57 protein-coding genes (1 of these 57 running past the window's edge) are annotated in these 57,671 nt (G+C 46.8%); 14 read left to right on the top strand and 43 right to left on the bottom strand.

Annotated elements, in window-relative coordinates:
- A protein-coding gene (gene rne / locus NOG12_RS01985; RefSeq protein ID WP_313932270.1) for a ribonuclease E crosses the window boundary here: on the top strand, positions 1-2,654 show its 3' portion. Its footprint begins 574 nt before the window's first position; only the last 2,654 of its 3,228 coding nucleotides appear in the window; the start codon falls outside the window, past its left edge; the stop codon is at positions 2,652-2,654.
- Between the two features lie 144 nt (positions 2,655-2,798).
- Here rne and NOG12_RS01980 read toward each other — a convergent pair whose 3' ends face one another.
- The 12 genes from NOG12_RS01980 to pspA all read right to left on the bottom strand — a co-directional run bounded on the left by NOG12_RS01980 (position 2,799) and on the right by pspA (position 15,221).
- Positions 2,799-5,276, bottom strand: a complete 2,478-nt coding sequence (locus NOG12_RS01980) for a S9 family peptidase (protein ID WP_313932269.1) — start codon at positions 5,274-5,276, stop codon at positions 2,799-2,801.
- A gap of 124 nt (positions 5,277-5,400) precedes the next feature.
- A complete protein-coding gene (gene maiA, locus NOG12_RS01975) occupies positions 5,401-6,042 on the bottom strand; it encodes a maleylacetoacetate isomerase (protein ID WP_313932268.1) in 642 nt (213 codons plus the stop codon).
- A 14-nt stretch (positions 6,043-6,056) separates the two neighbouring features.
- The gene (locus tag NOG12_RS01970) at positions 6,057-7,082 is read right to left on the bottom strand and encodes a fumarylacetoacetate hydrolase family protein (protein WP_110075149.1); all 1,026 of its coding nucleotides are present in this window, start codon (positions 7,080-7,082) and stop codon (positions 6,057-6,059) included.
- 3 nt (positions 7,083-7,085) lie between these two features.
- The gene (locus NOG12_RS01965; protein WP_153825687.1) at positions 7,086-8,234 is read right to left on the bottom strand and encodes a homogentisate 1,2-dioxygenase; all 1,149 of its coding nucleotides are present in this window, start codon (positions 8,232-8,234) and stop codon (positions 7,086-7,088) included.
- Entirely contained in the window at positions 8,227-9,303 is a 1,077-nt protein-coding gene (hppD, locus tag NOG12_RS01960; protein WP_313932267.1) for a 4-hydroxyphenylpyruvate dioxygenase, read from the bottom strand. The genes NOG12_RS01965 and hppD overlap by 8 nt, the downstream gene beginning before the upstream one ends.
- Before the next feature lie 249 nt (positions 9,304-9,552).
- Complete coding sequence (tyrR, locus tag NOG12_RS01955) at positions 9,553-11,112, bottom strand: transcriptional regulator TyrR (RefSeq protein WP_313932386.1); 1,560 nt, start codon at positions 11,110-11,112, stop codon at positions 9,553-9,555.
- Positions 11,113-11,329: 217 nt separating this feature from the next.
- Entirely contained in the window at positions 11,330-11,671 is a 342-nt protein-coding gene (locus tag NOG12_RS01950) for a 4a-hydroxytetrahydrobiopterin dehydratase (RefSeq protein ID WP_110075152.1), read from the bottom strand.
- A 45-nt stretch (positions 11,672-11,716) separates the two neighbouring features.
- Positions 11,717-12,520: a phenylalanine 4-monooxygenase gene (gene phhA / locus NOG12_RS01945; protein WP_153825689.1), complete on the bottom strand. Its 804-nt coding sequence runs from the start codon at positions 12,518-12,520 to the stop codon at positions 11,717-11,719.
- Positions 12,513-13,730, bottom strand: a complete 1,218-nt coding sequence (gene megL, locus NOG12_RS01940) for a methionine gamma-lyase (RefSeq protein ID WP_313932266.1) — start codon at positions 13,728-13,730, stop codon at positions 12,513-12,515. Before megL ends, phhA begins: the two co-directional genes overlap by 8 nt.
- Before the next feature lie 103 nt (positions 13,731-13,833).
- Positions 13,834-14,220 (bottom strand): envelope stress response membrane protein PspC, encoded by a 387-nt coding sequence (pspC, locus tag NOG12_RS01935; RefSeq protein WP_313932265.1) that lies wholly within the window; start codon positions 14,218-14,220, stop codon positions 13,834-13,836.
- Complete coding sequence (gene pspB, locus NOG12_RS01930; protein ID WP_110075156.1) at positions 14,217-14,453, bottom strand: envelope stress response membrane protein PspB; 237 nt, start codon at positions 14,451-14,453, stop codon at positions 14,217-14,219. The genes pspC and pspB overlap by 4 nt, the downstream gene beginning before the upstream one ends.
- Before the next feature lie 96 nt (positions 14,454-14,549).
- Complete coding sequence (pspA, locus tag NOG12_RS01925; protein WP_313932264.1) at positions 14,550-15,221, bottom strand: phage shock protein PspA; 672 nt, start codon at positions 15,219-15,221, stop codon at positions 14,550-14,552.
- A gap of 242 nt (positions 15,222-15,463) precedes the next feature.
- On the opposite strand from pspA, the gene pspF reads away from it, so the two are divergent.
- The 7 genes from pspF to putP are packed head-to-tail and all read left to right on the top strand — an operon-like array spanning position 15,464 to position 23,429.
- Positions 15,464-16,567 carry a phage shock protein operon transcriptional activator gene (gene pspF, locus NOG12_RS01920; RefSeq protein ID WP_313932263.1) on the top strand — a complete coding sequence of 368 codons (1,104 nt, stop codon included), beginning with the start codon at positions 15,464-15,466 and terminating at the stop codon, positions 16,565-16,567.
- A gap of 7 nt (positions 16,568-16,574) precedes the next feature.
- The gene (locus NOG12_RS01915; protein ID WP_313932262.1) at positions 16,575-18,209 is read left to right on the top strand and encodes an ABC transporter substrate-binding protein; all 1,635 of its coding nucleotides are present in this window, start codon (positions 16,575-16,577) and stop codon (positions 18,207-18,209) included.
- Complete coding sequence (locus NOG12_RS01910) at positions 18,196-19,227, top strand: ABC transporter permease subunit (protein ID WP_313932261.1); 1,032 nt, start codon at positions 18,196-18,198, stop codon at positions 19,225-19,227. The genes NOG12_RS01915 and NOG12_RS01910 overlap by 14 nt, the downstream gene beginning before the upstream one ends.
- Entirely contained in the window at positions 19,214-20,110 is an 897-nt protein-coding gene (locus NOG12_RS01905; RefSeq protein ID WP_313932260.1) for an ABC transporter permease subunit, read from the top strand. The genes NOG12_RS01910 and NOG12_RS01905 overlap by 14 nt, the downstream gene beginning before the upstream one ends.
- On the top strand, positions 20,107-21,105 hold the full coding sequence (locus NOG12_RS01900; RefSeq protein WP_313932259.1) for an oligopeptide/dipeptide ABC transporter ATP-binding protein: 999 nt from the start codon (positions 20,107-20,109) through the stop codon (positions 21,103-21,105). The genes NOG12_RS01905 and NOG12_RS01900 overlap by 4 nt, the downstream gene beginning before the upstream one ends.
- The gene (locus NOG12_RS01895; RefSeq protein WP_110075162.1) at positions 21,098-21,898 is read left to right on the top strand and encodes an ATP-binding cassette domain-containing protein; all 801 of its coding nucleotides are present in this window, start codon (positions 21,098-21,100) and stop codon (positions 21,896-21,898) included. The genes NOG12_RS01900 and NOG12_RS01895 overlap by 8 nt, the downstream gene beginning before the upstream one ends.
- A 4-nt stretch (positions 21,899-21,902) precedes the next feature.
- On the top strand, positions 21,903-23,429 hold the full coding sequence (putP, locus tag NOG12_RS01890) for a sodium/proline symporter PutP (RefSeq protein WP_313932258.1): 1,527 nt from the start codon (positions 21,903-21,905) through the stop codon (positions 23,427-23,429).
- Between the two features lie 77 nt (positions 23,430-23,506).
- Here the strand turns inward: putP and NOG12_RS01885 are convergent, their stop codons facing one another.
- The 3 genes from NOG12_RS01885 to NOG12_RS01875 are packed head-to-tail and all read right to left on the bottom strand — an operon-like array spanning position 23,507 to position 26,151.
- On the bottom strand, positions 23,507-24,523 hold the full coding sequence (locus NOG12_RS01885; protein ID WP_313932257.1) for a patatin-like phospholipase family protein: 1,017 nt from the start codon (positions 24,521-24,523) through the stop codon (positions 23,507-23,509).
- A gap of 30 nt (positions 24,524-24,553) precedes the next feature.
- The gene (recA, locus tag NOG12_RS01880) at positions 24,554-25,612 is read right to left on the bottom strand and encodes a recombinase RecA (RefSeq protein ID WP_110075165.1); all 1,059 of its coding nucleotides are present in this window, start codon (positions 25,610-25,612) and stop codon (positions 24,554-24,556) included.
- Positions 25,613-25,668: 56 nt separating this feature from the next.
- A complete protein-coding gene (locus tag NOG12_RS01875) occupies positions 25,669-26,151 on the bottom strand; it encodes a CinA family protein (RefSeq protein WP_313932256.1) in 483 nt (160 codons plus the stop codon).
- 87 nt (positions 26,152-26,238) lie between these two features.
- On the opposite strand from NOG12_RS01875, the gene mutS reads away from it, so the two are divergent.
- Entirely contained in the window at positions 26,239-28,857 is a 2,619-nt protein-coding gene (mutS, locus tag NOG12_RS01870) for a DNA mismatch repair protein MutS (protein ID WP_313932255.1), read from the top strand.
- On the opposite strand, the gene rpoS is transcribed toward mutS, so the two are convergent.
- The 9 genes from rpoS to ftsB are packed head-to-tail and all read right to left on the bottom strand — an operon-like array spanning position 28,840 to position 35,145.
- Positions 28,840-29,811, bottom strand: a complete 972-nt coding sequence (gene rpoS / locus NOG12_RS01865) for an RNA polymerase sigma factor RpoS (RefSeq protein WP_313932254.1) — start codon at positions 29,809-29,811, stop codon at positions 28,840-28,842. The two genes, mutS and rpoS, sit on opposite strands and share 18 nt — an antisense overlap.
- A 2-nt stretch (positions 29,812-29,813) precedes the next feature.
- Positions 29,814-30,641 (bottom strand): peptidoglycan DD-metalloendopeptidase family protein, encoded by an 828-nt coding sequence (locus tag NOG12_RS01860; RefSeq protein WP_313932253.1) that lies wholly within the window; start codon positions 30,639-30,641, stop codon positions 29,814-29,816.
- On the bottom strand, positions 30,625-31,203 hold the full coding sequence (locus tag NOG12_RS01855; RefSeq protein WP_110075170.1) for a YqaA family protein: 579 nt from the start codon (positions 31,201-31,203) through the stop codon (positions 30,625-30,627). The genes NOG12_RS01860 and NOG12_RS01855 overlap by 17 nt, the downstream gene beginning before the upstream one ends.
- Entirely contained in the window at positions 31,200-31,835 is a 636-nt protein-coding gene (locus tag NOG12_RS01850; RefSeq protein WP_153825700.1) for a protein-L-isoaspartate(D-aspartate) O-methyltransferase, read from the bottom strand. Before NOG12_RS01850 ends, NOG12_RS01855 begins: the two co-directional genes overlap by 4 nt.
- A complete protein-coding gene (surE, locus tag NOG12_RS01845; RefSeq protein WP_110075172.1) occupies positions 31,832-32,587 on the bottom strand; it encodes a 5'/3'-nucleotidase SurE in 756 nt (251 codons plus the stop codon). Before surE ends, NOG12_RS01850 begins: the two co-directional genes overlap by 4 nt.
- Positions 32,588-32,605: 18 nt before the next feature.
- Entirely contained in the window at positions 32,606-33,658 is a 1,053-nt protein-coding gene (truD, locus tag NOG12_RS01840; protein WP_162014475.1) for a tRNA pseudouridine(13) synthase TruD, read from the bottom strand.
- Complete coding sequence (gene ispF / locus NOG12_RS01835; protein ID WP_313932252.1) at positions 33,651-34,148, bottom strand: 2-C-methyl-D-erythritol 2,4-cyclodiphosphate synthase; 498 nt, start codon at positions 34,146-34,148, stop codon at positions 33,651-33,653. The genes truD and ispF overlap by 8 nt, the downstream gene beginning before the upstream one ends.
- Before the next feature lie 2 nt (positions 34,149-34,150).
- Positions 34,151-34,864, bottom strand: a complete 714-nt coding sequence (gene ispD / locus NOG12_RS01830; RefSeq protein ID WP_313932251.1) for a 2-C-methyl-D-erythritol 4-phosphate cytidylyltransferase — start codon at positions 34,862-34,864, stop codon at positions 34,151-34,153.
- On the bottom strand, positions 34,861-35,145 hold the full coding sequence (ftsB, locus tag NOG12_RS01825; protein ID WP_110075176.1) for a cell division protein FtsB: 285 nt from the start codon (positions 35,143-35,145) through the stop codon (positions 34,861-34,863). Before ftsB ends, ispD begins: the two co-directional genes overlap by 4 nt.
- 124 nt (positions 35,146-35,269) lie before the next feature.
- Between ftsB and NOG12_RS01820 the strand changes: the two genes are divergently transcribed.
- Positions 35,270-35,968 (top strand): sulfite exporter TauE/SafE family protein, encoded by a 699-nt coding sequence (locus NOG12_RS01820; RefSeq protein WP_313932250.1) that lies wholly within the window; start codon positions 35,270-35,272, stop codon positions 35,966-35,968.
- A gap of 6 nt (positions 35,969-35,974) precedes the next feature.
- Here NOG12_RS01820 and NOG12_RS01815 read toward each other — a convergent pair whose 3' ends face one another.
- The 16 genes from NOG12_RS01815 to rpoE all read right to left on the bottom strand — a co-directional run bounded on the left by NOG12_RS01815 (position 35,975) and on the right by rpoE (position 52,846).
- The gene (locus NOG12_RS01815) at positions 35,975-36,664 is read right to left on the bottom strand and encodes a hypothetical protein (protein ID WP_313932249.1); all 690 of its coding nucleotides are present in this window, start codon (positions 36,662-36,664) and stop codon (positions 35,975-35,977) included.
- A 51-nt stretch (positions 36,665-36,715) separates the two neighbouring features.
- On the bottom strand, positions 36,716-38,008 hold the full coding sequence (gene eno / locus NOG12_RS01810; protein ID WP_313932248.1) for a phosphopyruvate hydratase: 1,293 nt from the start codon (positions 38,006-38,008) through the stop codon (positions 36,716-36,718).
- Positions 38,009-38,043: 35 nt separating this feature from the next.
- Positions 38,044-39,681, bottom strand: a complete 1,638-nt coding sequence (locus NOG12_RS01805) for a CTP synthase (protein WP_110075180.1) — start codon at positions 39,679-39,681, stop codon at positions 38,044-38,046.
- An 81-nt stretch (positions 39,682-39,762) separates the two neighbouring features.
- Entirely contained in the window at positions 39,763-40,572 is an 810-nt protein-coding gene (gene mazG, locus NOG12_RS01800; protein WP_313932247.1) for a nucleoside triphosphate pyrophosphohydrolase, read from the bottom strand.
- A 15-nt stretch (positions 40,573-40,587) separates the two neighbouring features.
- Entirely contained in the window at positions 40,588-42,780 is a 2,193-nt protein-coding gene (relA, locus tag NOG12_RS01795; protein ID WP_313932246.1) for a GTP diphosphokinase, read from the bottom strand.
- A 4-nt stretch (positions 42,781-42,784) separates the two neighbouring features.
- On the bottom strand, positions 42,785-44,137 hold the full coding sequence (locus NOG12_RS01790) for a class I SAM-dependent RNA methyltransferase family protein (protein WP_313932245.1): 1,353 nt from the start codon (positions 44,135-44,137) through the stop codon (positions 42,785-42,787).
- 3 nt (positions 44,138-44,140) lie between these two features.
- Complete coding sequence (gene pdxJ / locus NOG12_RS01785; RefSeq protein ID WP_110075184.1) at positions 44,141-44,905, bottom strand: pyridoxine 5'-phosphate synthase; 765 nt, start codon at positions 44,903-44,905, stop codon at positions 44,141-44,143.
- On the bottom strand, positions 44,902-45,654 hold the full coding sequence (gene recO / locus NOG12_RS01780; protein ID WP_313932244.1) for a DNA repair protein RecO: 753 nt from the start codon (positions 45,652-45,654) through the stop codon (positions 44,902-44,904). The genes pdxJ and recO overlap by 4 nt, the downstream gene beginning before the upstream one ends.
- A 3-nt stretch (positions 45,655-45,657) precedes the next feature.
- Positions 45,658-46,566, bottom strand: coding sequence for a GTPase Era (gene era, locus NOG12_RS01775; RefSeq protein ID WP_110075186.1), 909 nt, complete (start codon positions 46,564-46,566; stop codon positions 45,658-45,660).
- Positions 46,566-47,264, bottom strand: a complete 699-nt coding sequence (gene rnc, locus NOG12_RS01770; protein WP_110075187.1) for a ribonuclease III — start codon at positions 47,262-47,264, stop codon at positions 46,566-46,568. The genes era and rnc overlap by 1 nt, the downstream gene beginning before the upstream one ends.
- A 3-nt stretch (positions 47,265-47,267) precedes the next feature.
- Positions 47,268-48,191, bottom strand: a complete 924-nt coding sequence (gene lepB / locus NOG12_RS01765; RefSeq protein ID WP_110075188.1) for a signal peptidase I — start codon at positions 48,189-48,191, stop codon at positions 47,268-47,270.
- Positions 48,192-48,226: 35 nt separating this feature from the next.
- Positions 48,227-50,038 (bottom strand): translation elongation factor 4, encoded by a 1,812-nt coding sequence (gene lepA, locus NOG12_RS01760; RefSeq protein WP_110075189.1) that lies wholly within the window; start codon positions 50,036-50,038, stop codon positions 48,227-48,229.
- An 88-nt stretch (positions 50,039-50,126) separates the two neighbouring features.
- Positions 50,127-50,561, bottom strand: a complete 435-nt coding sequence (locus NOG12_RS01755; RefSeq protein WP_313932243.1) for a SoxR reducing system RseC family protein — start codon at positions 50,559-50,561, stop codon at positions 50,127-50,129.
- A gap of 14 nt (positions 50,562-50,575) precedes the next feature.
- The gene (locus NOG12_RS01750; protein WP_313932242.1) at positions 50,576-51,586 is read right to left on the bottom strand and encodes a MucB/RseB C-terminal domain-containing protein; all 1,011 of its coding nucleotides are present in this window, start codon (positions 51,584-51,586) and stop codon (positions 50,576-50,578) included.
- On the bottom strand, positions 51,579-52,235 hold the full coding sequence (locus NOG12_RS01745; RefSeq protein WP_110075191.1) for an RseA family anti-sigma factor: 657 nt from the start codon (positions 52,233-52,235) through the stop codon (positions 51,579-51,581). Before NOG12_RS01745 ends, NOG12_RS01750 begins: the two co-directional genes overlap by 8 nt.
- Positions 52,236-52,267: 32 nt before the next feature.
- A complete protein-coding gene (gene rpoE, locus NOG12_RS01740) occupies positions 52,268-52,846 on the bottom strand; it encodes an RNA polymerase sigma factor RpoE (RefSeq protein WP_110075192.1) in 579 nt (192 codons plus the stop codon).
- Positions 52,847-53,019: 173 nt separating this feature from the next.
- Here rpoE and nadB point away from each other — a divergent pair, with 173 nt between their 5' ends.
- Positions 53,020-54,636 (top strand): L-aspartate oxidase, encoded by a 1,617-nt coding sequence (gene nadB / locus NOG12_RS01735; RefSeq protein WP_313932241.1) that lies wholly within the window; start codon positions 53,020-53,022, stop codon positions 54,634-54,636.
- On the opposite strand, the gene NOG12_RS01730 is transcribed toward nadB, so the two are convergent.
- Both NOG12_RS01730 and NOG12_RS01725 read right to left on the bottom strand, forming a co-directional pair.
- A complete protein-coding gene (locus NOG12_RS01730; protein WP_153825716.1) occupies positions 54,580-54,843 on the bottom strand; it encodes a hypothetical protein in 264 nt (87 codons plus the stop codon). The genes nadB and NOG12_RS01730 overlap by 57 nt on opposite strands.
- Positions 54,844-54,887: 44 nt before the next feature.
- Positions 54,888-55,160, bottom strand: a complete 273-nt coding sequence (locus NOG12_RS01725; protein ID WP_110075194.1) for an FAD assembly factor SdhE — start codon at positions 55,158-55,160, stop codon at positions 54,888-54,890.
- 89 nt (positions 55,161-55,249) lie between these two features.
- Here NOG12_RS01725 and ygfZ point away from each other — a divergent pair, with 89 nt between their 5' ends.
- From ygfZ to NOG12_RS01710, 3 genes are all read left to right on the top strand, one after another.
- Positions 55,250-56,194 (top strand): tRNA-modifying protein YgfZ, encoded by a 945-nt coding sequence (gene ygfZ / locus NOG12_RS01720; RefSeq protein WP_257119964.1) that lies wholly within the window; start codon positions 55,250-55,252, stop codon positions 56,192-56,194.
- Positions 56,191-56,679 carry an FKBP-type peptidyl-prolyl cis-trans isomerase gene (locus tag NOG12_RS01715; protein ID WP_110075195.1) on the top strand — a complete coding sequence of 163 codons (489 nt, stop codon included), beginning with the start codon at positions 56,191-56,193 and terminating at the stop codon, positions 56,677-56,679. The genes ygfZ and NOG12_RS01715 overlap by 4 nt, the downstream gene beginning before the upstream one ends.
- A 268-nt stretch (positions 56,680-56,947) precedes the next feature.
- A complete protein-coding gene (locus tag NOG12_RS01710) occupies positions 56,948-57,196 on the top strand; it encodes a hypothetical protein (RefSeq protein WP_313932240.1) in 249 nt (82 codons plus the stop codon).
- Here NOG12_RS01710 and NOG12_RS01705 read toward each other — a convergent pair.
- Positions 57,176-57,671, bottom strand: a 496-nt coding sequence (locus tag NOG12_RS01705) for a hypothetical protein (protein WP_313932239.1), incomplete at its 5' end; no start/stop codon positions are given. The genes NOG12_RS01710 and NOG12_RS01705 overlap by 21 nt on opposite strands.

Below are 57,671 nucleotides of genomic sequence, written 5' to 3'. Positions count from 1 at the left end.
ATGCTATTGAAAAAGCAGCCAATGCGCGCCCTGCTCCGTTCCTTATTCATCAAGAAAGCAATGTTGTCTTCCGTGCGATTCGCGACTATCTGCGCCGTGATATCGGTGAAGTTCTGATTGATAATCAGAAAGTCTTCGATATGGTTCGTGATCATGTCACTTTAATCCGTCCTGATTTCGTCAGCCGCGTTAAAATGTATCAAGGTGACGTGCCGCTATTCAATCATTATCAGATTGAAAGCCAAATAGAATCAGCTTTCCAGCGCGAAGTGCGGTTGCCATCGGGCGGTTCAATCGTCATTGATCCAACTGAAGCACTTACCTCGATTGATATCAACTCTGCTCGCGCTACTAAAGGTGGCGATATTGAAGAAACGGCTTTTCAAACCAACTTAGAAGCGGCCGAAGAAATTGCACGACAACTGCGTTTACGCGATGTCGGTGGTTTAGTTGTCATTGATTTTATTGATATGACCCCTGCTCGTCATCAACGTGAAGTTGAAAATCGTTTGCGCGATAGCTTAAAGCAAGACCGCGCTCGTATCCAAGTGACTCGAATTTCACGCTTTGGTTTATTAGAAATGTCACGGCAACGTCTGCGCCCATCACTTGGTGAAGCGTCTAACCATGTTTGTCCGCGTTGTAGTGGTCATGGCACGATTCGTTCGGCCGAATCCTTGGCATTATCTATTCTTCGTTTAATTGAAGAAGAAGCCCTAAAAGACAATACCATTCAGATCCAAGCTCAGGTGCCTGTTACGGTAGCTACTTATTTATTGAATGAAAAACGCCAATCTATCGTAGATATCGAAAAGCGCCATACCGTTTCTGTGCTGGTTATTCCTAACCCTCATTTAGAAACGCCCCATTTTGATGTGAAGCGTTTACGTAACGATGAAGTGGATGAAGCTAATAGCTTCACCTTAATCGAGAAGCCAGACAACACCACCACCGAAGTGGTCTTGAATAAAGACAAGCCAAGCTTTGAAGAGCCTGCCTTAAAAGGCTTACAGGCACCGGCAGCACCAGCACCAACAGTTGCAGCTGCCAGCCCAGCCCAAGTAGCGGAAGCTGCGGGCCCAGGTTTGTTGTCACGATTAGGTAAATGGTTGGCTAATTTGTTTAGCAGCGACTCGGACGAAGCTGAGCAAAAGCAGCAGCAACAGCAACAGCGCCGTCCTAATAATAACCGTCGTAATAATCGTGGTAACAATAACCGTCGTCGCAATAACCGCTCACGTTCACGCGACACCGATGATGAGCGCAAAGATGCTGCGGCAAAAACCACGCAAAGCAAAGACAATAAGCCAGCTGATGCCGCTAAAGCAAATGATGGTAAAGCCAGTGATGGTCAAAAAGAGCGTAGTAATCGTCGCAGTCGTGGTGGTCGTAATCGCAATAAAAACAACGACCAGGCAAATACTGACGTCAACAAAGCGGTTACCGCAGAAGCTGTTAATCATGACGAAGCGCCAACAGAAGCTAAGCCGGCAGCACCAAAACAACGCCGTCAACGCCGTAAGTTAGAGCGTTCTGTACGTATCAGTACTGGCGATGTTGATGGTGCAGCGACCACGACTCAAGCTGTTGCAGCGCAAAACGCTGAACTTGCAACAGCGAGCGTGACCAGTCCTAGCGGCGATAACCAAGCTCATGACGGTGGTACTAAGACTGCAGCCGACACAGCAAAAGCTGATGACGGCCATGTTGCAACCCCAACTGAAACAACGGATACGTCAGCGACCTCTACAACTGATGCTAGCGATAGCGAAGCGACTGAAACCGAACGCGCGCCGCGCAATCGCAGCCGTCGTTCACCGCGTCATCAACGCGCAGCGGGCCAACGTCGTAAAGCCGAACAAGCCCAGCAAACAGAAAACGGTACTGATTCTACCGCAGAAGCAGCGGTTGCAGCAGCTCCTGTTGAAGCAGAAGCGCAAGCAGCCCCAGCTCAAGTTGAAGCAGCGGCTCCGAGCGAAGAAAAGGCTCCTGTAGAAGCAGCTACAGCTGAAGTAAAAGCTCCTGCGGAAGCAGCAGTTGCTGAGACAGAAACACCGGCTGCAACAGAAGAACAAGCTCCTGCTAAAGCAGAAGCTGTGGCTGAAACCGAAGCAGAAACTCCTGTAGAATCGGCACCAGCTGAGACAGAAGCACAGGTTAAAACAGAAGTAGAAACTCCTGTTGAAGCAGAAGCACCTGCTGAAACAGAAGTACCGGTCAAAGCTGAAGTAGCAGCTCCTGCTGAAACAGAGGCTCCGGTCAAAGCTGAAGTTGAAGCACCTGCTGAAACAGAGGCTCCGGCTACAACCGAAGTAGAAGCTCCTGCGGAAACAGAAGTACCGGTCAAAGCTGAAGTAGAAGCTCCTGCTGAAGCAAAAACTGTTGAAGCACCAGCTCAAGTTGAAGCAGAGGCAGCGGCTAAAGCTGAAGTAGAAGCTCCGGCTGCACCAGAAGCACCTGTAGCTACCGCTGTGCGAGGCAAGATGACGAGCGCTGCTATGGCGAAAGCTGCTGCGGTAGCTCGTGATGGTGATTATCAGCCATTAAAGGCGTCAGATAACAGCCATCGTGTAGCTTTTACGAAAGATGCTCGAGTTGCGAGTTTTGCAGAAGCTAAAAGTGTGATTACTGCGCCAATGAGTAAAACACAGTAAGTCACAAGGCTGTAGCGAACACACTCATTAAGAGCGAGTTCGCTCAGGCCAACAAAAAAGCCGCAATCATCATCGATTGCGGCTTTTTTGTTGGCTTTCTTGATTTAGCTAGCGGGCTAACGCATTAGGTTAGCCCTGCTTCAATCATTTTAAGTTGTCTTCAAACAACTTAAAGATCCGGCGGTATTCATCTAACCAGCTTGAAGGCTGACGAAAACCATGAGGCTCGACCGGAAAAATAGCGGTTTCAAAGTTTTCTTTTTCATGCTCAATTAAGCGCTGAACTACGCGCACGCTATCCTGAAAGAAGACATTATCATCTACCATAGGTGAGTTGATTAATAATGCATCTTGAAGCCCCTCAGTAAAATAAAGCGGCGAGCTACGACGATACGCAATAGGATCATCATCCGGTAAATTCAAAATGTTCGAGGTATAACCTGTGTTGTAATGAGCCCAATCACTGACAGGTCGTAACGCTGAACCGGCTTTGAATAACCCTGGCTCTTTAAACAGTGCCATGAAAGTTAAAAAGCCACCGTAAGAGCCGCCGTAGGTACCCATGCGTTCAACATCAACATTAGTATTAGCACCAGCCCAATTCACAACATCTACCAAATCTTCTACTTCAGGTGTTCCCATCTGCCGATAGATGGCTGTACGCCAATCACGACCATATCCTTTAGAACCACGATAATCTAAATCCAATACCACATACCCTTGCTGGGTTAAAAAGGTATGGAACATAAATTCACGTTGATAACCTGACCAGCCAGCATGGGCATTTTGTAAATAGCCGGCGCCGTGAATAAAGACTACGGCCGGGTATTTTTCAGCACGATTTGCATCATAATCTTTGGGGTAATACACCCGGGTATAGATAGGATGATCAACATGACTCGATGGTATCGGCACAATTTCTGGAGCAACCCAATCAAAGGCCATAAAACTATCAGTGACCGTTGTCGTCAATCGCTCTGGCTGGGCCGCGTCGTCTAATGTTTGCACATAGAGCTCTTCTGGCTGCAGGGCCGATGAGTGTTTGATTAGTAACTTATCTTCTTGGGGGCTTAATTCATAATTATTGATACCACCTAAGCGAGTTAGCTGCTCAAGTTCTGCGGTTGCTGTATTCACCCGAAAAACTTCGTAGTTGCCTGGATGCGGTTGGTTGGCACTAAAATAAATATAATCACCCGTGTGACTCACCGTTGGGTCTTCCGTCACAAAGCTACCTTGAGTTAACTGCTTGATCTTACCAGTTAAAGGTTTGACGTATAAATGTGCATAACCATCTGCTTCAGACTGGAACCACAAGGTATCGCTATTGGGTAAGAAACCAAACTCATTATGGGTGTAGTTAATCCAAGCTTCATCATGCAAGCGTTCTTGATTCACTAGTTTTTTACCAGCAAAATCAATGCTAGCAATCCAGCGGTCCTTGTTATCCCAAGCTTCTAGCATTACTGCCGCATGCTGCCCATCATGGGTCCAACGAACGGCGCCAGCTTGCCACCCCCAATCTTGCATTAAAGTAATCGGCCGTGGTTGTTCTTTAGACGTATAGGTTTTTCCTTCAGCGGCATAGTTTTCTTTTCGCACTGCCGCCAACACATCCTCGTTCCAACCGGGCAACGAATTATAAGTTAACTGGGTTTTCTCACCGCTGGTTAAATCTAACACCAACAACTGATGCTCTACCGGCTTAGCATCGGCTACCCGTGCACGCACCGACTCTGCTGCCACACGTCCGTCTTCGGTCACATAGTTTGGCATAATATCGCCATCAGCCCGCCATTGCTGCGGATCGCTAATAGCTACGATCATTTTATCACCGGCTGGCGACAAGCTCGCTGCTACCAGTTGCTTACCTTTACCCAGATAAAAGGATTCGGGCGCCAACGAAGGATTTTTTTGTTGTAACTCTTGTTGCTGGGCAAAACGCTCAGCGCGCTGCTGACGTTCTACTTGGACGAACTCGATCAGTTGCTGTTGCTCGCGTGCAATAAAATCTTTTGGTGCTTGATTCGCTTGTGGTTTATCTTGACTAACTAAGCTCGCAATTTGCTCAGTTTTGCCGGTATTAACATCCACCACAAAAAAGTCATTACCTTGGCGATAAGCTAGCCGGCCGTCCGTTAGAAACTGTAATTGGCTTTGTCTCGCTTCATCACGAGTTAACTGGCTGGTTTCACCGTTAACTACCTGCTTAACAAAGATATTACCTTCAAACGTATAGGCAATCAGGGAACGATCCTGATTATAAACGCCACCGTTATAGGCATAGTTATGCAGACGCTCAAGAGGTACTTGATGAGCAGCTTTAGTTAGCGGCTGATGAAACCAATCGCGTAGCTGTGAGCCGGCACGTTTTTGCTGATACAGCACACCGCTGCCATCTAGCATCCAATAGGCACTTTCTGGTGACCGCGCCACCCAATCTTGGTCCGCCATAATCTGCTTTAAAGTAAGCTCTTGCCCTACTTGAGCTTGGCTATTAGGTGCTGTTGCTAACACCGCTGGAGTGACCTGCGTCGCAGCTGTAGAGGATGTAGGAGTGGTGGTTGCACAAGCAGCCGAAAGCAAGGCTGCGGCAATAGCAATTGCTACTTTTGTTTTCATTATTGTTTCCTTGTTAACCTAGCCATTGGGAATGAAACCTGAGTTATCAGCCCATTAAAGCAAAATGCCCAGCAAGATACGAGCTGGGCATAAATAAGATGCGATAAAACTGTTACAGTATCAGTTAAACTTCGGCGTCTGGCTGTTTACTTGGATGTGCCGCTGCAACAAACGGTAACTCAAGCAAACGCTGATAAATTCCCATCATGATGGGATAATCATCTAACGCTATGCCAAACCGCTGGGCGCTATACACCTGCGGTACCAAACACACATCAGCCATAGAGAACTGGTCGCCCACACAATAAACACCGGCTACCTCTTCTAGGTTCCGTTCAAACGCCTGAAAACTTTGTTTAAACCAGTGCTGTAACCAAGCTTGCTTAGCGTTATCTGAAACCTCTAATTGCTGGCTCAAATACTGCTGAACACGCAGATTAATGAGCGGCTGCAACTCACTTGCAATATCCAGTGCTAGTGCTCGAATAGCACCCCGCTGCTGCGCATTACCTGGCAACAATGAAGGCTGTGGATGAGTATCTTCAAGATATTCCATGATCGCCAACGACTGATGCAAAATCACCTTGCCATCGACTAAGGTAGGCACCAAGCCATTAGGATTAAGCTGGCGGTAAGCTTGTTTGTGTTGCTGACCACCCTCTTTAATTAAATGCACTGGAATATAATGATAGTCAATTTGCTTGTAGTTGAGCGCTATCCGCGCCCGGTAACTGGCGCTTGAGCGCCAGTAGCCGTAGAGTTCCATGCTTAACTCCGCTGTTATTCTGCAGCTGGGTCGTATTGCACTACAACTTGGTCGATACTACCAAAAATGCTGTGCCCATCTGCATCAATCATTTCAATTTTGATGGTGTCACCAAATTGCATAAACCCGGTACTAGGCTGGCCATCGCGAATGGTTTCTATCATGCGTACTTCAGCGATACAGCTGTAGCCCACACCACCTTCATCGATTGCGCTACCGTGATCAGTACCCTGCTTATTAGACACAGTTCCAGATCCGATAATAGCACCAGCTCCGAGATGACGAGTTTTCGCTGCATGGGCAACTAACTGAGCGAAATCAAAGGTCATGTCGACACCGGCATTCGGTTTACCAAATGGCTTGTTGTTATAGTAGCTCAACAATGGCAAATGCACCTTATTGTCACGCCAATTTGCGCCCAATTCATCGGGAGTTACGGCAACTGGCGAAAAAGCTGATGATGGCTTCGATTGAAAAAAGCCAAAACCTTTGCCCAGTTCATTCGGAATCAAGCCACGCAACGAGACATCATTCACCAGCATTAACAAGCGAATGTACTCGCCTGCTTCAGATGCACTAACCCCCATAGGGACATCGTCGGTGATAACCGCAACTTCACCTTCAAAATCTATTCCCCAAGCAGTATCAGCCATGCTGATCTCGTCTTTAGGGCCCAAGAAGTCATCAGAACCCCCTTGATACATTAAAGGATCAGTCCAAAAGCTTGGTGGCATTTCAGCATTTCTAGCCTTACGTACTAACTCCACATGATTCACATAAGCACTACCATCAGCCCATTGGTAAGCACGTGGCAATGGCGATTCACATAAGTGCTCATCAAAGGCTTGCGCATCACTCAGCTCACCAGCATTTAATGCTTGATAAACCTTCTCTAATTGCGGTGCAATACCATCCCAGTCGTCCAACACTTCTTGTAAGGTTGCAGCAAGCGCGGGTACTGCTACGGCTTTGCTCAAGTCGCGGCTAACCAACATCAATTGGCCATCGCGAGTTCCATTTCTATAAGTTGCAAATTTCATCGTCTAAGTTGCCTTTTGCTCGTCTTTAGCTTTCCAGCTATATACGTAATCTGGGTTTTCCACACTTGCGCACACGTCGCCCATCTGTAATGGGTTACGGGTATCTAGCATCACGGCTACTTCATCAGTAAATTTCTTACGATATTCTAAGCCGGCCTGAAACGCTTTTGGATGTGGACCGTGGGTAAACCCGGCGGGGTGAAAAGTCACCATGCCTTTATCAATGTTGTCGCGACTAAAGAAGTCTCCTTCATGATAAAAGAGCACTTCGTCGTAATCATCATTGTTATGATAAAACGGCACTTTTAATGCGCCTGGATCGGATTCAATCGGCCGAGGCACAAAAGTACAGACCACAAAACCATCGGCGACAAAAGTGGTATGTGCTGATGGCGGTAAGTGATAGCGATGGCTCATTAAAGGTCGAATATCACGCCAGTTAATTCTGACTGGAGCCAAATCACCATGCCAACCAATTGCATCTAATGGATTAAATGGATAGGTAATGACTGAGATTTGCTCGTGTCTTTTGACTTGCACTTGCCAGCTATCTTCGCTGTATTGCGCTTTAAATTGCGCATCAATATCCGGCGTATCCAAACAAGCAGGATCAAAAATAGCGTGATTACCCACCAAACCTTTCTCGGGCAATTGATAGGAACTGTTAGTCGCCTCAATCATCACAATTTGCATGGGTTCTAGGGGCTCTAACCGCCATGAGGTTGATCGTGGAATCGAGAAGTAATCACCTTTTTCTAAAGTGATATGGCCGTAATCACAAAATAATTCACCGCGCCCTTCGTGGATAAACAAAAGTTCATCACCATCAGCGTTACGCACTAAAAATGGCATCTTTTGCGAACAGTGCCAAATACGGAATTTGCATTGCGCATTATGTAACAACAAGGGCACCTGCCACGGCGATTCGGTGGCTACTTGGGTTAATTGATTAAAATCAAAGTTACGTGGGCGCAGCTCGCCGGTCCACTCACTCCAACCGGTTGGCGCATGGCGATGATGAAAGTGCGTAGCGGGTCCAAAGAACCCACTGCGCCCTACTTCGCGTTCATAGATCGCTTGCTCCGGAAAGTCTGCATGAGCTTGTTTAGAAGCCGTACCTACTTGTTTCGGAAAGCTGATCCATTTACGCATCGCTTAATACCCCACGACGAATTTGATCTTCTTCGATAGATTCAAACAAAGCTTTGAAGTTACCTTCACCAAAGCCTTCGTTACCTTTACGTTGAATAATCTCAAAGAATACCGGACCAATTACTGTTTGAGTGAAAATCTGCAGCAAGATACCGTCTTTCATGGGCGCGCCATCAATGAGAATTTGCAGCTCGTGCAACTCATCAACATTTTCTTCGTGACCTTCTACGCGCTCATCAATTTTCGCATAGTAGGTATCTGGCGTCGGCATAAAGTCCATACCAATGGCACGCAGATCACGTACTGTCTTGTAGATATTATCTGAGGTTAACGCAATATGCTGAATACCTTCGCCTTTGTATTCGCGCAAGTATTCTTCAATTTGTGATTTATCATCATGTGATTCGTTGATTGGAATCCGGATTTTACCACACGGTGCTGTCATCGCACGGCTCAAGAGACCCGTTAGCTTGCCTTCGATATCGAAATAACGGATTTCACGGAAGTTACCGATCCGCTCATAGAAACCAGCCCAAGTATCCATATTGCCACGGAACACGTTGTGAGTTAGGTGATCAACTTCATAAAGGCCTGCAGCGTGCTCTTGCATTTGCGCTTGCCAGTTATCATAGAAATCAAAATCTGTGCCATAGATGCTGTCTTCGCCAAATTTATCAACAAAATATAAGACGCTAGCACCAATGCCATAAACTGCTGGGAAGTCTTCTTCTCCGGCTGCTAGATTACGTTGGAATGGCTTCGCACCATTGGCTACCGCATGGGCAACTGCATGTTCTGCGTCTTTAACTCGCCATGCCATGCCGCACACACTCGGGCCGTGCGCTTTGGCAAACTCTTCCGCTTGACCGCCTGGCTCGGCGTTGATTAAAAAGTTGATGTCGTTTTGCTTAAACAACCATACTTGCTTGCGTTTGTGTTTAGCAACTTCAGTAAAACCCAACTTGCCAAACAGGTCTTTTAAAGCAGCAATGCCTTCAGCATCAGGGGCTGTGTACTCCACGAATTCGAAGCCGTCAGTTTGCAGTGGATTATAATGAATATCGCTCATGCTAGTTCCTTGATTGTTGTTCTAGAGTTTCGAAGATAAAGCACTACTAACTATGAGATAGCATGCTTTTATTAGGTCTTTACTATGCGCAACAATAGCTACTTACGCTAGCAGCGAGGTGATATTAGCTGCGACGCAGCAACCCGATAGTTTTGTAAAGTTATTGATACAGATCAAAGAATAGATAGCTTTATCGGGCTTGCTGTCAGCATTCTGATACAAAACCCGACATCCCAAGTAAAGATTTGTTTACAACGGTTTCTTTTTACGGTTTTTTCCGATCCCGTATTCGCGTAATTTATTCGCTACCGCCGTATGCGAAAGGCCTACTTTTTTGGCTAATTGACGGGTGCTGGGATAGCTTGGATAAAGTCGGCGCAAAATCGTACTTTCAAATTTTTTCACCGCTTCATCTAAACTACCCTCTTCTAAATCTACCGTGACCGCATCAGCCAAGTTACTGGTACTCGGCAATTGCAAATCATCAGCATCAAGGCTGTCTCCCTCTGCCATCGAGATCGAACGGAACAGCACATTCTCTAGTTGGCGTACATTACCTGGCCATGCATATTGTTGCAGTCGCTCCCGGGCCGCTCGGCTTACCATAATCAAACTCCGCCCCAAACGTTGACATGCTTGTACGGTAAATTGGTCAGCTAATAACGGAATATCTGTTTTGCGTTCTCGTAACGGGGGCACGTGCAACGACAAAACATTAAGGCGATAAAACAGGTCTTCACGAAAACGACCGTTTTCTACTTGCTCTAGCAAGTCATCTTGAGCTGAACAAATTATCCGTACATCTACGGTCACTTCTTGTTCTTCACCAATTCGACGAAAACGTCCATCTTGAATAAAGCGCAGCAGTTTAGCCTGCAGTCCATTGGACATTTCACTTACTGCATCTAGCAGCACAGTACCGCCGTTGGCTTGCTCAAAAATACCCTTCTTAGCTTCGGTATAAGGCCCCAAGCTCCCCTTGCCGTGACCAAAGAGTTCGCTTTCAGCGACATTGTCAGGTAACGCGGCACAATTAATCGCCAAGAAGGGTTGCTCAGCACGTTTGCTGGCCTGATGACAGGCACGAGCCAACAACTCTTTGCCCACCCCAGTTTCGCCTTGGATCAGCAAAGGCACATTTAATTCAGCCATCCGAGACGCTTCTTTGATCAGTCGTTTCATACTGCTGTGTTCGCCTAACAGCTGACTAAATGCGTCCGCTGATACATTACGCTGCCATTGCTCGGCGAGTGGCTGTGGTTTGCAGGTCATCACAGCGCCAGCAAAGTTTTGTTTGGCTTGCTCGTCGCTGATCCAGATGGGTAATAAATCGGCAAAATATTTTGCGCCACTGACACTGATTTGCTGCACCGTGGCTTGTTGCGGTTGCTTCTCTAGCCAACGCAGCAGGTTAAAGCCGCTGATCCAATGACTAATATTACTTCCTAACAGCGTCTTGCCACTATCACCCAAAATCCGCTGCGCGGCGTCATTCGCAATATCAATATCGCCGCGACTATCGAGTGACAAAATAGGATCCGGCAGCATATTCAGTAACAGCTTGAACTCATAATGTTCGCGCTCGGAGGGCATAAAGGCGACTGTTTTAACATCTTTCACATTAGCGATACGCCTTATTTCAGGCATCAGATGCTGAAAATCTTTAAACTCTAATTCCGGAAAGTTTAGAAAGATCTTACCTTTCGGATCCACCTCAATACCACGCAAATCAATCTCATAATTGCGCAATATTTCTAACACATCTTGTGCAATACCCAGGCGATCATCACACGTAATTTCTAGCCGCATCATTTACCCGCTGTTGTAGTAATGGTTGTTGCGATAATGTCACTGCGATGGATGCATGTACTCATGCGCAGTGGATCTAGGATCAGCGACCCGATAGTGGCAAGCCGACCGTTAGAGCAAATGTAAAGCAAAGTATACACAAAAAAAGCTTGGTACCCTATAAGTACCAAGCTTTAAAATATGCGTACTGCCGCAACAATAAGACTGCTGGGCTGGTTTACTCGGCTAAGACCGTATCGGTACGGGCAGCCATAATAAAGTCGTTTTTGTGTAAGCCTTGAATGGCATGAGTCCACCATACCACGGTTACTTTACCCCATTCGGTAATTAAGGTTGGGTGGTGAAACTCTGCTTCGGCAATATCAGCAACCCGATTGGTAAAGGCTAACGCCAGTTTAAAGTTCTTAAACTTAAACTGCCGCTCTAATTGCATCACGCCATCTCGAACTACCGGTGTCCAATCAGGAATTGCACGCATTAATTCGGCTAATTCTGCATCGCTAACTTTAGGTGCATTGGCGTTACAGGCTTCACATTTTTGCTGGTGTAAATCAGACATAACTTCCTCAATTCACTGTATTAATAAAATAATTCTTAAAACAACTTAGGCCACTTCAGTTTTTGGCTTAGGCGGAAATTTAGGCTCAAACAAACCAAGCTCCATCGCTTCTTGCACCAATGCCATGATGTCTAACTGCGCAATATCAAACAGCTGTTGAGTGGATTCCAAGGTGTAATAAATAGGTTGCATGATATCAATACGATACGGTGTCCGTAACGCATCTAGCGGTGCCAAAGGCTTACGCTCTGGTTGGTCACTGTACAACGCATATTCGGTTTCACCTGGTGACGATAAAATGCCACCACCATAAATACGTAAGCCATCAGCGGTATTGAGCAATCCAAATTCTACCGTAAACCAATAGAGCCTTGCTAAATAAACCCGCTCTTTGGGGCTAGCATGAAGGCCAAGTTTTCCGTATTGATGGGTAAAGTGAGCAAACGCTGGATTTGTTAACAGCGGACAATGGCCAAAAATCTCGTGAAAGATATCAGGCTCTTGTAAGTAGTCGAACTCTTCGCGGGTACGAATAAAAGTGGCTACCGGAAATTGTTTATTGGCTAATAACCGAAAAAACTCATCGAAAGGAATCAATGCTGGTACTTGTGCTACCTGCCAGCCGGTTGTTGCCTCTAAAACTTGGTTTATTTCGTGCAATTGTGGGATCCGATCTTGCGGCAACTGCAATAAATCAAGACCATGCATGAATTCATCGCAAGCTTTGCCTGGAATGATCTCTAATTGGCGTTTAACCAAATCATGCCAAACCGCATTATCTTCATCGCTCCACGCAATGATGCCGTGCTCATCAGGTTGCCGCGACACGTACTGACTGGTTTTACCCATGTTGGTGCTCCCCTGTAGTTAACTGTGTGAACGCCTGCTCTAGGTCAGACAAAATATCGCTAACAGCTTCTAATCCAACGGATATCCGCACTAAGGTATCGGTGATACCGGCCGCCGCTCTTGCCTCTGGTGTATAGGGCGAATGGGTCATTGAGGCGGGATGCTGAATGAGGGTTTCTGCATCACCTAAACTCACCGCGATTGTAATCAGCTGTAAGCTATCTAAAAATTGTCGTGCCGTGTTGATATCACCGCATAATTCAAATGCGATCACCGCACCGGCACCATGCATTTGTGTCCCCATCAGTGGCTGAGCTGGATGATCAGCAAATCCAGGATAGTAAACCTCACGCACTTGAGCATGATCACGCAGATACTCAGCAACCTGCTGTGCATTTTCGCAGTGACGTTGCATCCGCACATCTAAGGTTTTTAAACCACGCAAAATTAACCAAGCATCGTGCGGACTCATGGTCGCGCCCATATCTTTTAAGGTGGTTAGTTTGATTAATTCAATATCTTCAGCACTACCACAAACGATGCCCGCCACGACATCGCCATGGCCATTCAAATACTTAGTGGCGCTATGTAAGACTAAATCAGCACCTTGTCGACGTGGTTGCTGCAGTAACGGGGTCATAAAAGTATTGTCGACCACTAACTTAGCATCGCCAGCATGGGCAATCGCTGCCACCGCTGCAATATCAATCACTTTCAGATGAGGATTAACCGGCGACTCGAGAAAGACCAATTTGGTGTTCGTTTGCATGGCTGCCGCCGTCTGCTCTAAATCGGCCATGTCAACAAAGCTCACCTCGATACCGAAGCGGGTAAACAGATGCGAGAACAAGGCAAAACTGCAGCCGTAGATAGCATCGGATACCAGCACATGATCGCCCTGTTGCAAAAACGCCAGCATCGCCGCTGATACTGCCCCCATTCCCGTTGCTGTTGCCGCGGCAGCAGGATAGTCCTCTAGCGCTGCCACTCGCTGTTCTAGTTCAGTAATGGTTGGATTGCCTAACCGGCTGTAAATATAACCTGGCTCTTCACCAGCAAAGCGTGCTGACCCCTGCGCAGTATTGGCAAAGGCAAAAGTCGCTGTTTGATATAAAGGGCTGACCAGCGCACCGTGTTCATCCTTGGCTTTACCACCATGGATAGTGACCGTCGCTGGCTGCCAGTGCTTGTGTTTATTATTGGTGCACATAAAGCAGAACATCCTCTTGTTGTTGCCCACAAGAGTGCATGCGAGGCTGCCTTATGGCAATCCTGAACTTTGATGTGGATCAAACTCAGGCGTAACGAAAAACTTACAGCTGCTTTAATTCGCGGTCGATTTTGTAGGCATTTGAGGTGACATAGCCTTCTAGCCGCTGCAAGCTTTGCTCAAGTTCATTAAACTCTTTCGCAATTTCGTGAAAAGCTCGCTGCGGAGGTTGTCCTCCTTGCCAAACCTTAGTTTTTATTTCAACGGTATGGGCCGCTTTATCGTCCGCTTTTTTCTCGTCCATAATAAAGTAGGCCACAAAATAGACGATAACCGCTAACGTACCACTGAAAATCAGGAAAGAAGCTGCAACCAATCGCACCAACCAGACTTCAATATTGAAGTACTCGGCAATGCCTGCGCAAACGCCCGAGATTTTGGCGTCTTTTTTGCTGCGCGCTAAAGGTCCCTGTTTGCTTAGGTCACTCATACTCGGTTTCTCCACTGAGGTGCCTCGGCATCAAGAATAGCTTCAAGCGTTTTAATACGCTCTTGCATACGCTCGGCCTGATGGGCCAATTCTTGCAATTGCAGTAATTCCTGCTGCGATAGGCCTTCGTTCAATTTACGCTGGCTGCGATAGTGCATGATGATCCACAAAGGCGCCACTATCACCATAAAAATAATAATTGGCGCAGAAATTAAAGAAGCTAATAAATCCATTGTGTCTTATCTCGTTTTATTTGGTTAATAAGCTGAACCGTTAGATGCGTTATTGTCGCACCAGCCCGGCCCAGCTAAAGGCATCAACGGGCTCTCTTAGTCCGCTGATTTTTGTTCTTTTACTTTTGCTTTTAGGGCTTCTAGCTCATCAGTGATTTTGTCATCTGCTTCTAATTGAGCAAACTCATCACGAAGCGTTTTCTTACCTAAATCATAAGCTTCAACTTGTGATTCTAGGTCATCGATTTTACTTTCGTAGCTCTCAAAGCGTAGCATTGCATCATCAATTTTGCCGCTATCAATACGTTTTTTTACTTCCAAGCGACTGCTCGCCGCACGTTGCCGCATGATAATAGTTTTCTGCCGAGCTTTGGCATCGGCTAGTTTTTCTTGCAGTTGGCCAACTTCTTCGCTCAGGCGTTGTAAGTGTTCTTCAACACGATCCACATCGCCTTGCAAACTTGCCGCCTCAGCACTGGCCTTTTGCTTCTCGGTTAGCGCTAATCGAGCCAAATCTTCACGATCTTTGCTTAACGCCAATTCAGCTTTGTTTTGCCACTCGTTGACTTCATTTTGAACACGCGCCAACTGTCGCTCGCTGTCTTTCTTTTCCGCAATTAAGCGGGCTGAAGTTGAACGCACCTCAACTAAGGTGTCTTCCATTTCTTGGATGATTAAACGTACCATTTTTTCCGGATCTTCAGCTTTATCCAGTAATGCGTTTAAGTTTGAATTTACGATATCTGTAAAACGTGAAAAGATACCCATTGTTAATTCCTCATTAATTGTCGAAAATACTCATCACTAGTTAAATCAGTGTGGGATTGTCAGTTTGTCTACTCAGTAAAAAGTAATGCAGATACCGTGCCAACTTTTTATGTTTCAAGTAACACATTGATTAGTAATGATAAAACATTCTGACATCAATTAAATTTGACCTGCAGCATTTATCAAATACACTAATAATTAGTGAGTTTCACCAATAACAACAATAATGAGTGGTGCCTGATATGAGCCGGTTTCGCGATGCCGATAATTTACTCGGCCAAGCCAATAGTTTTCTTGCTGTATTAGAACATGTATCGCAAGTTGCACCGTTGGATAAGCCCGTACTCATCATCGGTGAACGCGGTACCGGTAAAGAACTGATAGCAGCGCGACTGCATTACCTCTCCAAACGCTGGCAACAAAACTACATCAAGCTTAATTGTGCCGCGCTGAGTGAAAGTCTGCTCGAAAGTGAATTATTCGGACACGAAGTAGGCGCCTTTACGGGTGCACAAAAGCGCCACGAAGGCCGCTTTGAACGCGCCGATGGGGGTAGCCTATTCCTTGATGAGTTAGCCAACACCTCCACGTTAGTGCAAGAAAAGTTACTTCGGGTGATTGAATATGGAGAACTTGAACGGGTTGGCGGCAATAAAACAGTGCGTGTTGATGCTCGGCTCATCGCTGCCACTAATGAAGATTTGCCAACATTGGCTGCACAAGGTAAGTTTCGCGCCGACCTACTCGACCGCTTAGCTTTTGACGTGATTACCCTGCCACCGCTGCGTGAGCGACGTGAAGATATTTTGCAGCTAGCTGAGCATTTTGCCATTAAAATGGCGCGCGAGTTGGGTTATGAGTTGTTCAGTGGGTTTACTGAACAAGCTCGCAGAACGCTACTCGATTACCATTGGCCTGGTAATGTGCGTGAACTTAAGAATGTGGTGGAGCGCTCGGTATATCGGCTCGGCAGCGGCCAAGTTCCGGTGCAGCAGATCATTATTGATCCCTTTGCCAGTCCTTATCGACCGCAAGCTGCCGCCCATCGAACAAATCACGGGGCGTCGCCATCAGCAACGGATAAGCAACCACCAGCAAGCACTGACTATGTTACAGACACTACCGCCGAGCCGCCTAGCAGTAAAGACATGTCCGACTCTAACCTGCCCGACTTTAACTGCGGCAACATCGATTTTAAACAGGTTAGTGCTGACTTTGAGGTCAGTCTATTGCAGCATGCGCTGCAGCAATCGCAATTTAATCAAAAGAAAACCGCAGAATTGCTCGGTTTAACCTATCATCAATTACGTGGCTACTTAAAAAAGTACCAACTACTAGAAAGTTGAGGTTAGCGTGTTTCTTAAACCGGTATGTTTGCTTACCGCAGTTACTAGCGTTTTTATCTTAAGCGCATGTAGTGACAATAACCAACTACCGGCCCCGTTAAGTGAGGGCTTGGTGTATTGTTCTGAGGGTAATCCAGAGAGCTTTAATCCACAGTTAGGTACTTCCGGCACCACCGTTGATGCAACCTCGGCGCAACTCTACGATCGGCTGATTGATTATGACGCTGAGCAACAGCAATTTATTCCCGCGTTAGCAACCCAATGGCAAGCCTTCGACCAAGGTACCAGGTATCGTTTTAAGCTCAGACAGCAGGTAGCTTTTCATCAAACTGCATGGTTCCAGCCCAGTCGTCCGTTTAACGCTGATGATGTACTTTTTAGTTTCAACCGTTGGCTCAACGAACAACATCCTTATCATAACGTTGGCGGCGGCCGGTACCCCTTTTTTCGCTCCAGCGGTTTAATGCGCTTAATTAAACGAGTAGAACGCGTCGATGATCACACCGTTGATTTCTGGTTGAACCAAGCGGATAGTTCATTTTTAGCCAACTTAGCTACTGATTTTAATGTGATCTTAGCAGCGGAATACGGTGCTCAGCTGCTCGCTCAAGGAACACCAAGCGATATCGATAGGCTTCCTATCGGCACCGGTCCCTTTGTGTTTGATGAATTTCGTAAAGATTTTGTGATTCGCTATCGTAACCATCCCGACTATTGGCGCTCGCAGCCGCATATCACTCAGTTAGTGTATGTGATTACTCCCAACGCCAATAAGCGGATGTTGAAACTCCTGACCGGTGAATGCGACGTCATTCCTTATCCACTGATTGACGAATTAGCTCAGCTTGATACGCAAGCTGAAATTGAAGTAGCTAGCGCAGTGAACCCAAGTTTGTCGTTTTGGGCCTTTAATACCAAGCGCCCCCCTTTTGATAATCCTTTGGTGCGTCAAGCCTTAGCTCATGCGATTAATCGTCCTGCCATTATCCAGACCATCTACGGCGGTAAAGCCCGGCTCGCCAGTGGCATGCTACCAGAGACTTCTTGGGCTTATAGCGCTGAACCCCAAGCCTATCTTTACGATCCAGCTAAAGCCATTGAACTACTACAACAAGCGGGCTACCCCAACGGATTTAGCATGAATATTTGGGCGATGCCGGTACAACGTGCTTACAACCCTAATGCACAGCGTATGAGCGAACTTATGCAAGCAGATTTAGCTCGTATTGGTGTGCAGGCAGATATTGTCAGTTACGAATGGAATACCTTTCGGCAACGGCTGGCTCGCGGAGAGCATGATAGCGTTTTGATTGGCTGGGTGGCTGACAATGCCGATCCGGATAACTTTTTCCGCCCCATCTTGAGTTGTGCGGCAACCCGCAGTGGTAACAATCGGACCCAATGGTGCGATCCTGAATTTGATCAGCTCTTGGTCGAAGCCATCACTGAGACTGAACCGCAGCAACGTAAACAACTCTATCAACGAATTGAGAATTACGTGATGCAACAAGCCCCGCTGGTGCCCATTGCCAATTCATTGCGGTTTCAGGCCCATCGCGCTGATATTCAAGGGGTTGAGTTACCCCCGTATGGTGGCCTCAGTTTTCGCAAAGCACGGAGGCTAACCGATGCTCCGTTATAGTTTGCGCCGGCTCATTCTTTTTATCATTACGCTGTGGCTGTTGAGCCTATTTGTGTTTGCCCTGAATTATTGGTTTCCTGGTGATCCCCTTACCAACATGACCGGAATCCGTGATCAGAGCAGCTACGCTTACCAACAAGCAGTTGACGCACGTGGTTTTGATGGCGGTATTTTGCAGCAATATGTGGGGTTTATTGACCATCTTTTGGCCGGGCAATGGGGCAACTCCCTAGCCAGTCAAACAGACGTTTTTGCTCAATTACAACCGCTGTTTGGCGCAACCCTTGAGCTTGGCTTATTAGCCATGGCGCTGGCATTATTACTAGGCTTGCCACTCGGCATATATGCAGCATTACAGCAACGAGGACCTCTCGATCGCGTGATTATGGGATTGAGTTTAAGTACTTATTCCATTCCCGTCTTTTGGTTAGCACAACTTTTTATTCTGTTGTTTGCTGTCAAGCTGGGCTGGAGTCCCATCTCAGGACAAATTAATCCACTTTATAATATTGAATTACAGAGCGGCTCGATTCTTTGGGATATCTGGCGCAGTGATATGCCCTACCGCCCAGCAGCATTTATTGATGCCCTAGCCCACTTGTGGTTGCCGGTCTTGGTATTGTCGTTAATGCCGATGACTATGCTCATTCGTATTATGCGCAATGCCATGCTCGATGTGCTGCAACAAAATTACATTAAAGCGGCACGAGCTCGTGGTTTAGCTGATAGCCGTATTTTATTCCGACACATTATTCCTAATGCCCTGCAACCAGTAGTGCGTCAATTGGGCCTGCAATTTAGTGTGTTAATGACAAACATCATTATTACTGAAGTTATTTTTAATTGGCCGGGCCTCGGCAGTTGGTTAGTCAAAAGCATTTATGAGCGCGATTACCCGGTTATGCAGGCAGGTATTTTAGTGTTAGCAAGCTTAATTCTGCTGGTCAATGTGCTGGTTGAGCTATTGCATGCATGGCGGTATCCGCAGGTAAGGAAAGAACAACATGCCGAACACTAGTATTTATTATCAACACCGTGAGCCTAGTCCACTGCGGCAATTATGGCTCCACATCACCGCTAATCCTTTTGCGATGGTAGCTTTTTATATTATTGCCGGCATTATGGTGCTGATGGTGCTGTCGCCGCTAATCAGTCCATTCAGTTCTGAAACTCAATTTTCAGATCATGTGCTGCAACCTCCTGCTTGGCACGCCGAGGGACAGATTAGATTTCTGTTTGGCACCGACGACTTAGGTCGAGATTTACTTTCCCGAGTGCTGCATGGTTCTGTTTACAGCCTTGGTTATCCCCTGTTAGCTACCTTGTTGGCAGCAGTGATTGGCATCAGTATCGGTGCTTGGGCAGGCATGAGCCAAGGTGTGCAATCTTCTACCCTCAATCATTTATTAGATGTCCTGCTATCCATTCCATCGTTACTGTTAGCGCTAGTGATTATTGCCATTCTAGGCCCTGCTCTACATAACGTTATGATAGCTATCACCTTAGTGTTGATTCCGCAATTTATTCATAGCGTGCACAATGCCTTTTATGAAGAGCGCAACAAAGAGTACGTGGTTGCGTCAAAACTCAATGGCTGCACACGCTGGTACCTGCTTACTCGAGTGATTTTTCCGAATATTACCTCGGTGGTGGTGATGCAAATCACCTTTGCACTCTCTACCGCTATACTAGATATTGCGGCATTAGGCTTTTTGGGGCTTGGCGTGCAGGCACCGGCGCCAGAATGGGGTACCATGCTGGCGCGTAGCTTAGATCAAGTTTATTTATCGCCTTGGACCATGGTATTGCCCGGCTTGGCCTTGTTTTTAACCGTGCTCTCTATCAATGTACTAGGAGATAGTGTGCGAGCCGCCATTCAAGAACGGATACGTAATTCATGAGCCAAACGTTACTTGATATTCGCAACTTAACCATTGAGTTACAGACCAGCTCCGGCTTGGTTAAAGTGCTGGATAAATTTAGCCTGCAAGTTGCTGAAGGCGAAATTCATACCCTTGTAGGCGAATCTGGTTCAGGTAAAAGTCTCTTGGCTAAAGCCGTTATGGGGTTTATTAATCCGCGCTGGAAAATTACCGCCGACCGTCTTTGGTGGCGTCATTACGATCTGCTGGCGTTAAGCCCTAGCCTGCGCCGGCTAGTAACTGGGCGGGATATGGCGATGATTTTCCAAAATCCCAGCAGCTATTTAGATCCCAACAGTAAGGTGGGTGACCAACTGCGTGAAACCATCCCCGCCAGCGAGCTAAAAGGTATCTATTTGCGCCGCAAAGCTTCCCGCACCGTGCGCGCAGAACGCTTACTGCATCGCGTTGGTATCAAGGATCACGCTGCGGTGATGAACAGCTATCCTTTTGAATTATCCGATGGCATCGCTCAAAAAGTGAGTATTGCCATGGCTATCGCCTACAATCCTAAACTACTTATTGCAGACGAGCCCACTACCGCGATGGAGCCAGGTACTCGCAATCAGATTTATCGCTTGCTAGCCAAATTGAGTTCACAAGGCATGTCGATTCTTATGATAACTCAAGATTTAACCTCGATTATTCCAGAAAGTAAGCGTATGAGTTTAGTTTACTGCGGGCAATTGATGGAGACGGGGCCAACAGAAAAATTGATGACTGAACCCTACCATCCTTATACTCGAGCTATGCTTGAGATGAGTCTTTACAACCAAACCTCCGCAGCAAAGACACGGTTACCAACACTTTCAGGCGCCATCCCAACCTTACAACACATGCCGATCGGTTGTCGCCTAGGCCCGCGTTGTCCGTATGCTCGTAAAGCTTGTATTCATCAGCCGCGCTTAGAAAAAAGTAGACAACATCAATACGCCTGCCACTTTCCGTTAATTGAGGGCAATCACGATGACTAAATTGCTTGAGGTACATGCTATTTGTAAGTATTACCAGCAAAAGCAAGGGTGGCTACCCGGCCGTAGGATTTGTGCTCTAGAGCCTATTAGTTTTAGCCTCAACAAAGGCGAAACGCTTGCTATTATGGGAGAAACTGGCTCTGGTAAATCGACGATTGCAAAGCTGATTGCTGGTGCGGACGTGCCCTCTAATGGCGAAATTTGGCTGCACGGCAAACGTCTTGATCCCCATAACTACCGCCAGCGCTGCCGCGATATTCGAATGATTTTTCAAGATTCGATGCGATCGTTAAATCCGCAGTTAACCATAGGTAAGCAGCTTTCAGAAGCACTTAAATTCAACACCAATTGGAACCTCGCACAACAAACCGAACACGTGCTACAAACCTTAAGCAAAGTCGGCTTATTGCCCGATCATTATCATTTTTATCCGCACATGCTATCCACGGGGCAGCAACAGCGGGTGTGCATTGCCCGAGCAATAATTCTCGAACCACAGATCATTGTGGCTGATGAAGCCTTCGTAGCACTGGACCCATCGATTAGAGCTCAAATCATTAACCTTATCCTAGATCTTCAAGAAGACATGGGTATTTCATTCATTTTCGTCTCTCATTCGCCGGAGATCGTGAAACATGTTGCAGACAAGATCTTAATAATGCATCGTGGTAAAATGATTGAGTTTGGAACGACAGAAGCGCTTATCCATAATCCGCAACATCAGCTAACGCGTATGCTGTTGCAGTCAGAACTATTAAACAAAGCGCTTAAACACACAACAACACAGGAGTAAGACTTTGGAAACAGGCACGCTAATATCTCTAGCGCTCTACTTCATCGTTATGTTGGGCATAGGTGTTTATGCCTATAAAAAATCGACGGCCGATGTTTCCGGCTACATGTTGGGGGGGCGCAGTTTAGGCCCAGGAGTAACAGCTTTATCTGCTGGTGCTTCAGACATGAGTGGCTGGATGCTGATGGGTTTGCCAGGCGCTATCTATGTGTCTGGGGTATCGCAACTATGGATTGCCGTAGGCTTACTTATTGGTGCCTACTTAAACTACATTGTCGTGGCACCGCGATTGCGCACTTACACTGAAGTTGCTAACGACTCCATCACTATTCCGGACTACTTTGCCAATCGCTTTGACGACCGTAAGCGCTTTTTACGGGTGTTTTCTTCGATTGTCATCATTGTTTTCTTTACCTTATATACCTCGGCTAGCTTAGTTGCCGGCGGTAAACTTTTTGCCAGTGCCGCATTTGGCTTGGACTACAGTTTAGGCTTATGGGTAACAGCCGGCGTGGTTTGTGCCTACACCCTGTTCGGTGGGTTTTTAGCGGTTTCCATGACCGACTTTGTACAAGGGTGCATCATGTTTGTCGCCTTGGTACTGGTGCCAATCGTGGCAATCTCCGATTTAGGTGGTATGACCGCAGTGACTCACACCGTCGAATCGATGAATCCTGACTACCTTGAACTGTTTAAAGATGCCGCAAAAGATCCGTTGGTGAATCAGCTCAGTTGGCTGGGTATCATCTCATTACTAGCATGGGGCTTGGGCTATTTTGGTCAACCCCACATCATCGTCCGTTTTATGGCGATCCGCTCAGTGAAGGATATTCCTACCGCACGCCGAATCGGTATCAGCTGGATGTTTGTTTCTATCATTGGTGCCATGGTTACCGGCTTTGTGGGTATTGCCTATGTTACTGAAACTAAAATGGTCCTTAATGACGCTGAGACTATATTTATTATCTTCTCGCAATTCTTGTTCCATCCCTTAATTTCGGGCTTCTTATTGGCTGCAATTCTTGCAGCAATCATGAGTACCATTTCATCGCAACTGCTAGTTACCTCAAGCTCGCTTACAGAAGACTTTTACAAAGCTTTCTTGCGCCGCGATGCCAGTGACAAAGAACTAGTCACCGTAGGCCGTATTTCGGTGTTATTAGTTTCATTGGTGGCTATTGCGCTAGCATGGGATCCTGAAAATACCATTCTAGGTCTCGTTGCTAACGCTTGGGCAGGATTTGGCGCGGCCTTTGGTCCAGTGATTATTATGAGCTTGTTCTGGCGCAGAATGAATCGTCATGGTGCCCTAGCCGGCATGCTGGTGGGTGCTGGTACTGTCTTATTCTGGATTTACGCACCGGTATTAGCTGACGGAGCAACGCTTAGTAGCCTTGTTTACGAAATTATCCCTGGCTTTATCCTAAGCTCGTTAGCGGTATGGATTGTTAGCTCAATGACAGCTGAGCCAAGTGCTGATTTACAGCAAACCTTCGCTAAAATGGAAGCCGTCATTACTGAACACAAATAATAGAACCTAAGGTTCCAAATCTAAAAAGCCAGCGTTAAAACGCTGGCTTTTTTATATCTGCTTAAAAACTTGAAATGCTAACCGCGTCGCTGGGCAAAAAGTTCCAACTCAGACATGATGTAATCTTTCATTCTGATCGTGGTTTCATAGCCAATATCTATCGCATCGTTACCACTTTCAAACTGCATTAAACCAATATGCCCTAATTTCGGCTGAATCAGGATATCGGGCGGATCACCAGCCAAACGTGCTTTAGTAATTCGCTCTTGCATGATATCGATAGAGCCTGCCATCACCCCAAACATACCAGGAGCTTTGTACGAAGGGCCAGTAAACTTCTCTTTAACCGCATCCCAATAGTGCTGACTAGTAGAGATAAAACTATTAAAAAACCCCTCTCCTTCGTCTTGTTCCGATTGCGGCTTAGGATGACTTGCCTCGGTCGTAGCCGGAGTATTATGCCCATGCACATCCGCTTGCGGCTCAACACCATCTTTAGGAGGAGCTACGTACTTGGATCTTGCTTCGATGGCGCTGGTGTTCAGCTGTGAGTTTAAATTCACTGCAATGACGAAGTCAGCACCTAGCGCACGGCACAAGGACACTGGTACAGGATTCACTAACCCACCATCAACTAACCAACGTCCATTAACCGCAGAAGGGGCCAACATACCTGGCATAGCGCAAGAAGCTCGGGATGCTGCATACACGTCACCTTTGCGTAACCAAATCTCTCTTCCAGTATACAAATCGGTAGCTACTGCGCCGTAAGTAATCGGCATGTCTTCAATATCTATTGCGCCAAAGCGTTCACGGGCATGGCTGAAAACTTTTTCACCATGAATAATGCCGCCGTTACTTAGCCCATAGTCTAGGAGATTAAAAACTTGCCAACGCCCCATGCCGCGCACCCATTCTTCTAATTCAGTTAAGCGACCAGAAGCAAAACCGGCCCCCACAAGGGAGCCGATTGAAGTGCCTGCGACCATGTTTATTTCTACTCCCATGTCCTGCAGCGCTTTAATCACACCAATGTGCGACCAACCTCGTGCAGCACCTGAGCCAAGTGCTAACGCAACTTGTGCATAACTCATGACGCTATTCCTAATTTTATTGCTAAAACCTTAAATTAAATCATCATCTAGCATAACGTCAACAGCATCATCGGCTTTTGCTGGCTTTTCACCTTTAACTGGCTTGGCTAACAATTGTTCACGAATCTGTTGTTCAATATCTTCAGCAATCGCTTTGTTTTCTATCAAGAACTTCATGGCATTAGCTTTACCCTGACCAATCTTATCGCCCTTGTAGCTGTACCAAGCTCCTGCTTTATCAACAATCTTCTGTTTCACGCCAAGATCAATCAACTCGCCTTCTTTAGAAATACCGCTGCCGTACATGATCTGGAAGTTAGCTTCTTTAAATGGCGGCGCTACTTTATTCTTTACAACCTTCACGCGCGTTTCGTTACCAACAACTTCATCGCCCTCTTTCACCGAACCCGTACGACGAATATCTAATCGAACCGATGCATAGAATTTAAGTGCGTTACCGCCCGTGGTGGTTTCTGGATTACCAAACATAACCCCAATCTTCATTCGAATCTGGTTAATGAAAATACATAAACTATTCGATTTCTTGATGTTGGCTGTGAGTTTACGTAACGCCTGCGACATCAACCGAGCTTGCAAGCCCATATGACTGTCACCCATTTCACCTTCAATCTCAGCTTTTGGTGTTAGCGCTGCTACCGAGTCTACAATAACCACATCCACGGCACCTGAACGGACTAACATGTCACAAATTTCTAGGGCTTGTTCGCCCGTATCAGGTTGCGATACGAGTAATTCATCAACCTTCACGCCCAGCTTGCCAGCGTAAACGGGGTCAAGCGCATGTTCAGCATCAACAAACGCACAGGTTTTGCCTTGCTTTTGCGCTTCCGCAATTACTTGTAGAGTTAATGTCGTTTTACCACTTGATTCTGGTCCGTAAATCTCTACGACACGACCATACGGTAAACCACCAATACCCAAGGCAATATCTAGAGTTAATGAACCCGTTGAAACCGATTCAATATCCATCGCGTGGTTATCGCCAAGGCGCATAATAGAGCCTTTACCAAACTGGCGTTCAATTTGACCAAGGGCGGCGTCGAGTGCTTTTTGTTTATCGTTGCTCATGCTAGTGTCCGTTTGTTAATCGCTTTAAAATGATTGTACTGTAAATTTATACAGTATCAAGTTATTTTTTTAATACTTAATAATGCTTCGTTAATGGTAGCTAATCGCACCGCTTGCCGATCGCCAGGAAAGACCTGCTGCCAAGTAATACATTCCCCCTGCCAAGCTAAGCCAAACCAAACCAAACCTACGGGTTTGTCGGTACTCCCACCACCGGGCCCTGCGACCCCTGTTACTGCTACCGCCATCTCTGCCCCACTGGCTGTCAAAGCACCGCGAGCCATTGCTGCTGCAGTTTCGGCAGACACCGCACCGTATTTTGCTAAGGTGTAGGACGTTACCCCTAACTGGCTTTGTTTCATGGCATTGCTGTAAGTGATAAAGCCGCCTTCATACCATGCTGAGCTACCAGCAACAGTGCTAATAGCATACCCAATTCCGCCGGCCGTGCACGACTCAGCGGTGACACAACGCCAACCACGCTGCTCTAACCAAGCGCCCAATTCTACTGCTAAATTAACTGTGCTTTGTGGTACCATTTAGTTATCCTTGAGGGCCGCAAAGCGGCTACACATATTCAGTTTAAACGCCAGCTAACCACGACTTTAGAACGGATTATAACAAGCATGTCGGATGCCCAAAATATAACAAAAGATCTCGCCGCACACACGCCTATGATGCAGCAATATCTGCGCATAAAGGCAGAACATACCGATTGCTTATTATTCTATCGGATGGGGGATTTTTACGAATTATTCTACACCGATGCCAAACGTGCAGCTGAACTGCTCGACATTTCTCTTACCCAGCGCGGTGCCAGCAATGGCCAACCTATCCCAATGGCCGGGGTACCTTATCATGCCGCTGAAGGTTATCTTGCGCGGCTTATCGAACTAGGCGAGTCCGTCGCAATTTGCGAGCAAATCGGAGACCCTGCGACCAGCAAAGGTCCGGTCGAGCGTCAAGTGGTCAGAGTACTAACTCCAGGTACCATTACTGATGAGGCTCTGCTCAAGGATCATGCTGAGCAGTTACTGGTTGCCATCCATCCGGCTGAACCTATTGGAATTGCTTGTTTAGATATGGCGAGCGGTCGCTTTAGCATTTTGGAGGTCGCCGACCGTGAGCAGCTTCAAGCTGAATTAGAACGACTGCAACCAGCTGAAGTACTGTATCCAGACACCCATGAGTTTAGCCAACGAGAGCTGGCCTGCAGTTGCATTCGCCGCCGGCCCGATTGGGAATTTGAAACCACCAGTGCTATCGAACAACTCTTACGTCAATTTCAAGTGGCTCACTTAGATGGTTTTGGGGTAAGTCACCTACCCGCTGCTATCGGGGCTGCCGGTGCAATTTTAAGTTATGTGCGCAGCACCCAACGCGCAGCGCTTCCTCACATTACTGCGATTGTGGCTGAGCGCCAAGCTGATGCGATTATGTTAGATGCCGCTACCCGTCGAAATCTAGAACTGGTGCGCTCGTTTAGTGGACAGAAAACATCGCTCTATCATGTTTTAGATAATACCAGTACTGCTATGGGCAGCCGATTGCTGCAACGGTGGCTGCAACGGCCGTTACGACAACATCAACTCTTGCAACAGCGCTATGACGCAGTGGCTAGCTTACAACATAGCGAATTAGCTGAACTGAAGCATGTCTTACGCCAGGTTGGTGACCTTGAACGGATCATCACTCGTATTGCCTTGCGTAGCGCACGCCCGCGTGATCTCGCTCGATTGCGGCAAGCATTGCAAAGCTTGCCCGAATTAAAGCAATTGCTGGATGCACCTGCGTTAGCCCACTGGCAACAAGCCGTAGCTGAACTACCGGGATTAACGGCATTACTAGAACGCGCGATTGTAGCTACGCCACCTCTTTTGATACGAGATGGCGGCGTTATTGCGCCCCATTTTGATGACGAACTCGATGATTATCGTCAGTTAGCTGAAGGTGCTACCGATGTCTTGCAGCATATAGAAACGCGAGAGCGTCAGCGTACCGGCATTCATACGTTGAAGATTGGCTTTAACAAGGTTCATGGGTATTACCTCGAAGCTAGCCGCGCCGCCAGCAATCAGATCCCAGCAGAATACCAACGGCGGCAAACCCTTAAAAATGTCGAGCGGTACATCATTCCTGAACTAAAAACCTACGAAGACAAGGTGCTTAATAGTCAAAGTCGTGCTTTGGCTCGTGAAAAATGGCTCTATGAACAGTTATTAGAGCAGCTAGCTGAGCACTTGGTGACGTTACAAAAAACAGCGCAAAGTGTCGCTGAAGTAGACGTATTGCGTGGCTTTGCTGAACATGCATTGACGCATAACTACCAACGTCCGCAATTATCAGAACAAACTCAAATTAGATTGCAACAAGCACGGCATCCAGTGATTGAGCGCATGCAAACAGAACCTTTTATTGCGAATGACGTTGAACTCAATCCTGAGCGGCGTTTACTGCTCATTACCGGGCCCAACATGGGTGGTAAATCCACTTACATGCGTCAAACAGCACTATTAGCCATCATGGCTCATTGCGGTTGTTTTGTGCCTGCTAAAGAAGCTGTTTTTGGCCCTATCGATAGAATCTTCACCCGAATTGGAGCCTCTGACGATCTTGCTTCAGGTCGTTCAACCTTTATGGTCGAAATGACTGAAGCTGCCAATATTTTACACAATGCTACAGCACAAAGTTTAGTGTTGATGGATGAAATAGGCCGCGGTACTTCTACTTATGATGGTTTAGCCTTAGCCTGGGCCTGCGCTGAAGCTCTCGCGGATAACAACCGCTCGTTAACCTTGTTTGCTACCCATTATTTTGAATTAACTCAAACCATTGGACAGCAATCAGGGTGCGTTAATGTGCATGTTGAGGCGACGGAACATGACGAGCATATTGTGTTTCAGCACAAAGTAAGTGAAGGTGCGGCGAGTCGCAGTTTTGGCGTGCAAGTTGCCCAGTTAGCAGGCCTGCCCACTAGTGTATTAAAGCAAGCTCGGTTGCATTTGCAACAACTAGAAGCTCGTCAGCAACTGCAACAGAGTATGGTTAACGAATCTTTAAGTAACACCGAGCAAGCCGATTTATTTGCGCAGATGGAACGCGAGATCAGAGCAGCACAGGCAAGCTCGTCGACACCTAGTGAATTCGAGCAAGCACTACGTGACTTAGATGTGAATCAGCTAACTCCGCTTGCTGCCTTAACCTGGTTGGCGCAATGGCAACAACGGTTACTCTCGATGAAATAACGAATCTAAACTTAAGCCCTGCTGGCGCAACATATCACGCAAACGGCGCAAGGCTTCTACCTGAATTTGTCTTACCCGCTCGCGGGTAAGGCCAATTTCACGGCCAACATCTTCAAGGGTTGCCGGCTCGTGACCCAATAAGCCAAAGCGTCGAGCCAGAACCTCACGTTGTTTTTCGTTTAGGGTTTCTAACCAAGCTAAAATATGTTGTTTGGTATCATCATCCTGCAATGACCCTTCTGGGCCATGATCATCATCAGCCGTTAGCATTTCAACCAAAGACTTATCGTTATCGCTGCCCCCCATTGGGGTATCAACCGAAGCTATCCGCTCATTTAAGCGAAACATCCGGTTCACATCAGCCACATCAACATTCATTTTATCGGCAATTTCTTCTGCCGTAGGTTCATGATCTAAACTTTGTGCTAACTCGCGCGAGGCGCGTAAATAGCTGTTCAGTTCTTTCACAACATGAATGGGCAGGCGAATGGTACGAGTTTGGTTCATGATGGCGCGTTCGATTGTTTGTCGAATCCACCATGTGGCGTAGGTAGAAAAACGAAAGCCTCGCTCTGGATCAAACTTTTCGACCGCGCGGATCAAACCTAAATTACCTTCCTCAACGAGGTCGAGTAAAGCTAGTCCGCGATTCGTATAGCGTCGTGCAATTTTGACGACTAAGCGCAGATTACTCTCGATCATGCGACAGCGAGCCTTAGCATCACCCTTGCGCGCTAGCCGCGAAAAATACACTTCTTCTTCGGCTGTTAACAACGGCGAATAGCCGATTTCACTCAGATACATCTGAGTTGCGTCCATTTTTTTCAGATAATGAGATCGGTTTGCAATAATCTCTTCAAATTCCGTATCGTCGTTATCTTCCTGCTCAGATTGTTGCATTGCAGCAAGCTCTTGCTCGTCAATGTCATCAATCTCATCCTGGCTTCGACTCATTATTACCCCCGCGGCAAATAGTGCCGAGGGTTAACTGACTTACCCCGAAAGCGAATTTCAAAATGCAACATCACTTGCGCGGCATCAGTGTCCCCCATCTCGGCAATCACTTCACCTTGTTTGACCCATTGTTGTTCTTGTACTAATAAGGTCTGATTGTGAGCATAGGCACTAATATAATCATCGTTATGTTTCACTATGATTAATTGCCCATACCCTTTCAGTGCATTGCCTGCGTATACCACTTTACCCGCTGCAGCAGCATAAATAGGAGCACCTCTATCACCACCAATGTCTAGCCCTTTGTTACCAGCCTCAGCGGTCGAAAAGTCACGAATCACTTTTCCTGTCGCGGGCCAGCGCCATTGAACCTCCTTCGCAAAGGGCTCATTACTTGGGCTACTTATGACGGTGGCTGGAGGCTTGCTCGCAACCGGCGTTGCCGCAGTTTTAGGTGTTACAGGCTTGCTTTGTTTTTGTTCTAATTTAGTATCACGATACCCTGTCTGTGATGTCTTAGCAACGCTTTTGCTACTTTTTTCAACGGCTTTTAAACGTAGCCTTTGGCCAGGGAAAATGAGATAAGGTTCACTGATGTTATTAAGTTGAGCAAGCTCACGCACATCCACGTTAGCTCTAAAAGCGATAGAATAAAGCGTGTCACCACGCTCTACTTGATAGCTAGCAGCAGCCAAACTAGCCGCTTCAAAATCATGCACAGTGCGGCCATGATAAAGCTTCTTGACGGGCGCTGGTGGTGGCGGCTCAGCGCAGCCAAATAGCACCACCAAGGCACTTAAACCAATGATCTGTTTAACGTGTCCACACATACGCAGCGATGGCAACTAACACCATTCCCCAACCGATTCGGTCTACATAAGTGCGCAGTTTTAGCGCCATTTTTGGCCCACCAGTACGTAACAAGGCGGCAACCAAATAAAATCGCAAGCCACGACTAATCAACGACCCCAACACAAAAGGAATAAACATCACTTGTAGCATTCCCCCTGTTACCGTAAACAATTTATACGGCAAGGGCGAGAATCCAGCAATGAAAATAATCCAAAAGCCATATTCGGTAAACCAGGCGGTGACCCTCGCTAACTTATCTTGATAACCAGCCCATTCCACCAGCGGCATCACCAGCGGCTCAAACGCCCAATAACCTAACCAGTAGCCAGCAATCCCGCCTAAGACTGAGGCGATGGTGGTTAGCCCAGCAAAAAACCAAGCGCGCTTAGGTTGGGTCATCGCCATCGGTGCTAACATCACATCCGGCGGGATCGGAAACACCACCGATTCAGAAAAACTCAAGGCTGCCAAAATAGCTGGGGCTCGGCGATGCTGAGACCAACTTAATACCTTGTCGTACAGCCAGCCAAAAATCTTCATACTGGCTCTCCTGGTACTAAGGGGACAAATTTCACTTCGCCTAACTCCTTGTGCTCAAAAACATCACCAAATCGACGCACCACAATTAGCCGTTGTTTATCCGTTCCAACCGGAATAATCATCACCCCACCATCGGATAATTGGGCCATTAACTGTTGCGGTAACTCACTCGCTGCCGCAGTAACAATAATGCCATCAAACGGCGCTTTACTGCGCCAGCCTAACCAGCCATCACCATGGCGCATACTCACGTTATGTAGCTCCAGTTGCTTGAGCCGTCGTTTCGCTTGGTATTGCAATTCAGCGATGCGTTCTACTGAACAAACCTGTGCCACCAATTGGGCCAAGATTGCGGTTTGGTAGCCACTCCCTGTGCCTATTTCTAACACCTTTTTACAATCATGCTGCATCAGTAGCTGGGTCATCGATGCAACCATCAGTGGCTGCGAAATCGTTTGTCCCTTGCCAATCGGTAGCGCCGTGTTTTCATATGCTTTGTGCGCCAACGATTGCGGCATAAACAGATGACGAGGCGTCTTTTCAATCACCTCCAACACCGGTTTACTACGAATCCCTTCGCGTTCTAGCTGGGCCACCAAGCGGCGCGCCATCCCTTGAAAATTTTGAATCATGAGCTTGTTTTAGTTAACCAATCTGACAGTGTGGTTTGGTGGCTACGCGCCGTCATATCTAAACTTAATGGGGTAATAGAAACGTAACCCTCACGCACGGCATGAAAATCAGTGCCTTCCGCGTCGTCTTGATGACCACCAATCGGGCCATACCAAAAGATATCACGGCCAAATGGATCTTTACTTTGCACCATGGTTTCAGCGCGATGACGACGCCCCAACCGCGTTACTTTAATGCCTTTTAATTGCTCATAAGGTACTGCTGGCACATTAATATTTAAAATGGTATCCAACCGTAGGGGTTCATCCGCCATTTGATTGACAATATCTGCCACCACTCGTGCTGCGGTGTCATAATAATCATCACTACGCGAGCCCATCGACACAGCAATGGCTGGCAATCCCATAAAACGTCCTTCCATTGCAGCAGCTACGGTTCCCGAATAGAGTACGTCATCACCCATATTAGGGCCATCATTAATCCCCGATACCACGAGGTCGACATCGTCGGCTAGCGGTGAATTCGTACCCAAATGGACACAATCCGTTGGCGTGCCATTAAGCGAGTAGAAGCCATTAGCAAGCTGTTGCATACGCAGCGGATTATGCAACGTCAGAGAGTTACTAGCACCACTACAGTTGCGGTCTGGAGCTATCACGCGACATTGGGCAATGTCTTTTAAACGCTCATGCAAGGCGTGAATGCCAGGAGCATGGACGCCATCGTCATTACTGACTAATAATTTCATCATAACTAAGGTACCTACCAATTATTCCGTTGTAACTAATTCGCGTATTAGAGCAGTTGCAAAGCATCCTTTAGGTAAGGCAAAACTAATTTCTGCCACCGTATCACTTAACCAATTTAATTGTGCTTGCTGTGGGCGCAACAACAATGCTCGGCGGCCACCATCCAAACGTTGCTTCGCAAGGCCTTGAAGAAGTTCTGGATACTGAGCAAAAACTCGCTGTTCAAGCTCGGCTGCCTGCGCCTGGCTAATCTGTTGACGCTCGCCACTACCCATTAGCGGTCCACTGAGTTCAATATCACCGGACGCCAACCGCTCCAACAGTGCCGCATCAATCTGCTCGGCAATAAAAAATGACTGACTACCGCTGAGGAGCATAGGTTCACCTTCTAACGGAGTCAGAAGGTTGTGTCGAATTCGCTCTGCCAGCACTTGATTAAACAAAAATGAGCGAGCTGCGGATAGATACAAACCTATTTGAGTTCTATTTAAGCGCCGGCGTAACCGCCCACTTAACCACTCAACTGCGTTACTGATGTTTTGCCCATCTTTGCCAAAGCGTTGCAGCCCATAGTAGTTAGGCACCCCTTGCGTACACACCTGTTGCCAACGTTGGTTAAAGGCATCAGCATCCGTGATAGCTTCTATACGAATCGTAAAACGATTACGTTTATGAGTACCGGTTTTAAGTTTGCGCGGCTGTAATACCGCCTGCAGCACACTAAATTCGGGATGTTCGAGCTCATGCCAGGGTAACAGTTGTTGGCCTGGCAATTGGATAGAAAACCATTGCTCGGTGATGGCTTGTCGATCTTTTAGACCTGAATAACTCACATCACGTTCTTTAACGCCGGCAAACTTAGCCAATTGGGCCGCCACATAAGGGGTATTTGCGCCACGTTTACGCACCCATAGCCACTGATGCTCACCTTGCTGTAACTGTGGATCTTGCTGCGGTAGTTCGAGCTCTTCAACCACCTGAAAATGCTCGGGTTCGGCTTTAATCACCCCACCGCTGTTAGGCACGCCGTGTAAATAAGGGCCTAGTAATGAATCATAGCTAGTCTCAGTCATTAATTTGGCCTTGTAGCAACACCACTGCATGGCAGCCAATGCCCTCTTTACGGCCAACAAAACCAAGCTTCTCGGTGGTGGTTGCCTTCACATTTACCGCGCCTACGGAGACTTCTAACAAAGCGGCAATGCGCTCACGCATTGCGTTGATATAATCAGCTAATTTAGGTGCTTGAGCAACCACGGTCACATCAAGGTTACCCACACCATAGCCCTGCTGTTTAACCAGTTGCAGAACTTGGCTTAAAAGCCCCGCACTATCAGCACCCGCATAAGCGGCATCAGTATCAGGAAAATGCTGACCAATATCCCCCAAAGCAGCCGCACCTAATAATGCATCAGCAATCGCATGAAGTAACACATCACCGTCAGAATGTGCGAGTAGACCCTGTTCGTATGGTACTTGAATACCACCCAATGTTAATGGTCCGCTGCCACCAAATTTATGCACATCATAACCGTGCCCAATGCGGATAGAACTTAATCCCATAGTTACCCCTGACGTTCTGTCGCAAAAAACTTTAAATACATGTCGGCAAGCTGCTCATCACCCGGTTGCGTCACCTTAATATTGGTGCGCCTACCGGCCACTAACTGCGGCTTGCCACCCGATAATTCGATCGCTGAGGCCTCGTCAGTAAGTTCTGGGTGATCTACCCCTAAACTAACTAAGGCATTGAGTAAAGGTTGCAAAGCAAACACCTGTGGTGTCAGTGCATGCCACAAATGCTCTCGTTTTACTGAATGCCTAACCGCGTTTTGTGCATCACTTCGCTTCATCGTATCGGCTACGGGCAATGCCAACAGCGCACCTTGAGGATGGGTTAACGCCACATCGATAACTTTGGATAATTCATCAGCTTGCAAACATGGTCGGGCCGCATCGTGCACCACCACATAGTCCACACCATCGAGACGTGCTTGTTCTACCCCCGCTAATACCGAGGCTGCTCGACTAGCTCCCCCCACTACGGGTATGACTGGAATGGGTAACTGCAACTGAAGTGCACTGAAAAATGTATCCTCTGCACTTAAAGCAAGATAGATCTTCGAAATCCGTGAGTCTTGCGTGAGCGCATGTAAACTATGCTCTAGCACCGTTTTGCCAGCTAATTGCAGATACTGTTTAGGGATCTTGCTTGCCATCCGCTGGCCACTACCGGCCGCTGGAACAATCGCAGCAATACTTGGAATGTGATCTATCATGGTTGTGTTTTTACTGGCACCAAACGGAAAAATGTTTCATCGCTTTTTATCAGTCCTAGTTCGTTGCGAGCGCGCTCTTCTAGCGCTACTTGGCCTTCGCGCAAGTCTTCAATATCAGCTGCGACCAATTGATTGCGTTGCCGCAACTTATCATTGGCAGCGGCCTGTCGTTGCACATCTGCTTGCATATTCCAATAATCTGGCAGGCTGTTTTTGCCAAACCATAAACGATATTGCAGCGCAATTAAAATCACTAGAAACGTGAGTTTTAGCAATCGCATCCTCGCCTCCACCTGCAACGTGAATAACCCGTTAGAACTAGTAGGTTGTCAGATAATTTCTGGTAGTATATCGACCTTTACGGCTAACCCCAATGAAAAAGCTATGGAATATCTGATAATCCTTATGATTATGTTTGTTGCAGCCTGTTTGCAAGGCATTTCTGGCTTTGGCTCCGGGCTGATTGCCGTGCCCTTATTAGTGCTTTGGCTGCCACTTTCTACCCTCACGCCACTACTGTCGGTAGTTAACCTAGCCATGGCACTTTATTTAGGCTGGTTACTACGACATGCTATAGCGTGGCGCCAGTGGCCTTGGTTGCTTGGCTGCGGCGTGCTTGGAAGCCTTGCTGGACAATACCTATTAGCCGCAATCAACTTACAGTTGTTACAACAGATCATGGCTGGTGGAGTTATTCTGGTCGCCCTGTTGTTTTGGTTTAACCTACGCTGGCAAAGTAACGGAGCCGCGTGGCAGCAAATATTAGCTGGTACCATCGGTGGCTTTAGTAATGGCGCTTTAACCTTAGGCGGGCCACCCGTAGTGCTATTTCTTACAAGTTACGGTCTCGCCCGGGTATCGTTTCGTGCCACCCTAACCTTATTCTTTTTACTACTTGCATTAACTAATGTGATTGGCTTTAGCTGGCAACAACGCTATCAATTAGAGCAATGGCCTATTTTATTCTGTTTGTTGGCTGGTGCTGTTAGTGGTTCTTGGCTAGGGCACCGTATCAGTAGCCGCTTATCCGAATCTTTGTTTCGCAAATTAAGTTTAGTGATTGTGATGATTGCGGGTGTAGTTGCCTTTTGGGGCGCATTCTAACTGCTGTTACCGCCACTGAATGCGGGTGGCAAGCAGTACCTCACGTAAGCTCAAGGGGCGGGGATCTAACTTGCCTTTATGGCCCCATTGATGGCCCCCCATAGCAGCCCCTAAATGATACTTATCGGGCAAAACTAATACCGCCTGCGTCGCCGTTGCTGCCGCTTCATGCGCTGGCAATCGATCCAGCCATTGCCCCTGCAAATCAAACCATCCCCAATGATTACAATGCACTCGCTGTTGGGCTAGATCAAGACGATCAAGCGAATCTAAGACAGCTTTTTGTAGATGTTGGGTTTGCACATGAATCACCACAGCATCGCCTAATTTGGCGTGCTTGTGTAACCAGTTGCTAAGTTTAGTCGTTTGCTTGGCCGCGGTCTGCAGCTTTGTTTTTTGTGGCGTCTGCCAGGAGGCGTTTTGGAGGTCTAATACAAACGGCGCGCCGCACTGTAACATGCCACGCGCCGCTTGTTGAATGTAGTAAGGCAGACTTCGTAAACGCTTTTGTAACCCCTGAACCGTTAGCCCCAACTGCTGTGCAAGTTGTTGCAATTCACGTTCATACAAAGCGTTACAAAGTTCAGCGAAAGCTGCCGCAGGCCATTGATCAGGCGTGGCTTGGGGGCTATTAACATAACCACCGTGCAACGCCTGGAAAATGTCAGCTTGTTGATTCTCGTTCATATTGCTCATCGGCAGAGTTCACAAGCTTGCGACAGTTAAACGCTGACCACAACCCATGTGCTAGCTTGCGTTTACTTCGGCACGACCACGATACGCAGCCTGACCATCTAACTCAGCCTCGATACGCAACAACTGGTTGTACTTAGCCACTCGGTCTGAACGACAGAGCGAACCTGTTTTGATTTGCCCTGCCGCTGTACCCACCGCCAAATCAGCAATAGTAGCATCTTCAGTTTCACCTGAACGATGTGAAATAACTGCGGTGAAACCAGCTTCATGTGCCATTCGAATGGCCGCTAAGGTTTCAGTCAAACTACCAATTTGATTAAACTTAATCAAAATTGAGTTTGCGATCTGTTCATCAATACCACGCTTAAGAATACGGGTGTTAGTTACAAACAAATCATCACCTACCAACTGCACTTTACTGCCCAAACGTTCGGTCAAGACTTTCCAGCCAGCCCAATCGCTTTCATCCAAGCCATCCTCAATTGAAATAATCGGATAGCGTTGACACAAGCCATCAAGATACTCAGCAAAACCAGCGGCATCGAATGATTTACCCTCGCCGCTTAGATGATACTGGCCATCGCGATAGAATTCTGATGCAGCACAATCAAGGGCTAAGGTGATATCACGCCCCATCTGGTAGCCAGCATTGGCAACAGCTTCAACAATCACCGCTAAAGCTTCTTCGTTAGACGCCAAGTTTGGCGCGAAACCACCCTCATCGCCCACGGCTGTGCTTAAGCCACGTTGCTGCAAGACTTTTTTCAACGCATGAAAGATCTCCGCTCCCATACGTAACCCTTCAGCAAAATTCTTCGCACCTACGGGCTGAATCATAAATTCTTGAATATCTACATTGTTATCAGCGTGTTCGCCGCCATTAAGAATATTCATCATCGGCAATGGCATGCTGTACTTGCCGGCAGTACCATTGAGTTCAGCAATATGAGCATACAAGGGTATTCCCTTGGCACTAGCAGCAGCCTTTGCAACAGCTAGCGATACGGCCAAAATAGCGTTCGCACCCAATTTTTCTTTGTTCTCAGTACCATCCAAATCTAACATGATTTGGTCAACTTGAGCTTGCTCCGTTGCATCAATGCCTTGTAACGCTGGCGCTATAAGCTCCACCACGTTTCGCACGGCAGTTTGCACACCTTTGCCTAAATATCTGTGAGCGTCACCATCACGTAACTCTAGTGCTTCACGAGAGCCAGTTGATGCACCACTAGGGGCAGCGGCGCGCCCCCAATGACCATTGTCTAGATAAACATCTGCTTCAATAGTTGGGTTGCCGCGTGAGTCCATGATTTCACGAGCTACAATACGACTAATTGCTGCCATGATCTTTAATACTCCTTTGCCATAACACGCGACGCTTAAGCGCGACGCTCTTTTTGATACTGTCCTGCGGCTTCAATAAAACCGCGGAATAATGGATGCCCATCACGTGGAGTAGAGTTGAATTCCGGATGGAATTGCGCTGCCACAAACCAGCGATGGGTAGGAATTTCAATAATTTCTACTAAGCGATTATCATGTGACCAACCTGATATTTTCAAGCCTGCCGCTTCTAATTGCTCGATATAATGACCGTTGACTTCATAGCGATGGCGATGCCTCTCTTGAATCACATCGGCACCGTATAATGTCCGCGCCTTAGTGCCCTGCACTAAATTACATGGTTGCGCACCCAAACGCATAGTACCGCCTAAATCAGAACTGTTATTGCGTAATTCTTTCTGACCTTTGGCATCCATCCACTCGGTGATCAATCCTACCACCGGATGTTTTGCATCGGCTTCAAATTCAGTGCTATTGGCGCCTGTTAAACCGGCAACGTTACGTGCGTATTCAATCAGCGCAATCTGCATCCCCAAACAAATGCCTAGATAAGGAATATTGTGCTCACGAGCGTATTGGGCCGCCATGATCTTACCTAGTATTCCGCGTTCACCAAAACCGCCTGGAACAATGATGGCATCTACATCAGCAAGTTTAGCAACACCTTTAGTTTCAATATCTTGCGCATCAATGTAGCGTAAGTTCACGGTTAAACGATTCTTTAAGCCGGCATGGGCTAAAGCTTCATTCACCGATTTATAAGCGTCAGGCAACTCAATGTACTTTCCAACAAAACCAATGGTCACTTCACCGCTAGGATTCGATTCTTGATAGAGCACCTGTTCCCACTCAGCTAAATCTGCTTCTGGGCAGTCTAATCGGAACCTGTGGGTCACGATTTCATCAAGGCCTTGCGACTTCAGAATAGCCGGAATTTTATAAATGCTATCGACATCTTTCAAGCCAATAACAGCGCGTTCTTCAACATTGGTAAATAGCGCAATTTTAGCCCGTTCCGTAGCAGGTAAGGCACGGTCTGAACGACACACCAAAATGTCCGGCTGAATACCAATCGAGCGAAGTTCTTTTACCGAGTGTTGGGTTGGTTTAGTTTTTACTTCGCCAGCAGCACCTAAAAACGGTACCAAGGTGAGGTGCATAAATAACGTACGATCGCGACCCACTTCAGTGGCCAATTGGCGAATAGCTTCAAGAAAAGGTTGTGATTCAATATCACCTACGGTGCCGCCGATTTCAATGATAGCAATATCATAGTCGCTGCTTCCATCAACAATACGACGTTTGATTTCGTTGGTAATATGAGGAATGACCTGAATGGTAGCGCCAAGAAACTCACCACGACGTTCGCGTCGAATGATATCTTCGTATACGCGCCCAGCAGTAAAGTTGTTTTTCTTGGTCATTCGGGTACGAATAAATCGTTCGTAATGTCCCAAATCCAGATCGGTTTCGGCACCGTCTTCGGTCACAAACACTTCGCCGTGCTGAATGGGACTCATGGTACCAGGATCCACGTTAATGTAAGGATCCAGTTTAAGAATCGTAACCTTTAGGCCACGTGCTTCGAGAATTGCCGCCAATGAAGCTGCAGCAATACCTTTGCCCAGCGAAGATACAACACCGCCGGTGACGAAAATATAATTAGTTGTCATGCGAAACCTAAGTCGTCAGGTTGATAGGGAAATGCTTCAAGACGGGAAAACAGTATACCCGAGTAGCCCATAGCCGACAAATTATTTCTTACTTTCAACGTGATTTAACTGTTGTTTAGCTTGTTGCCAATAGGCTTCTAACTCGTCTAAACTCAACTCTTCAGGACGTCTTTGCTGCTGGGCTAATTGCGTTTCTATCCATTGAAAACGCTGTTTAAACTTGTGATTGGTCAGGCGCAATGCGTGCTCAGGATTAACCTGAGCGTGGCGGGCCAAATTCACCACCGCAAACAACAAATCGCCAATCTCAGCAGCTATTTTTGCGTTATCGTTAGCTCTAATTTCATCTTCAACTTCCGCTAATTCTTCCCTTATTTTAGCAATCACGGGAGCCATCTCAGACCAATCAAAACCCACAGTCGCAGCCCGTTTTTGCAGTTTTTGAGCCATTAAAATACTTGGTAAATTATCTGCAATACCATCAAACACACTATCGCTTTGGCCTTGCTCAGCACGCTCCTCACTTTTTATCTGCTCCCACTGTGCTTTTATCTCAGCATCACTGAGGGCTTGTTGCTCACCAAACACGTGTGGATGTCGCCGCATGAGCTTCTCTGCTGTAGCTCCAGCAATGGCGTCTAAATCAAATAGTTCCTGTTCCTTGCCAAGCTGTGCATAAAACACCACCTGGAACAATAAATCACCTAGTTCATCTTTTATCGCTGCTGGTTCGCCCGCGGTAATTGCGGCGGCAACTTCGTATGCTTCTTCCAAAGTATAAGGAATGAGGCTGGCCATGGATTGCTGCAAATCCCATGGGCACCCGCCAACCGGATCTCGCAACCGTTGCATAACGGTTACCAAGGCTTGCACACCTGTAAATGAATTCATGTTATTCCTTACCTATCAAGCTGGCACTCGCACCACTTCATGCACACCTTTGAGTTGGCTTAGACGACTGACTAAGCGCTGCAAACCTGCTTGGTCCGCTACCATCACGCCAACCCGAATACTGGCTAAAGCACTAGCTTCATCTCGTTTCGAATCAAGTTGCGCCACGCTAGCACGTTCATTGGCTAAGACGCTGGTAATGTCATGCAATAATCCTTGACGATCATTTGCGATAAGGCGCAAATCAACTCGATAGTTAGCTTGCTTTTGTTCACTCCAGCTTACCGCCAATGCACGCTCAGGATGTTGGTCTAAAAGATGCTGCAACTGCTCACAATCCTTGCGGTGTACTGAAACGCCCCGCCCCTGAGTTACAAAGCCTAAAATACTATCACCTGGCACCGGTTGACAGCATTTGGCAAATTGCACGAGGAGATTACCAATCCCTTCAACAGTGACATCGCTCTGTTTACCAGTGCGCTGCTTGGCAGGTTTGGCTGTGAGTCGCTCGATGCGCTCGGCCGCTGTATCTGTGGCTGGTTTAAGTTGGTTTACCACATGCTGCAAGCGCACATCACCCGCACCGATGCCGGCAATTAAGTCATCTAAGTGCGTCATATTAAAGCGCTCAAGAACCTGCTCGGCAGCACTCAGGGGAATGCCATGTTTTGCTAGCTCTGGCTCGAGTAGCTCTTTACCTGCTTTAATATTTTTATCACGATCAAGCTTTTTGAAATAAGTGGCTACTTTAGCCCGGGCACGCGAGGTTTGTAGATAACCACTGGTAGGATTGAGCCAATCGCGGCGCGGTTGCGCATTCTTTTGCGTAAGAATTTCTACCCGCTCGCCATTTTTTAACGCATAAGTAAAAGGTACAATATGTCCATCCACTTTGGCTCCAACACAGCGATGCCCAACTTGTGAATGGATGTAATAGGCAAAATCTAAAGGCGTTGCGCCGTTAGGTAAATCTATCACTTCTCCTTTTGGAGTAAATACATACACCCTATCTTCAAATACTTGAGAGCGAATTTCTGCCACTAATTCATCGTTGCCCGCCATATCATCATGCCAAGCTAACAATTTGCGCAGCCACGCGATCTTTTCTTCTAGGCCTTGCCCTTTACTAACTGCCGCCCCCTCTTTGTACATCCAGTGGGCTGCAACCCCAAGTTCAGCATCATCATGCATGGTTTGGGTGCGAATTTGTATTTCTACATGTTTATCAGCAGGCCCAAGCACCACGGTGTGAATCGATTGATACCCGTTAGCCTTAGGAGTGGCAATATAATCATCAAATTCAGAGCCAATATGACGCCATAAACTATGAACTACGCCCAACGCGGCATAGCAGTCTTTTAGCGATGTGGTAATGATTCTAACTGCACGGATGTCATACAACTCGGTAAAGTTAAGATGCTTTTTCTGCATTTTTCGCCAAATCGAGTAGATATGCTTAGGCCGTCCGTAAACGGTAGCTTCTACGCCTTCATCATGCAGTGCCTGCTGTAGATGTTGCACAAAATCATGAATATATGTTTCACGATCAATACGTCGTTCCAAGAGCTGTTTGGCAATAGCTTTGTAGGTGTTTGGATGCAAGTACCTGAATGCGAGATCTTCTAGTTCCCACTTGAGTTGACCAATGCCTAATCGATTAGCTAGTGGCGCATAAATTTCATGGCATTCCTTAGCGGCAAGAACTCGTGTTTCTTCGTCTAATCCTTTGACTTCTCTTAAAAAACAAATACGCTCAGCTAGTTTAATTAACACTGCTCGTACGTCTGCCACCATCGCCAGCAACATGCGACGTACATTATCTATTTGCGCATCGTTAGGTTTACCATGCTGAAAATGTTGCAAGGCGCTAATGCTCTGCATCTGCTGTACTGCTTGCATCAGCTGCAATAAGGACTCACCACCCCACGCCGTCACTTGCTCCGGTGTCAGTAGCTTCAGTTCGTAGGCAGGGCTGAGTAAGGCCGCTACTAGGGTCTCTTGGTCCAATCCTAAACCAGCTAGGATCTCCACCATTTCTTGACCTTTCAGTTCAATGTGCGCAGCTTTAGGTTGCTTCACTAACAGCTGTTGTAACTGTTGACTAAGCTCAGTTAACGCTTGCTTGCGCTGCTTAGAGTCAACGTGAGCTAACCAATCCCCGCCCGTTTGACTCGGTTTGTCAACATGGGTACTGCGCACAAAAACCACGGCTTTACTCCCTTTCGAATAGTGTCATAACCTCAATGTGATGGGTCTGCGGAAACATGTCAACCAGTTGTGCTTGTTTTAAGTGATAACCGCCTTGCACCAGCGTCGCGGCATCCCTCGCTAAGGTATCCGGAGCACAAGAAATATACAGAATTTGCGCTGGTTGCATCCGCACTAACTCTTGTACTGCCTGCGCGGCACCAGCTCTAGCTGGGTCCAGCAGCACCTTGTTGAATGGCCCTTGCAATAGCGTTGCTGCTGCACTTTGCGCCCAGGGCTGGGCTAAGTTGCTGCACGCCGCAGTCACAGCTACGCCATGCAGGTGGGCGTTGTGCTGTAATTGCCGGACCATACTAGGTACACCCTCTATTGCCGTTACCTGAGCCCCACTGCGAGCAAACGGAATAGTAAAATGGCCACTACCGGCAAATAACTCCAAAATAGTATCACCAGATTCTGGCTCAAGCCATTGCAGAGCTTGGGCGACCATAGCCTCAGCTAAATCACGGTGAGTTTGTAAAAAGTCACCTGGGTTAAACTGCAGTTTAGCCTGCCAAGTTGCGTATTGAGGAAGCGGCCCAGTATCTAACAAATGTACCTGCTGCTCATCCTGCCATGCGATGCGCACTTGATGGTGTTCTGAAAATGCCACTAAACGTGCTCTATCGGCGGCTGCCAACGAACGAGTTAAACGCAACACCACTAGCGGCTCAGCTGTGGTTTCAAGGAGTTCTACATGCCCCAAAAACGGCACCAGTTTGAGCTCAGCTAAGCATGCACGCAACGGAGCCAACAAGCTATTTAACGCTAGCGCTAACGTAGCACACTCAGAAATCGGCACGATGGTTTTACTTTTTCTGGCCCGAAACCCCAACGTGAGCTGCCGTTTACTTTTATCATAATGAGCTGCTAAGCGAGCCCGTCGACGGTAGTTCCACGGGCTGCCGCTAAGTGTCGGTTGCCACAGTGACGCCTGTGCAGTGACATCAATGCCAGCAAACTTATGCAATAACTCAGTGACTACTTGCTGCTTATGCTGCTGTTGTGCTGCTACATTCAAATGCTGCAAGTCACAACCACCGCATTGCCGATAGAATTCACAGGCCGGTTGCTGCCGCTCAGGGCTAGATTGCTGTACCGCTAAAAGTTCCGCCTCGTACTTGCTACTCTCAACGTAGTCGATAACTTCGCCAGGTAAGGCCCCAGCCACAAATTTAACCCCTTGCGCACTTCGCACGACACCGCGACCAAAATGATCCAGCCCAACCACATCTGCTGCTGCAATAGTTGCAGGTTTTGGCTTAGCTTCGCGTTTTCGCTGCTGCGGCCCTTGACCAGGCCGATAAAACTGCGCCATCCCTTAGTTCAGCTCTGCGATAGCTTGCATGCGAGCTTGCTGCAACAGCTGCTTCATGTCACGCACGGCTTGATCCAATCCTACCAGCACCGCTCGAGCTATGATGGCATGCCCAATATTCAACTCTACTAACGGTAAAATTGCCGCTATTGCAGCGCTATTATGATAATGCAAACCATGACCTGCGTTTACTTGTAAACCAAGACCATGCGCATAATCAGCTGCGTCTCTTAGTTGCTGAAGCGTTTGTTGTTGCCCTGCTTCAGTCGTTTGTTCAGCGTAATGCCCGGTATGCAGCTCTATCACTTGAGCACCACTGGCTTTGGCCGCATCAATTTGCTTTTTATCGGCATCAATAAACAAAGAAGCAATAGTGCCATGACTTGCTAAACTTGCTACTGCATCAGTTACTCGTGCAAGCTGGCCAGCTACATCTAAACCACCCTCAGTAGTAAGCTCAGCACGTTTTTCGGGCACTAAACAGCTATAAGCCGGCTTAACTTTTGCAGCAATGGCTAGCATTTCATCAGTTATCGCCATTTCTAGGTTCATTCTGGTTTGCAGAGTATGGGCGAGCAATTCAACATCGCGATCATGGATATGACGACGATCTTCACGCAAGTGAATAGTTATACCATCGGCTCCAGCCTGTTCTGCTAACGCAGCTGCTGTTACCGGATCTGGATAGCTGACGCCACGAGCATTTCGTAGTGTAGCGACATGATCAATATTGACCCCTAACAAAATGGGAAATTGCTGCAAGCTCATGATGTGTATCCTTTGGATGTTTCTGTGCTCAGCGGCGCCACCACTGGCTGGTTAGCCGTGCTTGACGCTACTTGCAACTGTATGAATAATTCGCGACTACGAAGCGGTGCGGGCCCTAAATAGGGTGCTAGCGCTTCTCGCATTAAACGTTTGAATACGTTAAGTAGCCTACTATCGTTTAATTCGAAAGCAGCTAATTTAAGTAAATCGCTACCGGCATAAGAGTGAGGTGTTGCGCTAACAGCACTGAAACCAGCTTCTGGCACAAATAGGTAATGGCTGTTCGCTACTACAGGCTGTTGCTGAGTATCATAAAACCAATCAAAACCGTGCCCTAAATGACACAGTAGTTGCCATTCAAAACGACGTAAGACAGGTTCTATTTGGGCCATCTGCGGTAACAGCTGCAGTGCTTGCTGATAGTCATCAAACACCCCATCTAACGGCTGATAGATTGATGTCAGACGTTGTAATAGCTCGTTGAGGTAAAAACCGCTGTAAAGGTTAACCCCCTGCAGCGCAAAGGCTGGTGCACTGGCTTCGGCATCAACAAGCGTTTGTAATTCGTGTTTACCGCGAGTTTCAACCAGCAACGGTGTAAAGGGCTGAAGGATACTTCGCCAGCGGCTTTTGGGCCGCTTAGCTCCCTTCGCAATAACCCGAAATCGCCCGTGCTGCAGCGTAAATAATTCAACCAGTAGGCTGCTATCCTGATAAGGCCAGCGATGCAGCACATATGCCGGTTGCATGGCTTAATCCTCACCATACCCTAAGCTGCGGAGTGCTCGTTCATCATCAGCCCAGCCGGATTTTACTTTAACCCAGAGCTGCAAATGGACTTTGCCACCAATTAATGGCTCGAGATCTTTTCGCGCTTCAGTACCAATGGTTTTTAACTTACTGCCACCAGCGCCAATAATCATCCGCTTTTGTCCCTCTCGTTCGACCAAAATCAACGCATGAATATGGGTGGTACCATTATCTGCAGTGCGAAATTGTTCAATCTCAACGGTCGTACTGTATGGCAATTCATCGCCGGTAAAACGCATGAGTTTTTCACGCACTATTTCAGCGGTCATAAAACGCAATGATCTATCGGTAACATAATCTTCAGGAAAGTGATGCACACCTGGTTTGGCATATTGATGAACTAAACTACGTAAAGCCTCAACTTGATCGCCAGTAGCGGCAGACAAAGGCACAATCTCGGCAAATGTATGTCGCGCTGCTAATTGTTGCAGCTGTGGCAATAAACTACTTTTATCCTTTATCTGATCGATCTTGTTCACAACCAAAATAACAGGACGTTGAGATTTCTTAAGTTTGTTAAGTACCATCTCATCATCTGTGGTCCAGCGATTTGCTTCCACCACAAATAAAACCACTTCAACACCACTCATAGAGCTTGCAGCAGCGCGATTCATGAGTCGATTAATCGCCTTTTTCTCGTCTTGATGCAATCCTGGCGTGTCAACATAGACTATTTGTCTATCACCTTCAGTTTCGATACCCAAAATTCGATGTCGAGTGGTTTGTGGCTTGTTCGAGGTGATACTGATTTTTTGTCCAAGAATACGATTCAGTAAGGTAGATTTGCCCACATTGGGACGCCCTACAATCGCGACAAAAGCTGACTCTGATTGATATTCAGTCACATCCATTACACAGGTTCCTGCTGGTGTTGTAGCAACTCTAACGTTGCTGCCGCGGCCTTCTGTTCAGCTTTGCGTCTACTGGTACCAGTACCAAGCACCACTTCTGCCAAACCGTCTACTTGGCAACTCACGGTAAACTGTTGATTGTGCGCCTGGCCTTGGGTCGCCACAACTTCGTAAAGTGGCAATGCACATTGCCGACCCTGTAAAAATTCTTGTAATCGCGTTTTGGGATCTTTATGGCTGACGCCAGGTTTTATCGCAGCTAAGTGAGGAGCAAACCAACGCAGCACGACTTGACGACAGGTCACTAAATCGCTTTCTAGGTACATGGCACCGAGCAAAGCCTCCACTGCATCAGCAAGAATAGATTCTCGCCGATGGCCGCCGCTCTTCATTTCTCCTGGCCCCAGCACCAGATATTTACCAAGCTCAAATTGCTGGGCAAGCTTAGCTAATGAGCGACCACAAACTAAAGTGGCGCGCATTCGGCTTAAATCGCCTTCATCTATTTTCGGAAAGCGTTCAAACAGGGCCTCAGAAATAATAATTCCTAACACCGAGTCGCCTAAAAACTCCAGGCGTTCGTTGTGTTGCGCCGCCGCACTACGGTGAGTTAAGGCTTGCGCTAACTGATCACGATTATTAAAACGATAACCAAACGCTTGTTCTAACTTATGAATAGGTGGTTTTGGTAAACTCACTTATTACTCCACGGTTCCGAGTCTGTGCCAGCGAACGCCAGTAGGAACCCATTGCGGTAGCCAGCTATTCCGGCTACGGTCCATTTCAAAACTCATCCAAATAAAAGTAGCACGACCTACCAGATAATGCTCTGGTACAAAGCCCCAGTATCTACTATCTTCAGAATTATCACGGTTATCACCCATAAAGAAATAGTGTCCTTCGGGTACTATCCATTCATCAGGAGCCGTGCCTTCTTGCTGATAAAAATACGGAGTACGTGGTGCAATAGTTGGATCAATAAGAATTTCGTGGGTCACATTACCCAACTGCTCTTGGTAGCGCACCAAAGGAGTAGACCGGCTAAAATAAACTTCATCCTGAGCCGTCACATCCCGTTCAATCACCTGCATTTGTGGACATTCACTGGATTGCTCAACACATGCAGGCTCTAAATATAACGTTTTATTACGATATATTATCCGATCGCCAGGCGTACCAATGATTCGTTTAATGTAATCCAGTTGCGGGTTACCTGGATATTTAAAGACCGCAATATCACCCCGTTGTGGGGTACCAGTTTTCATTAATTCGGTACGAAAAATAGGATCTCGTAAGCTATAACTAAACTTTTGTACCAAGATAAAGTCACCGGCCAACATGGTTGGCATCATCGACGCTGAAGGTATTCTGAACGGCTCAAAAATAAATGAACGTAGAATAAGTATCACGAACAACACCGGAAACACCGACTGCGCAAACTCGGCTAAGCGCCCTTGAGGGGCAATCCGAGCTCGCGCCTCTTCATCCAACTGTTGTTGCAAACGTTGCTCTTCAGCTTGAATACGTTGCAAGCGCACTGGCTTTTTGTAACGTGCGTCATACCACCAGAGCGCACCTGCCACCAAGGTGACAATTGTCAACAACACCGAATAAAAATTGGCCATTCGTGCTTTTTCCTTATCGTGACGCCAATGTCGTCTTATTTACCAACCTTGAGTACAGCTAAGAAAGCTTCTTGCGGAACTTCAACATTACCTAGTTGCTTCATCCGTTTTTTACCTTCTTTTTGCTTCTGCAGTAATTTTTTCTTACGACTAACATCCCCGCCATAACACTTAGCGATAACGTTTTTACGTAATTGTTTTACCGTCGAGCGCGCGATAACATGCGTCCCAATAACTGCCTGAATCGCAATATCAAACATCTGGCGCGGAATCAGTTCCCGCATCTTATCGACTAACTCACGGCCACGACCTTGCGCATTATCGCGATGAGTAATCATCGCTAAAGCGTCAACCTTGTCACCGTTAATTAACACATCCACTCGCACCATATCGGCTTCTTGAAAGCGCTTAAACTGATAATCGAGTGAGGCGTACCCACGGCTTGTTGATTTTAAGCGGTCAAAAAAGTCCATCACAACTTCAGCCATAGGTAACTCGTAGGTTACTGCAACTTGTTTGCCATGGTAGGCCATTTTCGTTTGCACGCCGCGCTTGTCGACACACAAAGTAATCACGTTGCCTAAATAGTCCTGAGGCACCAAGATATTTGCTTCTACAATGGGTTCATAAATGATGTCAATGTCGTTAAGCGCTGGCAAATTTGCTGGGTTATCCACGTTAACTTCTTTGCCGTCTTTTCTTAAAACCTTGTAAACCACCGTCGGTGCAGTGGTAATAAGATCTATGTCATACTCTCGCTCTAACCGCTCCTGGATAATTTCCATGTGTAGCATGCCCAAGAAACCTATCCTAAAACCAAAGCCAAGCGCAGCCGAGTTCTCCGGTTCATAAAACAACGAAGCATCGTTGAGAGATAGTTTTGCTAGAGCATCTCGAAAGTTTTCGTAGTCATCTGAAGAAATGGGGAACATGCCCGCGTACACCTGTGGCTTAACTTTCTTAAAGCCTGGGAGTGCTGCATCGGCTGGTTGCTTAGCAAGGGTTAAGGTATCGCCCACCGGCGCCCCAAGAATTTCCTTAATACCGGCAATCACAAAGCCTACTTCACCACAGCGTAGAATACCTGTTTCTGTAGGTTTCGGTGAGAAAAAGCCAACTTTATCGATCTGGTAGGATTGTCCGGTAGACATCACTTTCATCTTATCACCGGCCCGCAGCGTCCCGTTCTTCACCCGAACGAGAGACACTACTCCTTGATAATTATCAAACCATGAATCAATGATCAGCGCTTGTAACGGAGCATCTGGATCTCCTTGTGGTGGAGGTATTTGACGAACAATTCGCTCAAGGACTTCTTCAATACCAATCCCAGTTTTTGCGGAGCATTGCACCGCATCAATCGCTTCGATACCCACAATATCTTCAATTTCTTCAGCTACCCGCAGTGGATCCGCTTGCGGTAAATCGATCTTGTTCAAAATCGGCACAACTTCAAGATCCATTTCAATTGCGGTATAGCAGTTTGCTAATGTTTGCGCTTCTACACCCTGCGCTGCGTCAACCACTAGCAAAGCACCCTCACAACCAGCCAAGCTACGCGACACCTCATAGGTGAAATCTACGTGTCCTGGTGTATCAATGAAGTTTAACTGATAGGTTTCACCATCTTGTGCCGTGTAATGTAACGTTACACTCTGTGCTTTAATAGTAATGCCACGCTCTCGTTCTAGGTCCATCGAGTCTAATACTTGGGCGGCCATTTCACGATCAGTTAGGCCTCCACAATGCTGGATGAGACGATCAGACAACGTTGATTTACCGTGGTCAATGTGCGCAATAATTGAAAAATTGCGAATATTTGCTTGCTTAAACGCCTTATCTGGCATTAATGCCCCCGCAAAAACAAAATAGGAATACGAATTAACCGCTGATCATACTGATAATACGGCGAGTAACAAAGGATTTTCGGAGAAATCAGCTGATTTGTACTACTTTTAGCTGCTTGTTAATCTGAATATCGCGTTGTGATAGCCATTTTTTAAGACCGATAAAACTCAATCCAAACCCAGCAAATGCCGTCAAAATGATCCAGCCTTCAGACCAACTGGTAACCTTAGTTAGCAGCATTGCTAGTAGAGTTAACACAACGATAGGTAGGCCGTACATAAGTAATGAAAAGTGCGTTAAGGTTTGCTCTGGCAAGAGCAGTTCTAACTGTTCGCCAACACGAAACTCGCCCATCGGTTTAGCCACCCGAAACTGCGCTCGGCGGTCCGCAAAGGCTTTAGATATCACTCCAGCACCGCAGGTGTTTTGTTGTGCACAACCACTGCAGCCGGTTTTGAGTTGGGTAGCTACTAACAGGCTCGACTCATCCACTGCAATAACTTCAGCTAGTTCACGAATCATGTTTTATACCTACATTAATCAGGCTGACCCAAAGCCATATTCTCGCCAATTCGCTGCAGAGTTGCAACCGGCAACTTGCCCACTACCGTTATCGCATAACCATTCGTTTGCGTATTAAAGAGCGAGTCGACTCCCTCTAACGCCAATCCCGGTAAACGCTGACTATCGCCATCGGTAACATAAATCGATACCTCAGTTAAGCCATCACTAAACAGAAAGTAATCGGTAGCTAATCCGGTGTTGGAAAGACGACGATGATGTTGAGCTTGATGGCTAAAGCCACTCGGTAACCATTGTGGATAGAGGCCAAATTGTAAGGGCTCTTGTTGTTGGTGGTGATATAGTCTTGGGGGCCGCTGAACGCCCTCTAATGCTTGCAATGCAATCGGCGATGCGGCGGGAAGATCGATAGAAGTCAGTTGCAATTCTTCTAAGACTTCGCGTTGTGGCGTAAGCATTTGCAAACGCAGTAGCATACCGGTTTCACTGTCTACCCATAAATCGTAGTGATAACGATAGTTGTCTCTACTCACCAGACGAAGATATTGAGCCATACGGCCGACAATTCGGTGTCCTTCAACGGCAACAACTTGATAGTGATCATTGATGTGAGAAAAAGATTGATAAAAAGCTCGAGGCAACAGTCCCGGTGTGATATCTGTTTGCACAAAATAAGAGCGATCTGATGGCTGAAAATAATAAGAGGTTTGATTACCTAACCTTAAAATTCTGACGTCTGCCCCATTGAGGTGTTGCAGTAACTCAACTTCAAGACCGTCTTCTAAAACACCATGAGACCATTGTAAAGGCTGCATGCGTTGTCCCTGACTACGCACTAACGTAGCCTGAAAATTTAACTCGCGTAATGCAGACGCCATGCGATTAAACCAGTGCTGCCCTATATTCTCAGCTTGAGTTACTGCATCTTCGTTTAAGTTTAAGTTAGGTTGTTCCATTGCCGCGGCGGGCATAAACAAAAGTGTTGCTCCGCTAAGCAGAGCAACAGCAAAGGCATGTTTAATCATTCTGTGGCGCTTGTGGCTCAGGTTGTTGGGTCTCTGTAATCGCAGCTTTTTTCGTCTGTTCTTGTAACGAAATATTCAACTGTCGTTGATGATCTAGCATATAAGCCTCTAACAGCATGCGCTGCTCAGCAACTTCTGCCGCACTCGGCTGTTGATTGGGTACCACAGTATTAAAACTTACTGGGTTACGACCGCCAAAGGGGTTAGTTACTAAAGCCGGTGTCGTCGGCTCAAGTATCTCTGCTTCAAGTTGACCATTGATACCGGTTTGCTGTACCGATAATACCGCAACAATCGCAACACTTGCCGCAATCGCAACACTTGCTGCTGGCTTTAACCAGCGCATAGCTGCTTTGGCAGATGCACCACCTTGAGTTAGGTTCGGCTCTATTAATTTTTTCTCAACATTTACTGTAGTTTCTGCAGCGACTGCACTTGCCACCTTGGCACTAATATCTACTTGCCAACAGTCGCTTTGTTGGTGTCGAATGACTTGCCCAATAAAGGCATAACGTTGCCATGCTCGATGAGCTTCTGGATCACCTAACACCTCATCGAAATTAGCGCTGAACGGACTGACTTCATCATCAAGATCACTCGTGTGACCATCTAACAATGCTGAAGTAGTTTGTAAACGACGCTCTGACATAGTTATTCCTCAGTAATTTTGCGCACTTATATTTAACGCTCTAATAATGGCCGCAACTGCTGGTCTATTGCTTCACGAGCCCGAAAAATTCGAGACCGCACAGTACCAATGGGGCAATCCATTTCAATCGCTATTTCTTCGTAACCTAAACCTTCCATCTCACGAAGGAGAATCGCTTGGCGTAAGTCCTCTGGTAATCCATCGATGGTCCGCATCACCACATCACGAATCTCATCGGTCAGTAATAAACTTTCGGGCGATGCTCCGTCTTTGAGAGCACCAGCTCCTTCATAATATTCTGCTTCTTCTGCATCTACATCACTCGCAGGAGGTTTTCGCCCTTGCGATACCAAATAATTTTTGGCGGTGTTTACAGCAATTCGATAGAGCCAAGTATAAAAAGCACTATCACCTCTAAAGTTTGCCAAAGCTCGGTAAGCTTTCACAAAAGTTTCTTGAGCTACGTCTGGCACATCCGCAGGCTGCTTCACGTACCGCGCTATTAGGCTCATCACTTTGTGCTGATATTTTTTAACAAGTAAATCAAACGCTCGTTGATCACCTTGTTGAACTCGTTCTACCAGGGCTTTATCTGTATCTAAATCGCTCATCCGAGCTTGTTCTCCTCAACCCCTTGGTACGTCAGATGATAGGCCCCGTTTTTCTTATCTGTAGCTATGACCTATCACCGAGTAAAAAGTTCGCAAAAAAAATTCAAAAGAGTAAAATCGGGTTTATCTATTTGGCAACACAGCGTCTTGCACGCGGATATCCAACATATTTTATGGAACAACACGCTCATTATCAATGCGATGTGCTAGTTATTGGCAGCGGTGCTGCAGGTTTAACTTTAGCTTTACAGTTAGCTGCTCAAACTCGCGTTATCGTTTTATCTAAAGGCCCTCTCACTGAAGGTTCAACCTACTACGCGCAAGGAGGCATTGCTGCCGTCTTTGACGAGAATGATAGCATTGAAAGCCACATTGAGGATACGTTGATTGCGGGCGCCGGTTTATGTGAACCGGCAGCTGTAGAGTTTACCACTCGCCATGCGAAGCAAAGTTTACAGTGGCTGATTGAACTTGGAGTCGGATTCGACCGCGTTGCTGATGAGCAAGGCCAACCTCGTTTTCATTTAACCCAAGAAGGCGGTCATAGTCATCGCCGTATTTTGCATGCTGCTGATGCAACTGGTAGAGCAGTTCAAACCACCCTAGTAGATGAAGTTAAAAAACATCCCAATATTCAGGTCGTCGAGCGCGTCAATGCGATCGATTTAATTACCGATAAGCATATCGGTGGTAGCAGTGGTCGCTGTTATGGCGCCTATATCTGGAATCGAGTTACCGAACAGGTGGAAACCATAGCCGCAAAGTTTGTGGCATTGGCTACGGGCGGTGCCTCGAAAGTGTATCAATACACCAGTAATCCGGATATCGCTAGCGGTGATGGTATTGCTATGGCGTGGCGAGCTGGCTGCCGAGTCGCTAATATGGAATTCAATCAGTTTCATCCAACCTGCTTGTTTCACCCTAATGCGCAGACTTTCTTGCTGACAGAAGCCTTACGAGGCGAAGGCGCTGTACTAAAACGCCCTGATGGTAGTAGGTTCATGCCTGATTTTCATGAAGCCGCAGAACTAGCGCCGCGCGATGTGGTGGCGAGAGCCATCGATTATGAAATGAAGCGTCTCGGAGCAGATTGCATGTATCTAGATATATCGCACAAACCAGCTGCTTTTATACGCGAACACTTCCCGAATATTTATGAAAAGTGTCTAAGCCTCGGGATTGATATTACCCAGCAACCGATGCCAGTGGTACCAGCGGCACACTATACCTGTGGTGGCGTAAAGACTGATTTAAATGCGCGTACTGATATCCATAACTTATATGCTATCGGCGAAGTCGCCTACACAGGTCTTCATGGTGCTAACCGCATGGCTAGTAATTCGTTGTTAGAATGCTTGGTCTTCGCCCGTTCGGCAGCACAAGACATTTCCGCACGTGTTAATCAAATGGAATTATTAACACAACTTCCTGCTTGGGATGAAAGTAAAGTCAGTGATTCTGATGAAGAAGTGATTATTCAACACAACTGGCATGAATTGCGCCTATTTATGTGGGATTACGTTGGTATTGTTCGCACCAATAAGCGCTTAGAGCGTGCATTGCGGCGAATTGAGTTATTACAGCAAGAAATTCACGAATATTATAGCCACTGTAAAGTTAGTAATAACCTACTCGAATTGCGAAATTTGGTTACCGTGGCAGAACTCATCGTGCGCTGCGCCATGGCACGTCATGAAAGCCGGGGTTTGCATTACAACTTAGACTATCCTGAGTTACTTCCGAATGCCCAACCCACTGTACTCACGCCGCCGCAACAGCCATCTCGATAATCGTCGATAATCAGCCTCGCTGACCCAGCCTTGCCAGCACCACCACCATCGGTGCTGGTGCGGCTGGTCACTTTGGTGTAGCCGTACTAGCAAAAACCAAGGTGTGACCCAACTCAATGCTGCTGCCTGCCACTGACGTTGATCTAAATCATCCAGTTGCATCCAGTTACCGGTCTCTGTGTCGACTCCCCAAATCTGAGTCGACACAGCAAACCGACGCCAAGGCTGTAGGGCTAGCCGCAGCAGCGCCACTAAACTTTTACTCGGCTCAGAATAAACTCCACCATGCCGGCTAACTCTTTATCTTCACACTCTTGATGCCCCATAAACCAAGCAAAGAGATCCGGATCATCGCACGTTAGTAGACGCCGAAAGGCTTCTTGCTGAGCAGCGTCTAAGTCATCGTAAGCATCTTCTACAAATGGCATAAATAGCACATCAAGCTCTAGCATTCCTCGGCGACAAGCCCACCGTAATCGGTTTTTATTTTTTAAAGATTCGGCGTTTTGTTGAAGTTTTTGCATGATGATTCCTTCTGACCCATAAAAAGTACTTGTATAATCATAATTCGTCCCCACCTTTGACATTAATAGCGGAAAACGAGGTGATTAGCGTGTTAACAACAGAGTTTACCAAAGCTCCCCCAGAATACGTAACGGTTTCATTGCCAGAATACGGTGTAGTATCTCTAACTGGACCACAAACGGATACGTTTTTACAGGGACAGCTTACCTGTGACATGAACCAACTTGGAGACTCTAATTGGTTATACGCAGCTCATTGTGACAATAAAGGAAAAGCACTTAGTACTTTATTCGTGACGCGTTGGCACGAAAGTGTACTGCTTATTACGACGTTACCTGCACTTCAGGCCTCTTTAGCTCAATTGCAGAAATTTGGCGTGTTTAGCCAAACTACCATTGTCGATGAGTCTACTAACCTAAGCGTTTATGGTTTATTTGGTACTGCCGCACCAGCGCGGTTAGCGGAACAGCTCCAACATCCGTTATGTAGTAACTCGCTACAAGCAGCTACACCTACAGAAACTGCGGTGGCATTACAATTAGGTTCCCAGCCAGACCAGTTTCTGATTGTTAGTAAGCAAGATGACTTACCTACTAACTCTGAAAGCAAACTATGGCATACCCTGGAAATAGAGCGTGGCCGAGCTACCCTACTTTCAGGTACAATACAGGAATACGTACCCCAAATGCTTAATGTTCAAGCATTAAATGGCATTAGTTTTACGAAGGGGTGTTATATCGGCCAAGAGACCATAGCCCGGATGAAATATCTGGGTAAGCAGAAGCGTGCACTTTTTCGTCTTCGTGGCCAAGCTGAAATGGCAGCTCCAGGAGCAACCATAGAACAGCAGCTTGGCGACAATTGGCGGCGTGCCGGCACGGTAATTAATGCAGTGAGCCATGCCAAGCATCAACTCGACGTATTAGCAGTGTTGCCCAATGATATTGAAGCATCTACGCGATTACGACTGAAGGATGATGACGCGAGTCTTTTGGAAATTTACCCACTGCCTTATAACTTGGATGAATCATGACTCAATCAATTAGCCAGGACAAAGTTGTTGGTATTCACTACACCGTGAAAACCAAAGAAGGAAACGTACTAGACCAATCAAAAGAAGGTCAACCACTCCAGTTTATCTTTGGCCGTGGCATGTTAATTAAAGGACTAGAAGACGCTTTAGCCGGCAAAGTTTCTGGTGATAAGTTTGATGCAGAAATCGCCCCTGCTGACGCTTATGGCGAACGCCACGAAGGTCTTATTCAGACAGTTCCACGGAGCCTGTTTGGTGATAATGAAGTTGCCGTTGGTATGCAATTCCGTGCAAGTACTGACCACGGTGAGCAATCAGTAATGATTGTCGACGTAGCTGACGAAGAAGTTACTGTTGACGGTAACCATCCGCTAGCTGGCGTTGAACTAACCTTTAACGTTGAAGTAGTGGAAGTTCGTGATGCAGATCCGAGTGAACTTGACCATGGTCACGTTCATGCTGACGGTAATCACCAGCACGGCTAACTAACCACATCGACTTAATAATGATAAAAGGCACAACTCTATCTGAGCTGTGCTTTTTTATTTATGATGGGATCGTCCTGAAGCGCTTCCACTTTTAATGAGTGAAAGAAGCTTTCGGCACAGGCTTTGTCACAATAATTTACTTTTCGGAGCATCACACACTAACGTTGCGGTGTGTTCATGCCTTACTGCAAAACTGATGGCTTTTGCCACCAAGCATCGCATTGACACGAAACCTTGCACCGTCTCATCTGAATAGTGAATAGTTATGACTTATCTTGATGTGCTCGCCCTGTCTGAGGAAGTCGAGCGCGATAGCCAATCTGGGAAGTTAAGCAGTGAGTTGCTGGCTCAGGGGCAGACGCGATATGGCAACATGGCAGATTACCCAGATCACCTTGTTCGAACCACGCCCGACGGTAAAAAGTCACTTGGCCACTGTAAAGATGGCGAATTTGCTGAAGAGCTTTTGTCTGCTTTTCGACTCACAATATATTTACAGCTTTTTGTATGGTAAGAAGTCCGAATCGTCGCAGCTTATATCCTTAATATAATTATTTAATTTCTTCTTCTCCACTTCGCTTAAACGCTTAAAAGTACTGTTGGTTAAATTAAATAAAATATTATTTCCACCAGCCAATTCTTTCACTATCTCACCACTGTCATTAGTCTCGATTAAGTAGAATACATAATCCACAGAGAGAGATTTATCTTCGTTAGGTTGGAAGCCTTTTTCTAAAATATCTAAATACTCTTCGGGTATCGAATATCTATGTATAGAAAAATGCAAAGAATAAGTCTTACGCAAACGCTCTAAAGTTGTTGGAAAAGGGCTATGAGACCAAAACCCGTTATAAAACACTTCAACATTGTCAGCTTTGACCGTAGACGACGATAGTAAAAAAATCAGTAAGATTAGTCTAACCACAAATTTCTCCTCCCTCACCCTGATTGTGCCAAACAACATATTGCTCTTAAATATCAACCAAAAT

Source organism: Pseudidiomarina fusca, from assembly GCF_032227045.1.
GTDB lineage: Bacteria > Pseudomonadota > Gammaproteobacteria > Enterobacterales > Alteromonadaceae > Pseudidiomarina > Pseudidiomarina fusca.
This window is presented reverse-complemented; position numbering and strand designations above follow the sequence as displayed.

Coding starts and splice junctions, on each gene's coding strand:
- lepA (WP_110075189.1), bottom strand. CDS start 50,038: ATGCCAGATAAGGCGTTTAAGCAAGCAAATATTCGCAATTTTTCAATT.
- surE (WP_110075172.1), bottom strand. CDS start 32,587: ATGATGAAATTATTAGTCAGTAATGACGATGGCGTCCATGCTCCTGGC.
- eno (WP_313932248.1), bottom strand. CDS start 38,008: ATGGCAGCAATTAGTCGTATTGTAGCTCGTGAAATCATGGACTCACGC.
- NOG12_RS01745 (WP_110075191.1), bottom strand. CDS start 52,235: ATGTCAGAGCGTCGTTTACAAACTACTTCAGCATTGTTAGATGGTCAC.
- NOG12_RS01750 (WP_313932242.1), bottom strand. CDS start 51,586: ATGATTAAACATGCCTTTGCTGTTGCTCTGCTTAGCGGAGCAACACTT.
- mazG (WP_313932247.1), bottom strand. CDS start 40,572: ATGAATTCATTTACAGGTGTGCAAGCCTTGGTAACCGTTATGCAACGG.
- lepB (WP_110075188.1), bottom strand. CDS start 48,191: ATGGCCAATTTTTATTCGGTGTTGTTGACAATTGTCACCTTGGTGGCA.
- ispD (WP_313932251.1), bottom strand. CDS start 34,864: ATGATAGATCACATTCCAAGTATTGCTGCGATTGTTCCAGCGGCCGGT.
- pspF (WP_313932263.1), top strand. CDS start 15,464: ATGAGCCGGTTTCGCGATGCCGATAATTTACTCGGCCAAGCCAATAGT.
- maiA (WP_313932268.1), bottom strand. CDS start 6,042: ATGGAACTCTACGGCTACTGGCGCTCAAGCGCCAGTTACCGGGCGCGG.
- NOG12_RS01860 (WP_313932253.1), bottom strand. CDS start 30,641: ATGTGTGGACACGTTAAACAGATCATTGGTTTAAGTGCCTTGGTGGTG.
- rpoS (WP_313932254.1), bottom strand. CDS start 29,811: ATGAGTCGAAGCCAGGATGAGATTGATGACATTGACGAGCAAGAGCTT.
- mutS (WP_313932255.1), top strand. CDS start 26,239: ATGTCGGATGCCCAAAATATAACAAAAGATCTCGCCGCACACACGCCT.
- megL (WP_313932266.1), bottom strand. CDS start 13,730: ATGTGCACCAATAATAAACACAAGCACTGGCAGCCAGCGACGGTCACT.
- hppD (WP_313932267.1), bottom strand. CDS start 9,303: ATGAGCGATATTCATTATAATCCACTGCAAACTGACGGCTTCGAATTC.
- NOG12_RS01710 (WP_313932240.1), top strand. CDS start 56,948: ATGACTTATCTTGATGTGCTCGCCCTGTCTGAGGAAGTCGAGCGCGAT.
- NOG12_RS01790 (WP_313932245.1), bottom strand. CDS start 44,137: ATGGCGCAGTTTTATCGGCCTGGTCAAGGGCCGCAGCAGCGAAAACGC.
- NOG12_RS01965 (WP_153825687.1), bottom strand. CDS start 8,234: ATGCGTAAATGGATCAGCTTTCCGAAACAAGTAGGTACGGCTTCTAAA.
- NOG12_RS01850 (WP_153825700.1), bottom strand. CDS start 31,835: ATGATTCAAAATTTTCAAGGGATGGCGCGCCGCTTGGTGGCCCAGCTA.
- NOG12_RS01725 (WP_110075194.1), bottom strand. CDS start 55,160: ATGCAAAAACTTCAACAAAACGCCGAATCTTTAAAAAATAAAAACCGA.
- NOG12_RS01755 (WP_313932243.1), bottom strand. CDS start 50,561: ATGATTCGTGAACTAGCTGAAGTTATTGCAGTGGATGAGTCGAGCCTG.
- truD (WP_162014475.1), bottom strand. CDS start 33,658: ATGACTGAGACTAGCTATGATTCATTACTAGGCCCTTATTTACACGGC.
- recO (WP_313932244.1), bottom strand. CDS start 45,654: ATGCAACCGGCATATGTGCTGCATCGCTGGCCTTATCAGGATAGCAGC.
- NOG12_RS01900 (WP_313932259.1), top strand. CDS start 20,107: ATGAGCCAAACGTTACTTGATATTCGCAACTTAACCATTGAGTTACAG.
- ftsB (WP_110075176.1), bottom strand. CDS start 35,145: ATGCGATTGCTAAAACTCACGTTTCTAGTGATTTTAATTGCGCTGCAA.
- NOG12_RS01815 (WP_313932249.1), bottom strand. CDS start 36,664: ATGAGCAATATGAACGAGAATCAACAAGCTGACATTTTCCAGGCGTTG.
- pdxJ (WP_110075184.1), bottom strand. CDS start 44,905: ATGAGCTTGCAGCAATTTCCCATTTTGTTAGGGGTCAATATTGATCAT.
- pspB (WP_110075156.1), bottom strand. CDS start 14,453: ATGGATTTATTAGCTTCTTTAATTTCTGCGCCAATTATTATTTTTATG.
- NOG12_RS01855 (WP_110075170.1), bottom strand. CDS start 31,203: ATGAAGATTTTTGGCTGGCTGTACGACAAGGTATTAAGTTGGTCTCAG.
- NOG12_RS01715 (WP_110075195.1), top strand. CDS start 56,191: ATGACTCAATCAATTAGCCAGGACAAAGTTGTTGGTATTCACTACACC.
- NOG12_RS01980 (WP_313932269.1), bottom strand. CDS start 5,276: ATGAAAACAAAAGTAGCAATTGCTATTGCCGCAGCCTTGCTTTCGGCT.
- NOG12_RS01895 (WP_110075162.1), top strand. CDS start 21,098: ATGACTAAATTGCTTGAGGTACATGCTATTTGTAAGTATTACCAGCAA.
- recA (WP_110075165.1), bottom strand. CDS start 25,612: ATGAGCAACGATAAACAAAAAGCACTCGACGCCGCCCTTGGTCAAATT.
- tyrR (WP_313932386.1), bottom strand. CDS start 11,112: ATGCGGCTAGAAATTACGTGTGATGATCGCCTGGGTATTGCACAAGAT.
- pspA (WP_313932264.1), bottom strand. CDS start 15,221: ATGGGTATCTTTTCACGTTTTACAGATATCGTAAATTCAAACTTAAAC.
- NOG12_RS01820 (WP_313932250.1), top strand. CDS start 35,270: ATGATTATGTTTGTTGCAGCCTGTTTGCAAGGCATTTCTGGCTTTGGC.
- rpoE (WP_110075192.1), bottom strand. CDS start 52,846: ATGAGCGATTTAGATACAGATAAAGCCCTGGTAGAACGAGTTCAACAA.
- NOG12_RS01950 (WP_110075152.1), bottom strand. CDS start 11,671: ATGTCTGATTTACACCAGCAAAAATGTGAAGCCTGTAACGCCAATGCA.
- NOG12_RS01805 (WP_110075180.1), bottom strand. CDS start 39,681: ATGACAACTAATTATATTTTCGTCACCGGCGGTGTTGTATCTTCGCTG.
- NOG12_RS01970 (WP_110075149.1), bottom strand. CDS start 7,082: ATGAAATTTGCAACTTATAGAAATGGAACTCGCGATGGCCAATTGATG.
- era (WP_110075186.1), bottom strand. CDS start 46,566: ATGGATGTGACTGAATATCAATCAGAGTCAGCTTTTGTCGCGATTGTA.
- NOG12_RS01910 (WP_313932261.1), top strand. CDS start 18,196: ATGCTCCGTTATAGTTTGCGCCGGCTCATTCTTTTTATCATTACGCTG.
- NOG12_RS01885 (WP_313932257.1), bottom strand. CDS start 24,523: ATGAGTTATGCACAAGTTGCGTTAGCACTTGGCTCAGGTGCTGCACGA.
- ispF (WP_313932252.1), bottom strand. CDS start 34,148: ATGGGATTAAGTTCTATCCGCATTGGGCACGGTTATGATGTGCATAAA.
- nadB (WP_313932241.1), top strand. CDS start 53,020: ATGGAACAACACGCTCATTATCAATGCGATGTGCTAGTTATTGGCAGC.
- pspC (WP_313932265.1), bottom strand. CDS start 14,220: ATGAGTGACCTAAGCAAACAGGGACCTTTAGCGCGCAGCAAAAAAGAC.
- NOG12_RS01875 (WP_313932256.1), bottom strand. CDS start 26,151: ATGGTACCACAAAGCACAGTTAATTTAGCAGTAGAATTGGGCGCTTGG.
- NOG12_RS01905 (WP_313932260.1), top strand. CDS start 19,214: ATGCCGAACACTAGTATTTATTATCAACACCGTGAGCCTAGTCCACTG.
- phhA (WP_153825689.1), bottom strand. CDS start 12,520: ATGGGTAAAACCAGTCAGTACGTGTCGCGGCAACCTGATGAGCACGGC.